This window comes from Massilia sp. P2_C2, from assembly GCF_056404615.1.
Genome location: NZ_JBFUDR010000015.1, coordinates 1 through 40,516, shown reverse-complemented (window position 1 = coordinate 40,516; position 40,516 = coordinate 1). Strand labels below are relative to the sequence as shown.

At 67.3% G+C, this 40,516-nt stretch carries 35 protein-coding genes and 3 pseudogenes; 14 read left to right on the top strand and 24 right to left on the bottom strand.

The window, feature by feature from the left end; all coding sequences use genetic code 11:
* The 6 genes from AC1DYX_RS03500 to AC1DYX_RS03475 all read left to right on the top strand — a co-directional run.
* A partial coding sequence (locus tag AC1DYX_RS03500; protein ID WP_477256296.1) for a pectinesterase family protein occupies positions 1-1,509 on the top strand: 1,509 nt, incomplete at its 5' end.
* Positions 1,510-1,519: 10 nt separating this feature from the next.
* Positions 1,520-3,385 carry a glycoside hydrolase family 28 protein gene (locus tag AC1DYX_RS03495; protein WP_477256294.1) on the top strand — a complete coding sequence of 622 codons (1,866 nt, stop codon included), beginning with the start codon at positions 1,520-1,522 and terminating at the stop codon, positions 3,383-3,385.
* A gap of 61 nt (positions 3,386-3,446) precedes the next feature.
* Positions 3,447-4,457, top strand: coding sequence for a transporter (locus AC1DYX_RS03490; RefSeq protein WP_477256304.1), 1,011 nt, complete (start codon positions 3,447-3,449; stop codon positions 4,455-4,457).
* A 232-nt stretch (positions 4,458-4,689) separates the two neighbouring features.
* On the top strand, positions 4,690-5,745 hold the full coding sequence (locus tag AC1DYX_RS03485) for a UDP-glucose--hexose-1-phosphate uridylyltransferase (protein ID WP_477256292.1): 1,056 nt from the start codon (positions 4,690-4,692) through the stop codon (positions 5,743-5,745).
* 1 nt (position 5,746) lies between these two features.
* Positions 5,747-6,910 (top strand): galactokinase, encoded by a 1,164-nt coding sequence (galK, locus tag AC1DYX_RS03480; RefSeq protein WP_477256290.1) that lies wholly within the window; start codon positions 5,747-5,749, stop codon positions 6,908-6,910.
* Positions 6,907-7,902 (top strand): aldo/keto reductase, encoded by a 996-nt coding sequence (locus AC1DYX_RS03475; protein WP_477256288.1) that lies wholly within the window; start codon positions 6,907-6,909, stop codon positions 7,900-7,902. The genes galK and AC1DYX_RS03475 overlap by 4 nt, the downstream gene beginning before the upstream one ends.
* Positions 7,903-7,929: 27 nt before the next feature.
* On the opposite strand, the gene AC1DYX_RS03470 is transcribed toward AC1DYX_RS03475, so the two are convergent.
* From AC1DYX_RS03470 to AC1DYX_RS03420, 11 genes and pseudogenes are all read right to left on the bottom strand, one after another.
* Positions 7,930-8,616 (bottom strand): PEP-CTERM sorting domain-containing protein, encoded by a 687-nt coding sequence (locus tag AC1DYX_RS03470; protein WP_477256286.1) that lies wholly within the window; start codon positions 8,614-8,616, stop codon positions 7,930-7,932.
* Positions 8,617-8,829: 213 nt separating this feature from the next.
* Complete coding sequence (locus AC1DYX_RS03465) at positions 8,830-10,077, bottom strand: glycoside hydrolase family 1 protein (protein WP_477256284.1); 1,248 nt, start codon at positions 10,075-10,077, stop codon at positions 8,830-8,832.
* Positions 10,078-10,162: 85 nt separating this feature from the next.
* Complete coding sequence (locus tag AC1DYX_RS03460; RefSeq protein WP_477256282.1) at positions 10,163-11,092, bottom strand: bile acid:sodium symporter family protein; 930 nt, start codon at positions 11,090-11,092, stop codon at positions 10,163-10,165.
* A gap of 75 nt (positions 11,093-11,167) precedes the next feature.
* Positions 11,168-11,950, bottom strand: a complete 783-nt coding sequence (locus tag AC1DYX_RS03455; RefSeq protein ID WP_477256280.1) for a 3-hydroxybutyrate dehydrogenase — start codon at positions 11,948-11,950, stop codon at positions 11,168-11,170.
* Positions 11,934-13,178: a patatin-like phospholipase family protein gene (locus AC1DYX_RS03450; protein ID WP_477256278.1), complete on the bottom strand. Its 1,245-nt coding sequence runs from the start codon at positions 13,176-13,178 to the stop codon at positions 11,934-11,936. Before AC1DYX_RS03450 ends, AC1DYX_RS03455 begins: the two co-directional genes overlap by 17 nt.
* Positions 13,171-13,674 (bottom strand): carboxymuconolactone decarboxylase family protein, encoded by a 504-nt coding sequence (locus AC1DYX_RS03445; protein ID WP_477256276.1) that lies wholly within the window; start codon positions 13,672-13,674, stop codon positions 13,171-13,173. Before AC1DYX_RS03445 ends, AC1DYX_RS03450 begins: the two co-directional genes overlap by 8 nt.
* A 218-nt stretch (positions 13,675-13,892) precedes the next feature.
* A complete protein-coding gene (locus AC1DYX_RS03440; RefSeq protein WP_477256274.1) occupies positions 13,893-15,629 on the bottom strand; it encodes a bifunctional protein-serine/threonine kinase/phosphatase in 1,737 nt (578 codons plus the stop codon).
* Positions 15,630-15,663: 34 nt separating this feature from the next.
* Entirely contained in the window at positions 15,664-16,476 is an 813-nt protein-coding gene (locus AC1DYX_RS03435; RefSeq protein WP_477256272.1) for a formate/nitrite transporter family protein, read from the bottom strand.
* 221 nt (positions 16,477-16,697) lie between these two features.
* Positions 16,698-17,165, bottom strand: a complete 468-nt coding sequence (locus AC1DYX_RS03430; protein WP_477256270.1) for an aromatic-ring hydroxylase C-terminal domain-containing protein — start codon at positions 17,163-17,165, stop codon at positions 16,698-16,700.
* Between the two features lie 55 nt (positions 17,166-17,220).
* Positions 17,221-17,349 (bottom strand): annotated as a pseudogene (locus AC1DYX_RS03425) (FAD-dependent monooxygenase); the annotation flags it as partial.
* Positions 17,350-17,439: 90 nt separating this feature from the next.
* A complete protein-coding gene (locus tag AC1DYX_RS03420) occupies positions 17,440-18,576 on the bottom strand; it encodes an acyltransferase family protein (RefSeq protein ID WP_477256268.1) in 1,137 nt (378 codons plus the stop codon).
* 197 nt (positions 18,577-18,773) lie between these two features.
* Between AC1DYX_RS03420 and AC1DYX_RS03415 the strand changes: the two genes are divergently transcribed.
* Positions 18,774-19,817, top strand: a complete 1,044-nt coding sequence (locus tag AC1DYX_RS03415; protein ID WP_477256266.1) for a sensor histidine kinase — start codon at positions 18,774-18,776, stop codon at positions 19,815-19,817.
* An 18-nt stretch (positions 19,818-19,835) separates the two neighbouring features.
* The gene (locus AC1DYX_RS03410; RefSeq protein ID WP_477256264.1) at positions 19,836-20,585 is read left to right on the top strand and encodes a LytR/AlgR family response regulator transcription factor; all 750 of its coding nucleotides are present in this window, start codon (positions 19,836-19,838) and stop codon (positions 20,583-20,585) included.
* Between the two features lie 82 nt (positions 20,586-20,667).
* Here the strand turns inward: AC1DYX_RS03410 and AC1DYX_RS03405 are convergent, their stop codons facing one another.
* The 5 genes and pseudogenes from AC1DYX_RS03405 to uraH form a co-directional block, all read right to left on the bottom strand.
* On the bottom strand, positions 20,668-21,510 hold the full coding sequence (locus tag AC1DYX_RS03405) for an outer envelope protein (RefSeq protein ID WP_477256302.1): 843 nt from the start codon (positions 21,508-21,510) through the stop codon (positions 20,668-20,670).
* Positions 21,507-22,031: a solute carrier family 23 protein gene (locus AC1DYX_RS03400; RefSeq protein ID WP_477256300.1), complete on the bottom strand. Its 525-nt coding sequence runs from the start codon at positions 22,029-22,031 to the stop codon at positions 21,507-21,509. Before AC1DYX_RS03400 ends, AC1DYX_RS03405 begins: the two co-directional genes overlap by 4 nt.
* A 58-nt stretch (positions 22,032-22,089) precedes the next feature.
* Positions 22,090-22,245, bottom strand: a pseudogene (locus AC1DYX_RS03395) (solute carrier family 23 protein); the annotation flags it as partial.
* A gap of 208 nt (positions 22,246-22,453) precedes the next feature.
* Entirely contained in the window at positions 22,454-23,710 is a 1,257-nt protein-coding gene (locus AC1DYX_RS03390) for a urate hydroxylase PuuD (protein WP_477256262.1), read from the bottom strand.
* 205 nt (positions 23,711-23,915) lie between these two features.
* On the bottom strand, positions 23,916-24,272 hold the full coding sequence (uraH, locus tag AC1DYX_RS03385; protein WP_477256260.1) for a hydroxyisourate hydrolase: 357 nt from the start codon (positions 24,270-24,272) through the stop codon (positions 23,916-23,918).
* 123 nt (positions 24,273-24,395) lie between these two features.
* Here uraH and AC1DYX_RS03380 point away from each other — a divergent pair, with 123 nt between their 5' ends.
* The 4 genes from AC1DYX_RS03380 to AC1DYX_RS03365 are packed head-to-tail and all read left to right on the top strand — an operon-like array spanning position 24,396 to position 29,148.
* Positions 24,396-25,157, top strand: coding sequence for a GntR family transcriptional regulator (locus AC1DYX_RS03380; RefSeq protein WP_477256258.1), 762 nt, complete (start codon positions 24,396-24,398; stop codon positions 25,155-25,157).
* 17 nt (positions 25,158-25,174) lie between these two features.
* A complete protein-coding gene (puuE, locus tag AC1DYX_RS03375; RefSeq protein WP_477256298.1) occupies positions 25,175-26,119 on the top strand; it encodes an allantoinase PuuE in 945 nt (314 codons plus the stop codon).
* A 7-nt stretch (positions 26,120-26,126) separates the two neighbouring features.
* On the top strand, positions 26,127-27,899 hold the full coding sequence (gene uraD / locus AC1DYX_RS03370; protein ID WP_477256256.1) for a 2-oxo-4-hydroxy-4-carboxy-5-ureidoimidazoline decarboxylase: 1,773 nt from the start codon (positions 26,127-26,129) through the stop codon (positions 27,897-27,899).
* A gap of 1 nt (position 27,900) precedes the next feature.
* Positions 27,901-29,148, top strand: coding sequence for a M20 family metallopeptidase (locus AC1DYX_RS03365; protein ID WP_477256254.1), 1,248 nt, complete (start codon positions 27,901-27,903; stop codon positions 29,146-29,148).
* Positions 29,149-29,263: 115 nt separating this feature from the next.
* On the opposite strand, the gene AC1DYX_RS03360 is transcribed toward AC1DYX_RS03365, so the two are convergent.
* Positions 29,264-29,398, bottom strand: a complete 135-nt coding sequence (locus tag AC1DYX_RS03360) for a hypothetical protein (RefSeq protein ID WP_477256252.1) — start codon at positions 29,396-29,398, stop codon at positions 29,264-29,266.
* 21 nt (positions 29,399-29,419) lie between these two features.
* On the opposite strand from AC1DYX_RS03360, the gene AC1DYX_RS03355 reads away from it, so the two are divergent.
* Positions 29,420-29,734: a helix-turn-helix domain-containing protein gene (locus AC1DYX_RS03355; RefSeq protein WP_477256250.1), complete on the top strand. Its 315-nt coding sequence runs from the start codon at positions 29,420-29,422 to the stop codon at positions 29,732-29,734.
* A gap of 4 nt (positions 29,735-29,738) precedes the next feature.
* On the opposite strand, the gene AC1DYX_RS03350 is transcribed toward AC1DYX_RS03355, so the two are convergent.
* The 7 genes and pseudogenes from AC1DYX_RS03350 to gcl all read right to left on the bottom strand — a co-directional run bounded on the left by AC1DYX_RS03350 (position 29,739) and on the right by gcl (position 39,379).
* A complete protein-coding gene (locus AC1DYX_RS03350; RefSeq protein ID WP_477256248.1) occupies positions 29,739-32,180 on the bottom strand; it encodes a TonB-dependent receptor in 2,442 nt (813 codons plus the stop codon).
* A gap of 155 nt (positions 32,181-32,335) precedes the next feature.
* Positions 32,336-33,163, bottom strand: a complete 828-nt coding sequence (locus tag AC1DYX_RS03345) for an isocitrate lyase/PEP mutase family protein (RefSeq protein ID WP_477256246.1) — start codon at positions 33,161-33,163, stop codon at positions 32,336-32,338.
* 68 nt (positions 33,164-33,231) lie between these two features.
* A pseudogene (locus AC1DYX_RS03340) lies at positions 33,232-34,391 on the bottom strand (pyruvate kinase).
* Positions 34,392-34,475: 84 nt separating this feature from the next.
* Positions 34,476-35,750: a glycerate kinase type-2 family protein gene (locus AC1DYX_RS03335; protein WP_477256244.1), complete on the bottom strand. Its 1,275-nt coding sequence runs from the start codon at positions 35,748-35,750 to the stop codon at positions 34,476-34,478.
* A gap of 121 nt (positions 35,751-35,871) precedes the next feature.
* Entirely contained in the window at positions 35,872-36,765 is an 894-nt protein-coding gene (locus AC1DYX_RS03330) for a 2-hydroxy-3-oxopropionate reductase (RefSeq protein WP_477256242.1), read from the bottom strand.
* A 24-nt stretch (positions 36,766-36,789) separates the two neighbouring features.
* Positions 36,790-37,581, bottom strand: a complete 792-nt coding sequence (gene hyi / locus AC1DYX_RS03325) for a hydroxypyruvate isomerase (protein ID WP_477256240.1) — start codon at positions 37,579-37,581, stop codon at positions 36,790-36,792.
* Positions 37,582-37,609: 28 nt separating this feature from the next.
* Positions 37,610-39,379, bottom strand: a complete 1,770-nt coding sequence (gene gcl / locus AC1DYX_RS03320) for a glyoxylate carboligase (protein WP_477256238.1) — start codon at positions 39,377-39,379, stop codon at positions 37,610-37,612.
* Positions 39,380-39,502: 123 nt separating this feature from the next.
* Between gcl and AC1DYX_RS03315 the strand changes: the two genes are divergently transcribed.
* Positions 39,503-40,423: a LysR family transcriptional regulator gene (locus AC1DYX_RS03315; RefSeq protein ID WP_477256236.1), complete on the top strand. Its 921-nt coding sequence runs from the start codon at positions 39,503-39,505 to the stop codon at positions 40,421-40,423.
* Positions 40,424-40,516: the final 93 nt, after the last annotated feature.

Genomic DNA, 40,516 nt, shown 5'->3' with positions numbered 1-40,516 from the left:
CTGCTGCAGGGCTATGACGACGCGCATCCGCTCGTGCTGGACCTGCGCGACGTCGCGATCGCGGCCGGATCGGACGTGAAGCAGGAGCACGCCCGCGTGCAGGGCACGTTCGCGGCGGGTGCCGATTGCGCGGGCCGCTTCCTGCCGTTCCCTGAACCGGTCGCCCGCAACCCGCGGCCGCGGCTGACGGCCGGACAGGCCCGCGCCTACGACTACCGCACCGTGCTGCAATACGTGGGCACCATCGGCAACGAGCGGATCGACCCGTGGGATCCGCTGGCCGATCCCCTCGTGACGAATGCCGACCTGAAATCCGATTACACGGTCGACGCGCAGGTGCCCGCCGACGGCGCGACGCGCTTCGCCACCGTGCAAGCGGCCGTCAGCCGGGCCGTGATGGCCGGCGGCAAGCGCCGCGTCGTCATCGGCATCGCGCCCGGCACCTACCGCGAACTCGTCTACGTGCCACCCGGCGCGCCGCCGATCTCCCTGGTGGGCACCGGCGCCGATCCACAGGCCGTGCGCATCAGCGCCGCGCTCGACGCGTCGACGACGGGCGAGGCTTACCGCACCCGCCATGCCGCCCAGTTCGAGCACGCGGCGCCCGCCGTACGCGCGATGTACGCCGCGCTGAAGGATCTGCCTGCGCTGCAGACGACGGGCTCCGCCACCGTGTGGGTGCGCGCGGACGGCTTCCAGGCCCGCAACCTCACCATCGAAAATGCGTATAACCAGGGCACGCACGCCGAGTGCAAAGGCGACCACTGCCCCGACACGACGGGCGGCAGCCGCGTGCACCACCAGGCCGTCGCGCTGCGCGTGGACGGCGCGGACAAGGCGCAGTTCGAGCGCGTGCGCCTGCTCGGCCTGCAGGATACGTTGTTTCTCAACTCGCAGGATGGGAGCGCGACGGTACGCAGCTTCTTCCGCGCGACGCACATCGAGGGCGACGTCGACTTCATCTTCGGCGACACGATCGCCGTATTCAAGGATTGCGACGTGCACGCCATCGGCGGCCGCGCCGCCTCCTACGTGGCCGCGCCGGACACGAACCGCCGGGCCAGGTACGGCTTCGTGTTCGACGGCTGCCGCTTCACGAGCGACGCGCCGGGACCGGCGGGCACGCAGTTCCATTTCGCCCGCCAGTGGTTCCACAACGAGCGCTGCACGCCCTACGGTTTCATCCCGGTCGACGGCTACACGTGCCGGCTGGGCGACGTGGACGTCTACCGGGCGCCCAACGGCACGATCCGCAAGCGCACGCTGGAAACGGTGGGCAAGGCCGTGATCCTGCGCTCGCGCATCGGCCCCCATTTCGAAAAGACGACGCCCTGGTCGGAATGGAACCGCAACGGCACGCTGGCGCACCGCCCGGCGCAATTCAGCTCCGACGATTTCTGGGACAACCTGGCCGGCACGACGTTCGATCCGGCCGGCGCCCTGGGCGACGGGCCACGGCCCGTGCCCGCCGACATCTACCTCGGCGAATACGACAACACCATCGAATGACGGAGACACCATGAAACAATCCCCCGACGCCCGCCGCGGCTTTCTGAAAACCGCCGCCGCGGCGGGCCTGGTGCTGTCCGGCCCCGCGCACGTCCTCGCCGCCGCAGACAAGGCCGCGCACGCCGGCGATCCGTGGACCGAAGCGGCCCGCATCGCGCGCCGGCTCGCCAACCCGGTCAAATTCCGCAAGGCCGACTACGTCGTGACCGACTTCGGCGCCGCCCCGTGCGCGCTGGCGCCCGTGAAGGCGTGGGTGTCGTTCGAAGACCAGGCCACCTTGCAGACGCCGGCGCCGGACGCGCACGACTGCTACGCGGCGATCAAGGCCGCCATCGCGAAATGCCATGCCGATGGCGGCGGCCGCGTCGTCATCCCGAAGGGCGACTGGTACTGCGCCGGCCCCATCGTGCTGCTGTCGAACGTGAACGTGCACCTGGCCCGCGGCGCGCATGTCTACTTCAGCAACGAGCCGGCCGACTACGCGAAATACGGCGACGTCGATTGCGGCGCGAACGGCAAGCTCGTGGTGTCGCGCTGGCAGAGCAACGACTGCCTGAATTTTTCATCGATGATCTATGCGCGCGACCAGGACAATATCGCGCTCACCGGCGACGACTGGACCGCGATCCTCGACGGCCAGGGCGGCGTGCCGTTCCCGGGCCGCGCCGACTGCTGGTGGACGTGGAAGGGCAAGAATGCCACGATCAATTCCATCGCGCAGGACAAGTCGCCGAACTACGTGCCCGGCAAGCTGGCGCAGAACCAGGTCAACGACTTGAATCCGAAGTCGCTGGCGGACGTCGCGCCCGGCCTGCCGGACGCCAGGCGGCTGCTGATCCAGGGCGAAGGCGACAAATGGCGCGCCGACGACGCCTGCCTGCCCGCGTTGTCCGAGGCCGGCGTGCCGCTCGAGAAGCGCGTGTTCGGCCTGGGCCACTACCTGCGTCCGCCGATGATCCAGCTGATCGGGTGCACGAACGYGCTGCTGGAAGGCTACCAGGTGATGCACACGCCGTTCTGGCAGCACCATCCCGTCGCGTGTCGCAACCTCACGATCCGCAATGTGCACGCGAACAGCCTCGGACCGAACAGCGACGGCTTCGATCCGGAGGCCTGCGACACCGTGCTCGTCGAAGACTGCCAGTTCAACACGGGCGACGACTGCATCGCCATCAAGGCCGGCAAGAACCTCGACACGCAGTACGGTCCGTCGCAGAACATCGTGATCCAGCACTGCACGATGCAGAGCGGTCACGGCGCCGTCACGCTGGGCAGCGAGATGGCCGGCGGCATCCAGAACGTATACGCGCAAGACCTCGTGTTCGAGAACATGAACTGGGCCACGAACCCGCTGAACACGGCGATCCGCCTGAAGACGAATCTGAACCGCGGCGGATTCCTGCGCAACTTCTACGTGCGCAACGTCAGCATTCCGAACGGCGTGCAGACGAGTCCCGCCTTCTACGCCTCGCTGCCCGGCTCTCCGATCGCATCGAGGACGGTCGCCACCGCGGCCGGCGCCGTCGTCACGTTCGACTGCGACTACACGCCCCGCGCGGACAACGTGCGCGTGCGCCCGCCCGAGGTGCGCGACGTGCACATCTCGAAGATCAAGGTGGGCAACGTGAGGACGAAAGACGGCAGGCGCGCGTCGTGCTTCCAGGCGTTCGTCGTACTGGGCCCCGTGGCGTCCGACTACAACGGCCCGGCACCCGCCCCGGCCGTGCTGCCGGTGCGCGACGTGACGATCACGGATTGCGACTTCGGCACGCCGGTCAACGGCGCGAACCCGTGGTACACCTACAATGTGCGCGGCCTGAAGCTCGCCAACGTGACCATCGCCGGCAAGCGCCACGACGCGACCCTCTCGGCCTGACGAGGTCCGTGCCGGCGCATGCACTACAATGCCGTCACCTCTTGTCTGCATGGGATGGATGATGGCGACACCGGCGTTCAACTATGGCTCCGACGTCTCGGGGCTGGTCTGGGGCTTCCTGTTCAAGGACGCGGCGCAGGCCGCGTCCATCGATGCCATGGAAGCCGAGGCCTGGTTGCACGCCCCCATGCCCGGCCAGTTCGTCTGGCTGCACTTCAACCTGTCCAACGCGGCCAGCGAGCGCTGGCTGCGCGCCCACGCCGGCCTGCCCGACGAATTCTACGAGACGCTGCACCAGGGCTCGCGCTCCACGCGCATCGAAATCGCGGACGACGCCCTGATCGCGGTCGTCAACGACGTGCTGCACAACTTCACCGTGGATGCGGCCGAGATCTCCACGCTGTGGGTACACGTGACGCCGCACGGTGTGATCAGCGCCCGACGCAAACCGCTGGAATCCATCGAACGCCTGCGCCAGGACGTGCTGCAGGGGGCGCCGCTGCGCTCGTCCGTCGAACTGCTCGTGCATTTGCTGCGCGACCAGGCGGACGTGCTCGTCCAGATCGTGCGCGACGCCGTGGCGCGCGTGGATACAGCCGAGGACCAGCTGCTGGCCGGACGCCTCACGCGCCGGCGCGAAGACCTTGGCGGATTGCGCCGCGTGCTCGTGCGCCTGCAACGCCTGCTGGCGCCGGAGCCGGCCGCCCTGTTCCGCCTGCTGCAGCGGCCGCCGGCCTGGGTGGCGCCGGAAGACCGCCAGGAACTGCGCCAGTCGACCGAGGAATTCACGGTCGTGCTGTCGGACCTCGCGGCGCTGCAGGAACGGATCAAGCTGTTGCAGGAAGAGATCGCGGCCCGGGTCAACGAAGACAACAACCGCAGCCTGTTCCTGCTGACCATCGTCACCGTGATGGCGCTGCCGATCAACCTGATTGCCGGCCTGCTGGGCATGAACGTGGGCGGGGTGCCGCTGGCCCAGCATCCGCATGGTTTTTGGGTCGTGCTCGGATTCACGACCCTCGTGACGGGCGGACTCGCGTGGCTATTGCTCAGATTGCAACGCCCGCGCTAGGAAAAGGTGTATTTACCATACGAAAACAAGATATATCGGGCCGCATTGGGTATAACTCATTTCCCGCCATGACGTTATGCTTCTTGCCACAGGAAAAGCTCGCACGCCTGCGCAGCCGTGCGCGGCGCCGCCGACGGTAGAATGGCCGCAAACGCCGGCGCGAACCGCCGCCGGCCCGCGCGCCGCACGAGCCTCTGCGGCTTTCCGTCCATCCGAATCGCAGAAAAAGATCATGTTCAATCCATCCGACCACCCGCACCGCCGTTACAACCCGCTCATGGGCGACTGGGTCCTCGTGTCCCCGCACCGCGCCAAGCGTCCCTGGCAGGGACAGCAGGAAGCCATCGACCGCTCGGCCAAGCCCGCGCACGACCCGACCTGCTACCTGTGCCCGGGCAATACCCGCGTCAACGGCGARAAGAACCCCGACTACACGGGCACGTATGTGTTCGAGAACGACTTCGCGGCGCTGATGCCGGACACGCCGGAAGCGGCGCCCGGCGCCGATCCGCTGTTCCAGACGATGAGCGCGCGTGGCACGAGCCGCGTGATCTGCTTCTCGCCGGACCATAGCAAATCGCTGCCGCAGCTGTCGCTGCCGGCCATCGAAGGCGTCATCGACACGTGGTGCACGCAGGCGGCCGAACTGGGCGCCAGGTACCGCTGGGTCCAGGTGTTCGAGAACAAGGGCGCCGTGATGGGCTGCTCGAATCCGCACCCGCACGGCCAGATCTGGGCCACCAGCTATGTGCCGAACCTGCCCGCTGCCGAAGACCGCCAGCAGAAGGCCTATCACGCCGAACAGGGCCGCCGCCTGCTGCTGGACGTGGCCGAGCGCGAGATCGCAGCGGAGGAACGCGTCGTGGTCCAGACCGAGCACTGGGTCGCCATTGTCCCGTACTGGGCCGCGTGGCCGTTCGAAACGCTCGTGCTGCCGCGCTTCGCCGTGCGCCGCCTGGAAGAACTCCAGCCCGAACAGCGCGCCGACCTGGCCGTCCTGCTGAAGCGCCTGACGACCCGCTACGACAACCTGTTCCAGACCTCGTTCCCGTATTCGATGGGCTGGCACGGCGCGCCTTATGGTATCCCCGACGCAGAAGCCGAAGGCTGGCAGCTGCACGCCCACTTCTACCCGCCGCTGCTGCGTTCCGCGTCGGTGCGCAAGTTCATGGTCGGCTTCGAGATGCTGGCCGAAGCCCAGCGCGACCTGACCCCGGAACAGGCGGCCGACCGCCTGCGCGCGCAGTCCGAAGTGCACTATCTTGAATCCGAGACCCCGCAAAACTAACATGACCGATTCCCGTCTTTCCCGTACCGCCGCCGCTTTCGAGACCGCTTTCGGCGCCGCACCCACGCTGTTCGTCCAGGCCCCCGGCCGCGTCAACCTGATCGGCGAACACACCGATTACAACGGCGGCCTCGTGCTGCCCTGCGCCATCGACTACCGCACCGCCATCGCCGCCCGTCCGCGCGCCGACCGCAAGGTGCGCGTCGTCGCTGCCGACTACGCCGACGCCGTCGACGAATACGATCTCGACGCCCCGATCGCCCGCCTGGAACAGCCCATGTGGGCCAACTACGTGCGCGGCGTCGTCGACCAGTTCGTCAAGCGCGGCCTGCCCGTGCAAGGCATGGACCTCGCGATCGCCGGCGACGTGCCGCAGGGCGCGGGCCTGTCGTCGTCCGCATCGCTGTCCGTCGCGGTGGGCCGCCTGTTCGCCACCCTGCCCGGCTTCGACAAGCTGTCGCCGATCGACATCGCACTGATCGCGCAGGCGTCGGAAAACGACTTCGTCGGCACCAAGTGCGGCAACATGGACCAGATCAGCTCCGCGTGCGGCGTCGAAGGCCACGCGCTGATGATCGACTGCCGCTCGCTGGAAGTGAAGCCGGTGCCGGTGCCGGACAACGCCGCCATCATGATCTTCAATTCGAACGTGACGCGCGGCCTCGTGGACAGCGCGTACAACGTGCGCCGCGAGCAGTGCGAGACGGCGGCCCGCCACTTCGGCCTGCCCGCGCTGCGCGACCTCGACCTGGCCACGCTGAATGCCCGCGCGGCCGAACTGGATCCGGTGGTCCTGCGCCGCGCCCGCCACGTGGTGACGGAAGACGACCGCGTGCTGGCCGCCGCCGACGCGCTGGCCGCCGGCGACCTGGAACGCCTGGGCAAGCTGATGGCCGAATCGCACGCATCGATGCGCGACGATTTCGAGATCACCGTGCCGGCCATCGACAACCTGGTCGAGATCGTGAAGAACGTGATCGGCACCCGCGGCGGCGTGCGCATGACGGGCGGCGGCTTCGGCGGCTGCGTCGTCGCAGTCGTCCCGCATGACCTGGTGGACGCGGCCCGCGCCGCCGTCGAGCGCGAGTACCGCTCGCCGGACAACAAGCCGGCCACGATCTACGTCTGCCGCCCCGCTGCCGGCGCGGGCACCGTCAAACCATGACGTGGGAGGCGGCGGCCGCACGCTATGGCAGCATGCCCTACCCGCATTGCGGCCGTAGCGGCCTGCGGCTGTCCGCCGCGTCGCTGGGGTTGTGGCACAACTTCGGCGCGCTCGATGATTTCGAACGCCAGCGCGACATCGTGCGCACGGCGTTCGACCACGGCATCACCTGCTTCGACCTGGCCAACAACTACGGCCCGCCGCCCGGTTCCGCCGAGACCAATTTCGGCCGCATCCTCGACCTGGACCTGAAAGCCTACCGGGACGAGATCGTCGTCTGCACGAAGGCTGGCTACACGATGTGGCCGGGGCCGTACGGCGACTGGGGCAGCCGCAAATACCTCGTCGCGAGCCTGGACCAGAGCCTCAAGCGCATGGGCCTGGACTACGTCGACGTCTTTTACCACCACCGTCCCGACCCGAACACGCCGCTGGAGGAAACGATGGCGGCGCTGGACACCATCGTGCGCAGCGGCCGCGCGCTGTACGCCGGCATCTCGAATTACGGCGGCGAGCGCACGCGCGCCGCGGCGGCGGAGCTGCGTCGCCTGGGTACGCCTTTTGTGATCCACCAGATGCGCTACAGCATGCTGGTGCGCCAGGCCGAGACCGACCTGTTCCCCGTACTCGAACAGGAAGGCATCGGCGGCATCGCGTTTTCTCCGCTGGCGCAGGGCCTGCTGACGGACCGCTATCTTGGCGGCGCGCTGCCGGCCGATTCGCGCGCAGCGGGCAACGTCGGGTTCCTGAAACCGGAGCACATCACCCCGGAGCGCCTGCAGATGATCGGGGCGCTGAACGAGGCCGCGCGTACGGGCGGGCGTACGCTCGCGCAACTGGCGCTGGCCTGGGTGAAGCGCCAGCCGGCGGTCACGTCCGTGCTGATCGGTGCCAGCCGTCCCGCACAGGTGCTGGATGCGGTCAAAGCCGTGGAGATGGCGCCGCTGGCGGGGGATGAGATTGCGGCGGTGGAAGCGATCCTGGCAGGATAACGGCTTGCCGACCGCCGCGGCGGGATATTACGCCCGGTTCTTGCCGCGCTGGCGGCGTGCGGCGGCTGCGCCGAAGGCACCCGCCAGCAGCAGTGCCATGGAGCCCGGTTCCGGCACGCTGTTGCCGTTCGTGCTGGCCGCGCTGTCCAGGGTGAAGACGACACGTTCCCAGTCCGAACCCTGGTAGATCCACTCATTGTTGCCCGAACGCCAGCCGTTGAATACGAAGGCAGGCGCGATGTTCGGATTCTGGTTCCAGGAATCGATGACGCTCGACGTATGCCAGCTCAGGCGGTCGCGCTCGTCCATGCCGGCGGTATCGGCACTGCTCTGCATGATGGAATCCGTTGCGCCGGCAAAGCCCATCGAGTACCCGTTGAAATACCAGCCCACGTTGTTCGACACGTTCGTCTGGTTCCATGCGGTATACGTCGTAACGGTCGAGTATTTATCGGCGGCCAGGACGTCGATCACGCCCGAATCCTTGCGCATGGCGCCGATCATCACGTAATCCTTGTGTCCCGCGAACAGATCCGCGATCGACAGGCCGCCGCCATAATTGCTTTCGCTGATCAGCGTCCAACCCCACGTCTGGGTGACGGTATCGAGCGAGACGTCGTTCAGGACGCCGCTCGGGATCACGGACGCGGACGCGTTGGCTGCCAGGCCCAGCGATACGAGCGCCAGTGCCGACGCGATTTGTTTCAATTTCATGGAATCCCTTTCGAACTTTTTTGTGATTGATGAGTCGCTACCGTGCTGCACGTTTTAACATGCTTTTCAGGCACGAATCATTCATGTAAGCAATACTTATGCCAATCACATAACTTCTTGAATCGAAAGGAATCCTGGAATCATTGTAAATACTGGTGTCAAGTTTTCCGACAGGAATACCTCGGCTTGCCCGTCACTCCCGCTACTTCTCCCTCAACACCAATCCTTGTCCGGCTTCATGTCGAGCCGGTGCGCCGCGTCGATCACATCCTGCAGTTCCACCGGATCGCTGAACGGATCCTCGTCCAGCGCGGTGACCCGGTTCAGTTCCTTCTGCCAGCGCCGCAGCTCGGCTATGTAATCCTGGTCGGGCACGCGTTTCAGGTCGCCGTTATCCGCAACGACGTCGTGGATGCCGTTATGGACCCATTCGCCGCTGTGCCAGTCCGGCATGTCGACGCCGGGAAACAGGCAGATGCCCTGCAGGTCCATGCCGCGCCGCACCGCCGCCAGCGACTCGCACATCACGTCGTGGAGCCAGTCCGCACGGCCGCGACCGAGCCCGCTCGTCTCGCCGATGATCATCGGGCGACGATAGCGTTGCCAGACCGTTTCCAGCATGTCGCACAACGGCGCGATGCGGTCGTCGCCCGGTGCGAGGGGCGCGTGCGGACCGTGTACGCGGTATTCCATCTGCCCGAAAGAGTACGAATTCGCACCGACGATGTCGAGGATGTCGGGCGCGCCGCCGAATTCCGGATGCTCGCGGCCGTACAGGATATCCCAGGCGAGGAAGGTGTCGACACAGGTCTCGTGGTGCGCGGCCTCGATCTGGTCGGGCCGATCGCGCGGCGCCACCACCCGGACCAGCGGATCCACGTGCACCATGCGCGCGTCCGGATCGACTTCGCGGATCGCCTTGACGCCCGCGATCGCGGCCCGGCACAGCGCCAACCGCAGGCGCATCCGGTCCTCGCGCGTGCGGCGATACGGCGCCGCCCAGCCCCATTCGCCCGCACAGAACGAAAAGAAGGTGATCTCGTTGATGGGCGTGAAGAAGTGCGGACCGCGCACCCTGGGCACGACATAGGCGGCCGCGGCGCGACAGTACGTGGCGAAACGGTCGACGAAGGCGTCGGTAAACGGATCGAGATCGTCCGGGTAGCCGTAGTGGCACATGTCCCAGACCGGGATGACCTTGGCCGCGTTCATCGCATCGATGAACGGATCGACGCACGAAAAGTCGTAGCGCCCGCCCTTGTCCACCATCGGCCACGGAATGCCCTCGCGGGCCACGGCAATGCCCAGGCCGGCGAGCAGCCGGTAGTCCTCGGCCGCGTGGCGGTCGTGACCAGTTTCCGCCACCAGGTTGCGGCGCACGCGCTGGTCACCCCACAGGAACGTGGAACACTCGAAACCGGACAGGAAGAAAGTGGGAAAGATTCCAGGACGTCGTGCCACGCGGCTCTCCTTGGATTGTCGGGCGGAGCCGAGTATAGCCCGGGTTCGCGGCCCGGGCGTGCACGTTTGCCGAGGGACTACTTGACTACTTGTCGTCCCTGCGGGCAAACCACGTCGCCAGCGCGGACCCGGACAGGTTGTGCCAGACGCTGAACAGCGCGCTCGGCACGGCGGCCAGCGGTGCGAAATGCGCGGCCGCCAGCGCGGCGCCGAGGCCGGAATTCTGCATGCCCGTCTCGAACATCACGGCCTTGCGCTTGGCGAGATTCATGCCGAACGCCCTGGCGAACAGGTAGCCGAGCGCGAAGCCCAGCAGGTTGTGCAGGATGACCGCGGCAAACATCAGGAGGCCGTTGGTCAGCAGCCTGGCCTGGTTGAGTGCGACGATGATCGCGATGATCAGCACGATCGCCACCGTGGACACGAGCGGCAGCGCCTTCACGCTGGCTTCGGCCTGGCGGCGGAACAGTGTCTTCACGACGATGCCCAGCACGATGGGCACGATCACGACCTGCACGATGTCCCTGAACAGCGCCGCCGTCTGGATGGTCATCCACTCACCCGCCAGCAGCGACACCAGGGCCGGCGTCGCGAACGGTGCGATCAGCGTGGACACCGATCCGATCGACACGCCCAGCGCGACGTCGCCCCGGGAGAGGAAGGTCATGACGTTGGAGGCCGTGCCGCTCGGGCAGCAACCGACGAGGATCACGCCGACGGCGATCTCCGGCGGCAGCCGCATCGCAAGCGCCAGCGCGTACGCGATGCCGGGCATGATGAGGTAATGCCCGACGACGCCGATGGCGACATCGCGCGGCCGCCGGAAGACTTCGCGGAAATCGGCAGTGGACAAGGTCAGCCCCATGCCGAACATGACGATGCCGAGCAGCGGTGCGATCCACGTCTTGTACCCGACGAACAGCTCCGGCGCGAAGAAGCCGAAGCACGCAAACAGGATGACCCAAACCGAAAATGTCTTGCCGACGAAGGCGCTGGCTTTTTCTACTGCGTTCACGCGTGATTTCTCCCAATGGTGCGGCCTGTCGTACGGCAGGCACGGCACGCATTGTACGTCGGCGCGCGTGCCGGCTTACTGCATGAACCAGCCGTGGCTGACGACGATCGACTGCCCCGTCAACGCGTTGGTCGGGAAGGTCGCGAGGAACAGCGCCGTGCGCGCGACATCGTCGACGGTCGTGAACTCGCCGTCGACCGTCTCCTTCAGCATCACCTTTTTCACGACGTCCTCCTCGCTGATCCCCAGCTCCTTCGCCTGCTCCGGGATCTGCTTTTCGACGAGCGGCGTGCGCACGAAGCCCGGACAGATCACATTCGCGCGCACCCCGTGCGCCGCGCCTTCCTTGGCGACGACCTTGGCCAGCCCGACGAGGCCGTGCTTCGCGGCGACGTATGGAGCCTTCAGCACGGACGCTTCCCTGGAGTGCACGGACCCCATGTAGATGACGGTGCCGCCGCGGCCCTGCGCGTACATCCGCTTCAGGCACGCGCGCGTGGTGAGGAAGGCGCCGTCGAGGTGGATCGCGAGCATCTTCTTCCAGTCGGAGAATTTGAATTCATCCACCGGCGCGACGATCTGGATGCCCGCGTTCGAAACGAGGACGTCGATACCGCCGAACCTGCTTGCTACTTGCGCGATTCCCGCGTCGACCTGCTCCTCGTTCGTCACGTCCATCGCGACGGCAAGGACACGCTCACCCGATGGATCGAATTCGCGCGCGACGGCCTGCGCGGCGTCCAGGTTGAGGTCCGCGATGGCGACCTTCGCGCCGTGGGCGAAATAGGTCTGCGCGATCTCCTTGCCGATGCCGCTGGCGGCGCCGGTGACGACGGCGACTTTATCCTGCATGTTCATGGTTGTCCTTTTCTTCTGAGGTGGGAAGAGGCTGCGGATGGACCGGCGCAGTGAGGAAGTCGTGCACGGCCGGGTTGCATTCGGGGCGCGGCAGCTGGAAGATCTCTTCGTGGGCCAGTGTCTTGGTGGCGTCCGCATAGCCGGCCTGCCAGTGTTCGTTCATCGTACGGCGCGAAAACTCGAAGTCCTTGTACTGGCCTTCGTAGGTCGGCGACCGGTAGACCAGTTCGACGATGTTGTACAGCGCGCGGTCGGACGCCTCCGCCAGCAGTTGCGCCTGCGGCGTCGCGGCCAGTTCGGGCGGCATCAGCGCCAGCAGTTCGTTGTACGCCGTGCGCAGCTTTTCCGTGCGGCGGAACGCGTCGGTGGCGCTGCGCGTACGGCTCGAATACTGGATCTCCTTCATGCGCGTGGCCACGCCGGCGAGGTCGTTCGGCACGTCGCCGCGCGCGCTCCACAGGTCGACCTGGAACACGAGCGTGTGCAGGCGCGAGCGTGCGGACAGCACCCATTCGAGCGGCGTGTTCGACACCATGCCGCCGTCCCAGTAACGCTCGCCGTCGATCTCCACCGCATCGAACCCGGGCGGCAGCGCGCCGCTGGCCATGACGTGCTCCGGCCCGATGCGGTCCTTCGCGTTGTCGAAGTAGGCGAAGTTGCCGGTCCTGACGTTGACGGCGCCGATGGACAGGCGCATCTCGCGCGCGTTGACGCGGTCGAAGTCGACGAGGCGTTCCAGCGTGGCCCGCAGCGGCGCCGTGTCATAGAAACTTGTCGCACCGGCGCCGGGCCATGCCAGGAAGGGCGGCGGCAGGCGCGGCTCGAAGAAGCCGGGCACGCCCTGCATGAGCACTCTTCCCGCCGCGATCTGGTTGACCCACGCATGCAGCGTGTCGACGAGCGGCACGCCGGTCCACGGGTCGCCGACGATGCCGTCGCCGGCCGTGCTGACCAGTTCCCAGAACTCGCGCAGCCGGGCAACCCGCAGCTCGCGCGGATTGCCCGCGATGATCGCGCTGTTGATGGCGCCGATCGAAATGCCCGACACCCAAGTGGGCTCCACGCCCGCTTCCAGCAGCTTTTCGTACACGCCGGCCTGGTACGCACCGAGCGCACCGCCGCCCTGCAGCACGAGGGCGATGCTGTCGAACTCCGTGGCGCACGGTTTCGGGACTTCGGCGGGCGCCTGCGTGCCTTCGTGCAGCACGCTTTCGTGGCGCTTATTCACGTTCGGGCACCGGCACGTCGAAACCGTTCAGCGTCGTCGATACGAGCGCATACAGGCCCACGAGGTAGATCAGCTCACTGGCGCCATGCTGGCCGAACGTGTCGACGGCAAGCCGGTACAGCGGCTCCGGCAGCACGCCGCCGCGCGCGAGCGCATGGGAAAAATCGAACGCGACGTTTTCCTCGCGCGTGAGGTCGGTGGGTTTCTGCCCCGCGACGAGGGCCGCGAGACGTTCGGCCGACATGCCTTCGCGCTCGGCGACGGCGACGTGGGCATACAGTTCGTAGGCCGCGTTGTAGCGGGCGCCGACGACGAGGAYGGCGATCTGGCGCGCATTGTCGGGCAGCGCCGCATTGGCCGTCATCGCGAGCGTCAGGTTCCAGATGGCCTTGCCGATCGCGGGGTCGTGCAGCCATGGATTCCAGGGCCCCATCAGGGCGCCGTCCTCGCGTTCGACCTTGAAGGCGTTGAAGTTGGTGGCGATTCCTTTACGCATGTCGTCATAAAGGGCTTTCTGTTCGGCGGTCAGTGAGGCCGGCGGGATCAGTGGCAGACGCAATTCGTTCCTCGCGATGTCAATACAAAGGGCGAGGCAACGTCGATGTTCGGGAAGCGCGTCGCCTCGCCGGATATTCTGGCAAATTACGGATGCGGCCGCCGTACGATTGGATGATGCGCGCCGTATCTTTACACAGTTTTACATCCCGCAAGCGCCTAGCGGCGCAGGGCAAGGTCAGCGAGCAGCGCCAGCGCGAGCGCGAACGACGCCGCCTTCCAGAACAGCAGCGGGCTCCGTTCGATCAGCGGCGTGCGCGTGCGTTCCAGGAACGCGCGGTTCGGATGGTGCAGGTCGTAGACGAATTCCGCGACGTCTTCGTAGCGCCGGCGCGGATCGATCTGCAGCGCCTTGCGGAGTGCCGCGTCGACCCATGGGGGAATCGACGGATCGTAGTCGCGCGCGGGCCGGTACGCGAGCCTGCGCTGGGCCGCGCGCCCGGCCGCACGCGGAATCTCCACGCCGTACGGCAGCTCGCCCGTCAGCATGCGATACGTGAGCACGCCCAGCGCGAACACGTCCGACTGCTCGCTCCCGCGCTCACCCAGGAAGTATTCGGGGGCGGCGTAAAGCGCGGCGCCCTGCAGGGTCCAGTCGGGCGCGTGCGGCGCCATCTCCAGCACGCCGGCCACGCTCACGGAACCGAAATCGATGATCCTGGCCGTGCCGTCGGCGTCGATCATGACGTTCTCCGGACGGACATCCTGGTGCAGCATCTCGAGCCGGTGGAAGGCGCGCAGCCCCCTGCCCACCTGGTCGATGATGCGGCGCACGGCGTCCAGGCCGGGACGCGGATGGTCGCGCAGCCATTGCGCCAAGGTGACGCCCTCGATGTACTCCATCACGAGGTAGATGCAGCTGCGGCGGCGCGCAGGCGCGGCCGGCCGGACGACGTGGGGACTGCGCACGCGCCCCATCACCCAGTCTTCCATCACGAAGCGTTCCATGTGCGCACGGTCGCCCGCGAGGTCGATCGAGGGCGTCTTGAGGATCACGGGTGCGCCGCTGTCGGGATCATGCGCCAGGTAGACGTGGCTGCGGCTGCTGCCGTGCACCTCGCGCACGATGCGGTAGCCGTCGAGTTCCGCGCGCGCCTCCAGCAGGGGCGGCAGCGGCAGCCCGGCCATCTGGCGCAGCAGTTCGGTGGCCTCGCGCGCCTGCAGCGATTCGATGCGCACCAGTTGTACCGTGAGGTTGTCTGCGCTGCCGTTGTCGAGCGCGTGCCGGACGATCCGGCGGGCCGCCTCGTCCAGGTCTGGCGCGTCGCGCAGTGCGGCGTGCACGTCCGCACCGGTGACGTGCTCGTACACACCGTCCGTCGCGAGCATGAACAGGTCGCCCGCTTCCAGCGCTACCGAGCGGTAATCGATATCGATCCGGTCCTGCACGCCCAGCGCCCGGCTCAGGTAGCTGCGCTCGGGCGACACCCAGACGCGATGGTCCTCGGTCAGCCGCTCCAGGCTGGCGCCCTGCTCCGCAAGGTGCACCCGCAGGATGCGCGCATCGCCCACGTGAAACAAATGGGCCGTGTTCGACTTGATGACGAGCGCCGAGAACGTGCAGACATAGCCCCGGTCCTGGTCGAGCCGGTCCTGGCTCTGGCGCGTCTGGGCGTACAGCCAGGCGTTGACGGCGCCCAGCACCCGCTCGGCCGACGTGCGGACCGACCACGCCTCGGCGGTGGCATAGTAGTCCTCGAGAAAGGATGCGACGGCCGTGGCACTGGCCACGTGGCTCACGGCACTGCTGCCGATGCCGTCCGCCAGCGCGAGCGCCGCGCCCTTCGTCGAACGCAGCGGTTCGCGCGGCACGACCGCGCCGTGGCAATCCTGGTTCGACGGTTTGCGGCCGCTGTCCGTGTGCTGGCCGACGGACAGGGTCAATGGTGTCGACATGCTGCTGCCTGCGCCGGCCCGCGCGTGCGACGCTTCAGTTGAACGAACGCTTCGGCGCCGTCTTCACGTGCGTCGAGTACAGCGTCAACCCGGTGAATGCCAGGCCGCCGACGAGGTTGCCGAGGACGGTCGGGATCTCGTTCCAGATCAGGTAGTCGACGAAGGTGAAGTGCGCGCCGGTCAGGATCCCGAACGGGAACAGGAACATGTTGACGACGGAGTGCTCGAAGGCCATCGCGAAGAACAGCATCACGGGCATCCACATGGCGATGACCTTGCCGCCGACGGTGGTCGAGATCATGGCGCCGACGACGCCCGTCGAGACCATCCAGTTGCACAGCATGCCGCGGATGAACAGCGTAACCATGCCGGCGAACCCGTATTCCGCATAGCCCAGCGTACGCTTCTCGCCGATCGTACCGATCGTCTTGGCTAGCGCGCCGCCATCCGTGTGGTAGCCGAACGTGAAGACATAGGACATCAGCACCGCGACCGTCAGGGCGCCGAGGAAGTTACCGGCGAAGACGATGCCCCAGTGCTTGACGATGCGCGGCAACGTGACGCCCGGGCGCTTGTCGATCAGCGCCAGGGGCGTGAGCACGAACACGCCGGTGAGCAGGTCGAAGCCGAGCAGGTACAGCATGCAGAAGCCCACCGGGAACAGCAGCGCGCCGATCAGCGGCACGCCCGTGGCGACGGAACAGCTGACGGCGAACACCGCCGACAGGGCGAGGATCGCGCCCGCCATGTAGGCGCGGATCAGCGCGTCGCGCGTCGACATATAGATCTTGGATTCGCCTGCGTCGACCATCTTGGTCACGAATTCGGAAGGCACCAGGTAGGCCATGAAACTTCTCCCTCGGGGGCCGCGATGAAGCGGCGTGGATTGAACGGTATCCGGCGTCGATCGCGCCGTCACGAGGGTTTATGCAAGAAGCAGGCCTGCTGCCGGGATGATGCTGCCTCGCGGTGCAAGGGCGCACCAGACCGGCCGCTGGTGGCACCGGGCGCGCCCTTGAACGGGGCAAAACAGCCAATCTGGTGCACCTGCGCGTCACCATAGCGCCATTATTGTGCGTGACGCACGCTTCCGGTGTGCGGCGTCCGGCGGCCGCACCACGTTGCGAGCGCAGCGGCGAGACCATCCGCGTCCTCGTCCCCGGTCCACGCCACGTGCCCGTCGGGCCGGACCAGCACGGCGGACGGCAGCGGGACCGCGCCGATCGCGGGAAGCTCGCATTCCGCGGCACATGTCGCGGCGACCCGTTTGACGCGGTCATCCCACCCCTCGATGCACAGCGGGCCCGCCCCGCCGACATCGAGCAGCACTGGCCGCGCATCGTGCAGCAGCGCGTAGACGCGGGTCGGCCCGGCCTCCGTCACGATGTCGAGGTCGGGCATGCGCCGGTCCAGCAGCGGATGGCCTGCGCCCAAGTCCTCGACCCACGCCGCAAGCAGCCGTGCCGTCCGTTCCTGGGGCAGCGCGAGCAGGTAGTTGTGCCGGGGGGGGGAAATCGCCGATGTCGAGGGGTGCATGAAAACTCATGCGGGGATGGGTCTTGCCCTGGGCGAGAAACCGGTCCACGATCCCGCGCTGGTCGAGCAGCTCGAGCGAGCGCGCATGTAACCCGCCGGCGCGCCCGCCCACGCGGTCCCGGGCTGGCCGGCGCTCGACGATGGCGACGTCGACATCTGCGAGCGCGAGTTCGGCGGCCAGCATCAGGCCTGTGGGGCCGCCGCCGACGATGATGACTTCATGTTCGCTGGTCCGCATACGGTCCTCCCGTGGATGCCGGACCCGTATGCTACATCAACGTGCCACGGCGGCGGCATCCGCATCGGTGGCGTGCGCCGGCTCCAGGCACGTCCTGGCAAGCCAGGCGCGCACGGGCCGGTCGTACCAGTGCAGCAGGGCATAGGCCAGCATGACGATGCCCACCTGGGTGCCCGCTGCCACCAGACCGAGGCGCAGCGCCGTCGGATGCGTACTCCAGTTCCAGTGCGCGAAGACGTACACGAACCCGTAATGAATGACGTAAACGGGATAGGACAGCTCGCCGAGGAAGCGGCATAACGCGCCGACCGCTCCCTCGACCCGCGTCGCCCCGGCGCCGGCGGCCAGCACCAGCGGGAACACGACGATGACGCAAGCCGCTTCGACCACGCCGTTGTACTTGCCCATGGGCGGCGCGACGAAGATCGCCACCAGCACGAGCGACAGCAGGACGAAAGGCTGCGGCACCGCCCGCCTGAATCCCGTGCGGTAGACCAGCAGCCCAAGCAGGAACGGACACGCCAGGCGGACCGGCGCCGCCCAGAAGTCGGCCCAGCCCCAGCCATGGCTCAGGTCACTGAAATGAAATCCGGTCCACACCAGCAGGACGGCGCTCGCCACGCACAGGGCGACGTGCAGGCCACGCCCCAGTTTGTGGCCGAAGCAGCCGTACAGGACGTTGGCGATGTATTCCTGGAACAGCGTCCAAGACGGACCGTTCAACGAATGCGTCTCGCCGAAGCTGTTCGGCACGTTCGGCGTCGGCAGCAACAGCAGGCTGAGAGCGATCGTGCCGGCCATCATCGCGAACGAAATCTTGACGCCGATCTGCTGGCCGTCGCCGACGAACGGATCGAGCAGCCACGCCGCCGTGCCGATCGCCAGCCCGGCCAGCGCCATCGGATGGAGCCGGATCAGGCGCCGCTTGAAAAATCCCGCGAGCGTCAGCGCTTCGCGGGCGCGGGCGCGCGGCCCCAGGCGCCCGTCGTAGGCGTGGCCGAGCACGAAGCCCGACAGCGCGAAAAAGAAGTCGACGGCCAGGAAGGCGTGGCGCATCGGATTATGGATCCAGTCGGGCGCGATCATCTCCCAGAAATGAAACATCAGCACGCAGATCGCGGCCGTGCCGCGCAGGCCGTCGAGGGCCTCGTAATGGGATTTCGAAGGGGTCATGTGGTTCGGGTCTCCGTATCAGGTCTTATGGTCGCCGGCCTCCGGAAAAAGATCCTGAACAAGAAGCCGGGTACGGTAGAATGCCAAACCGCACCAGGTATTTGCAACAGCGTTGTGACAGCCCGGATTCCGCTGTTACAGGCCGGTTGCCGCGACCGTCGAACGGGACGCATGCATATAGAACTCACGAGAGTCCAGTGAAACTACGAGACCATCGCACCATCGTCGCAGCCCTGGCCTGGACGGCCGCCGGAGGCATCTTCGCGCTGCCCTATGTCCTGCGCGGCATGGGCTTCACCACCCTCTTTTCCGTCATCATCAACTGCTGGTTGTGGGGTGCGCTGACGCCGCTGATCAAGCGCGTGCACGACTACCTGTCCGCCACCGTCAGGCGCCCGCTGCCGCTGCTGGCGGCCCATGCCGGTAGCGGGCTCGCGCTGACGGCGCTGTACGTGCTGGCCGCCGCGGCGCTGGAAAACGGGCTCGGACTGCTCAACTGGGATCCGTGGACCCACCCCCTGGGCCTGCTCGACTGGTTTTACTGGGCCATGCTCGTGTACTGCATCATCATCGGTGCGCTGACCGGCCTGAAATACTACCGGCGCGCGCTCGTCGACGAATTGCACATCGAACGCCTGAAGCGCGGTTTTGCCGAAGCGCAGCTGAACACGTTGCGCACCCAGCTCGATCCGCACTTTCTGTTCAACGCGCTGAACGGCATTTCCGCCTGCGTCGAGCACGAGCCAAGGGTGGCGCGCAGGATGATCGAGCACCTGGGCGACCTGCTGCGCATCTCGCTCGACACGCGGCACCGCGGTGAAGTCTCGCTGGCCGAGGAAATGGCCTTCCTCGAGCATTATTTCGCGCTGCACCGGATGCGCTTCGCCGAGCGGCTCGCGATCACGGTGTCCGTCACGGCGGACGTGGAGCATGCGCGGATCCCGTCGCTGCTGCTGCAGCCGCTCGTGGAAAACGCGATCCGGCACGGCATTTCGGGACGCGTGGCCGGCGGGCGCATCACCGTGTCGGCGCGGCGCGTGGCGGACCAGGTCGAGATCCGGGTGATCGACGACGGCGCCGGCCTGCCGCCGGGGTGGACGCTGGACGGCGCGCGCGGCCTGGGACTGAGCGTCACGCGCGAGCGCCTGGCGACCATGTACCCGGACGGCGCGAGCACGTTCGCCGTCGCGCCGCATGCCGGTGGCGGCACCGAGGCGAAGATCGTCCTGCCGCTGAACTGAACGGAAAGGAAGCACGCGATGGCATTGGCCAGGTCATTGAAGATACTCGTGGTCGACGACGAGACGCTGGCGCGGCGGCGCCTCGTGGACTTGCTGGGCAAGGTGGACAGTGTCGCCGAGGTGGTCGAGGCCGCCGACGGCGCGGCGGCCATGCTGGCGATCGCCAGCCACAGTCCCGACGTCGTGTTCCTGGACATGCAGATGCCGGGACCGTCCGGCCTGGACGTGGTCGACACGGTCGGCGCCCAGCGCATGCCGATCACCGTCTTCGTCACCGCGTACGACCAGTACGCGATCCGCGCTTTCGAAGCGAACGCCCTCGACTACCTGTTGAAGCCGTTCAGCGACGAACGCTTCGAGGCCGCGATGCAGCGCATCGTCGCACGGCTGGACGAGCGCCGTACGCTCCCCGTCGCGCTGGAAGAGCCGGCCCGCTGGGACCGGCTCGTGGTGAAATCCGCGGGCGCCACCCATATCGTGAAGACGACCGACATCGACTGGATCGAAGCCGTCGGCGTGTACGTGAACCTGTACATCGGCGACAAGGCACTTCTTTACCGCGCACCGATCCACCTGCTGGCCGACAAGCTGGATCCCGCCCATTTCGTGCGCATCCACCGCTCGGCCATCGTGAACATCGAAAGCATCGTGCGGCTGGAACCGATCTCGCACGGCGAGTTCGACGTGGTGCTGAAGCACGGCGGTCGGACGAAGGTCAGCCGCACGTACCGCGCCCAGCTGGAAAAACGCCTGGGACAGGCGTTATAGACGAAAAAAAACGGCGCGCCGCCGCAAGGCAACGCGCCGGTGGCAATGGCGGGGCCGGCACCGCCGTGCCGCCCTGCCTTCCTCAGAAGTGGTACTCGGCCTTCACCATCGGGGTGCTGGCCGACGCGCCCGGGACGCGCTTGCTGTCGTTGCCGAACTTGTTGTGCCAGTACTGGTAGGCGATACCGGCGCGGAACGTCTTCGGCTTGGCGCCCAGCAGCGGGCCCAGGTCGTACAGCAGCTGCATGTCGATGTTCGTTTCCGGCGCGGTCTGGTAGCCGAATTCGTCCTTGCCCTTGGAGGCGATCCAGTTCGCGTAGCCTTCCCACGACCAGCCCGTGGCCCCGATCGGGAACGCCCACACGGCGCCCAGCATCGGGTGTGTGTCGTAGCGGTAGCGCGAGACACTCGTCTGCGTGTACTCGTTGTTCGGCGCATTGCTCTCCCACAGGCCGTACACCCCCACGTTCAGCAGGCCCGGCACCTTGAAGGCGAGCGTCGGGCCGGCGACCAGCATGCGCTTCTTCGAGTTGTAGCCGGCATCGTCCTTCGTATTGGCGTCGAAGCCGAGGGTCAGGCCCACGTCGCTCACGGGACCGTACGCGAGTTCGCGGCCGCTCGTCTTGCCCATCGAGATGGTGTTGCGGTACACGAGGTAGAACTCCTGCGCGCCCGATTTCGCGCTCGGCGACGAGGGGTCGGACTTGTTCGACAACAGGATGTCCAGGTTGAAGAAATTCGTGCCGTAGGCGTAGCCGCTCACGTGGTTGACGTCGATGATGTCCTTGTGGATCTCGTTGGTATTGAACGGCTCGCGGAAGCGTCCGCCGGTACGGTAGCCGATCGACGTGTCGCTCCAGTCTGCGGCCTGGACGGACGTTGCGGCACACGCGCACAGCGCCATGGTCAGGACGGTTTTTTTCATGCTTTGCTCCCTTGTACGATAGTATGGTTGTTGGTGGCGCCGGCGTCCGTGTGGCTCTCGGCCGGGACGTCGCGGGTACCGTTGAAGAAGAGGTTCAGCGCGACCGCGGCCACGGCGGTCAGGAGGATGCCCGACTCCAGCAACGGATGCAGGCTGTGGGCCATCTGCTGGGCCCAGCGCGGTGCCACCAGCGGGATCAGGCCGAAGCCGATCGACAGGGCGACAATACCCGGCGGCAGCGCGGCGGCTGCCTGGGCGGCACTGGCGCGCGCCGCGTCGACCATCGCGGCCAGCTTCACGGTGTCCACTGTCTGCGCCGTGCTCTCCGGGCCGCCCATGGCCCAGCCGACGCCGACGCGCATGAGGGTCACGCCGATGATCAGGATGATCGTGCCCGTGACGACGGGCRGAAAGAAGCGCAGCAATCGGCTCATCAGCGGTGCGATCAGCAGCGCGACAAAGCCCGCGCCGATGCCGGCGCCGAAGATCGCGCGCCCCCCCGTCGACGCCGGGTACCGCATTGGCGATGGCGACCATCGGGCCGACGGCCGCGAAGGTCACGCCCATCATCACGGGCAGGCGGATGCCGAACCAGGACGTCAGGCCCAGGGACTGGATGACGGTCACGATGCCGCAGCAGAACAGGTCGGCCGAGATCAGCATGCTGACCTGTTCGGGCGGAAGCTTCAGGGCGCGTCCCACGATGAGGGGAACGGCGATGGCGCCGGCGTACATGACGAGGACGTGTTGCAACCCGAGCGCGCCAAGGCGTGCGAGGGGCAACCGTTCGTCCACCGGGTGGCGGGACGGTTGGGTCATGCTTGTCTCCTTGATGTGTTATGAACTGAAACCGAGAGGCATGCCGCCCGCCGCGCGCCGGCTGCTTGGGCCGGGCGCCCGGGCGTGTCCGGCGGCGGGGTGTGCCGCCGGACGGTGAAGCGGATTATTGGACGGGAGCGCCCTCCTCGTACCAACGCTTGATGAGGTTGCGCTCGTCCGGCGTGATCTGGGTGGCGTTATTCAGCGGCATCAGCTTGAGCACGACCGCCTGCTGGTACATCTGCTGGGCGTGCCGCCTGATCGAATCCGGCGAATCGAACGAGATGCCTTTCGATGCCATGGCGGCCGAGTGGCACATCGCGCAGCGCTGGGCGACAACGCCCTTCACCTGCTCGAAGCTGACGTTCTGCGCGGTGGCGCCGGCGGCGGCCGCACTATTGGCCGGGGCGCCGGCCGACGGCGCGGAGGCGACGACCGGCACGTCGGCCTCGGGCTTCGGTGTCAGGTACACGACCAGGCCCACGAGGGCAGCCACGCCGAAGCCGGCGAATTCCCACGGCACGCGCTTGCCGTGCACCATGGCCTTGTGACGGGCCACGAAGCTCTGGCGGATCAGGGCGCCGGTCAGCATCATGAGGACCAGCACGACCCAGTTGTTTTCGCCCGAGTACAGCCAGCCGTAGTGGTTGGACAGCATGGCGAACAGCACCGGCAAGGTGAAATACGTGTTGTGCACGCTGCGCTGCTTGGCGCGCCAGCCGTAGACCGGGTCGACCGGCTGGCCTGCCTTCAGCTGGGCGACGACCTTGCGCTGGCCCGGGATGATCCAGAAGAACACATTGGCGCTCATCGACGTGGCGAGCGTCGCGCCCACCAGCAGGAAGGCGGCACGGCCGGCGTACAGCTGGCACGCGAGCCAGGACGCGAACACCACGAACGCGAAGATGATCGCGCCGACGATGGCGTCGCCGTTCTTCCTGCGGCCGAACGTGCGGCAGATCGTGTCATACACGAGCCAGAACGCGACGAGGAAGCCCAGCGCGGTGCCGACGGCGGCGCCCGACGTCCAGTCGTGCACCTGCCTGTCGACCATGAACGTGCCGGCGTTGAACAGATACAGCACCGTGAACAGGCCGAATCCGGACAGCCACGTGGCGTAACTTTCCCAATAGAACCAGTGCAAACCTTCGGGCATCTGTTTCGGTGCCACAAGATATTTTTGCGGATGGTAGAAGCCACCGCCGTGCACGGCCCACAGTTCGCCGTCGACACCCTTCTCCACCAGGTCGGGAGAAGTCGGCCTGGTCAGCGAGTTGTCGAGGAAGACGAAGTAGAACGATGCGCCGATCCAGGCGATCGCCGTAATGACGTGGGTCCAGCGCAATAGCAGGTTGGCCCAGTCGAGCAGATAGGATTCCATAGAGCCTCCAGAACAAAAGGAAGTACAACGCAGGCTGCACACTGTACTGTCCCATCACCACAGCGGGCTCTGTGAGGGGCAAATCATCGCAACCAACGGCGTCGGGCTGGGTCCCATGCCGATGTGCTCCGCGGCGACATCTAGAACTGTATACGATCTTGTCGAAAATGGGTACTTTTTTTATGACAGGAACAACAGGTGGTGCTTACGAGCCACGATACGTGGAGTAAGACCACGGGCTGACGAGCAGCGGCACGTGGTAGTGGCCGGCCGCGTCGGCGATGCCGAACTCGAGCGGCACCGTGTCGAGGAAGGCCGGCTCCGGCAGCGTGACGCCCTTCTCGCGGAAGTACGCGGCCACGTGGAACGTCAGGCGATACTTGCCGACCGCCATCGTGTCGGCATTCAGCAGCGGGCCGCCGTCGTTGCGGCCATCGCCATTCAGGGTAAGCGTCTTGATCGTGCGCGCGCCGTTGGTGTCGAGCGCTTCGAGCGTCACGCGCATGCCGGCCGCCGGGCAGCCGTTCATGGTGTCGAGCACGTGGGTGCTGAGATGTCCCATCGGTTTTCCTTTCTTGGTTGATTGAAATAAGTGCATACACTTGGCGTTTGCATTTTTTCGAAAAGTGTATACACTTCAAGCACGATGTCAATCACTTATTGTTTTTACCGACCCTGAACGACCATGAGCCGAACCCGTACGCCCCTGAAGATCGTCGCACCGAAGAACGACGCCCCGGCCGCCCTCGGCGCCGCTGCGAACCATGATACGCCGGCAGGCAGCCCGGCCGGCAGCGCCACGCAGCGCATCGTCGACTCGATCACGACCGCCATCGCCGAGCGCCGCCTGATGCCGGGCACCAAACTGTCCGAGCAGAAGATCGGCGATATCTTCGCTGTCTCGCGCACCGTCGTGCGCCAGGCCTTCAACCAGTTGTCGCGCGATCGCCTCGTCGTGCTGGAACCGGCACGCGGCGCATTCGTCGCCACGCCCACCGCCGAAGAAGCGAACGACGTGTTCGAAGTGCGCGCCATCCTCGAGACGGCCGTGACGAAGCAGCTGTGCGCGACGATCACCGACGCGCAGATCAGGCAGCTGCGCGAACACCTGCAGCTGGAACACGCGGCCGTGACCAATGCCGAGGTGCCGGGCCGCACGCGGTTGCTGGGCGACTTCCACCTCGTGCTGGCACAGATGCTCGGCAACCAGGTGCTCGTGCAGATGCTCTCCGAGCTCCTGACGCGCTCCTCGCTGATTGCGCTGATGCGCCAGTCGTCGCAGTCGGCCGAAGAATCACTGGACGAGCACGTGGCCATCGTCGACGCCTTCGAGAAGCGCGACGTCAAGGCAGCCGTGCGCCTCGTCTCGAAACACCTGGCCAACGTCCAGCACAACCTGCACCTGGACCCGCAGCGCGTCGACCTGGCCGACATCCTCCACCCGTGAACAAAGACCAAGCCACCATGACCCAGCACTATCCACGTGACCTCGCCGGCTATGGCCGCGCTCAACCCTACGCCGACTGGCCGGGCCGTGCCCGCGTCGCCGTGCAGTTCGTCCTGAACTATGAAGAAGGCGGCGAGAACAGCGTGCTGCACGGCGACGCCGGCAGCGAACAATTCCTGTCCGAGATGTTCAACCCGGCCGCATTCCCGACCCGCCACCTATCGATGGAAAGCATCTACGAATACGGCTCGCGCGTCGGCGTCTGGCGCATCCTGCGCGAATTCGAAAAGCGCGGCCTGCCGCTGACGGTCTTCGGCGTCGGCATGGCGCTGGAACGCAGCCCGGACGTGACCGCCGCATTCAAGGAACTGGGCCACGAGATCGCCTGCCACGGCTGGCGCTGGATCAGCTACCAGAACGTGGACGAGGCGACGGAGCGCGCGGATATGGCGCGCGGCATGGCAGCGATCGAGCGCCTGACGGGCGAGCGCGCCCTCGGCTGGTACACGGGCCGCGACAGCCCCAACACGCGCCGCCTCGTCGCCGACTACGGCGGCTTCGAATACGACAGCGATTACTACGGCGACGACCTGCCGTTCTGGCTGAAGGTGCGCAAGACGGACGGCACACATGCCCCGCAACTGGTCGTGCCGTACACCCTGGACGCGAATGACATGCGCTTCGCCCTGCCCCAGGGCTTCTCGCACGGCGATCCGTTCCTGGCCTATTTGCGCGACGCGTTCGACGTGCACTACCAGGAAGGCGGCGAGCGGCCCTCGATCCTGTCGATCGGCATGCACTGCCGCCTGCTGGGTCGGCCGGGCCGCTTCCGCGCGCTGCAGCGCTTCCTCGACTACATCGAACAGCACGATCGCGTCTGGGTGACGCGCCGCATCGACATCGCGCGCCACTGGAAGAGCGTGCATCCGTACAACCCCGACACCGCATTCGCGTGGGAGTAAACAAGCAATGCTTCTATTATCGACACTCAACGCCGCCGACGAGGCGGGCTTCACCTTTCTACTGGACGGCGTCTACGAACACTCGCCCTGGATCGCGGCGCGCGCCTGGGCCAGGCGCCCGTTCGCCACGCTGGCGCAACTGAAGCGCGGCCTCGTCGAAGCCGTGCGCGAGGCAACGCGTGAAGAGCAACTGGGCCTGATCCGCGCCCACCCGGAACTCGCGGGCAAGGCCATGGTGGCCAAATCGCTGACGGCGGAATCGACGAACGAACAGAACAAGGCCGGCCTGACGAATTGCACGCCGGAGGAATTCGCGCAAATCCAGCAACTCAACGCGGACTACAATGCGAAGTTCGGCTTCCCGTTCATCCTCGCGGTGCGCGGCCCGCGCGGCGCGGGCCTTCCGAAGGCGGAGATCATCGCCACGTTCGCGCGCCGTCTCGCGAACGGTGCGGAATTCGAATTCGCCGAAGCGCTACGCAACATCCACCGCATCGCCGAGATCCGCCTGGACGACAAGTTCGGCGAGGAACCCGTGCTCGGCAACCTCGTGTGGGACTGGCACGAACAGCTGGCCGTCCACAGCGAGCCAGGCTACGCGGAACGCGGCGAGTTGTGCGTCACGTACCTGACGGACGCGCACCGCGCAACGGCCGCCCAGCTGGCGCGCTGGATGCGCGCAGACTGCGGTTTCGACGACGTCACCATCGACGCCGTCGGCAACGTGGTCGGCATCTATCACGGCGCCGATCCGGCGGCCCAGCGCCTGCTGACCGGCTCGCACTACGATACCGTGCGCAACGGCGGCAAGTACGACGGCCGCCTGGGCATCCTCGTGCCGATGGCCTGCGTGCGCGAACTGCACCGCCAGGGCAAGCGCCTGTCGTACGGCATCGAAGTCGTCGGCTTCGCGGAAGAGGAAGGCCAGCGCTATAAAGCCGTATTCCTCGGGTCCGGCGCACTGTGCGGCGGGTTCGATGCGAACTGGCTCGACCAGCAGGACGCGGACGGCATCACGATGCGCGACGCGATCGCGCACGCGGGCCTGAACGTGGACGACATCGCGGCCCTGAAGCGCGATCCGTCCAGGTACCTCGGCTTCGTCGAGACGCATATCGAGCAGGGCCCCGTGCTGAACGATCTCGACCTGCCCCTCGGTGTCGTTTCCTCGATCAACGGCAGCGTGCGTTTCGTCGGCGAGATCGTCGGCATGGCCAGCCACGCCGGCACGACGCCGATGACGATGCGCCGCGACGCCGCGGCCGCCGCCGCCGAGCTGGTGCTGTACGCGGAACGGCGCGGCGCCTCGGCACCCGACCTGGTCGCCACCGTCGGCATGCTGGAAGTGCCGAACGGTTCCATCAACGTCGTGCCGGGCCGCTGCCGCTTCTCGCTCGACGTGCGTGCCACGACCAACGCCGTGCGCGACGCCGCGGCCGCCGACATCCAGGCCGAACTCGCTGCAATCTGCGCCCGCCGCGGCCTGCAATTCTCGCTCGAAGAGACGATGCGTGCCGCCGCCGCCCCGTGCGCCGACGACTGGCGCCGCCGCTGGGAACACGCCGTCGAATCGCTCGGCCTTCCGGTATTCCGCATGCCCAGCGGCGCCGGCCACGACGCCATGAAGATCCACGACATCCTGCCGCAGGCCATGCTGTTCCTGCGCGGACTGAATGCGGGCATCAGCCACAACCCGCTCGAATCCATCACCAACGACGACGCCGACCTGTGCGTCAAGGCCTTCCAGGCCCTTCTCGACCAACTTGCCACGGAATCCTGACATGACCACGACCAACAAAGCCGCTTCCTCCCCGTACGAGGCCCTGGACGCCTGGATCGACGCCCACTTCGACGACGAAGTGCGCTTCCTGCAGGAACTCGTGCGCGTGCCGACCGACACCCCGCCGGGCAACAACGCGCCGCACGCCGAGCGTGCCGCCGAGCTGCTGAAGGCCTTCGGCTTCGACGCCGAACAACACGCGGTGCCCGCGCCGACCGTGCAGGCCGCCGGCCTGGAGACGATCACGAACCTGATCGTGCGCCGCAAGTACGGCAACGGCCGCACCGTCGCGCTGAACGCCCACGGCGACGTGGTGCCGCCGGGCGAAGGCTGGACCCATGACCCGTACGGCGGCGAAGTCGTCGACGGCCGGCTGTTCGGCCGCGCGGCCGCCGTCAGCAAATGCGATTTCGCGACGTTCACCTTTGCCACCCGCGCGCTGGAAGCGCTTGGCGCGCCGCTGAAGGGCGGCGTCGAGCTGTACTTCACGTATGACGAGGAATTCGGCGGCGAGCTCGGACCGGGCTGGCTCCTGCAGCAGGGCCTCGTCAAGCCCGACCTCCTGATCGCGGCCGGCTTCAGCTACCAGGTCGTCACCGCGCACAACGGCTGCCTGCAGATGGAAGTGACGATCCACGGCAAGATGGGCCACGCCGCGGTGCCGGAGACCGGCGTCGACGCGCTGCAGGCCGCGACGCGCATCCTCGTCGCGCTGTACGACCAGAACACGCAGTACAAGCAGGTCAAGAGCCAGGTCAAGGGCATCAACCATCCGTACCTGAACGTGGGCCTGATCGAAGGCGGCACCAACACGAACGTCGTGCCGGGCAAGGTCGTGCTGAAGCTGGACCGCCGCATGATCCCGGAAGAGAACCCGCTTGACGTCGAAGCGACGATCCGCAAGGTGATCCAGGACGCGGTGGCCGACCAGCCGGGCATCACCGTCGAGATCAAGCGCCTGCTGCTCGCAAACGCCTTAAAACCGCTGGACGGCAACAAGCCGATGGTGGATGCCCTGTCGCGCCATGCGACCGCCGTGTTCAACGAAGAGATCGGCGCGGCCGGCACGCCGCTGTACACGGACGCGCGCCTGTTTGGCGAAGCGGGCGTCCCGGCCGTACTGTACGGGTGCGGCCCGCGCACGGTGGGCGAGAGCAATGCCAAGCGGGCCGACGAGCACATCGATCTGGAAGACCTGCGCCGCGCGACCAAGGTCGTTGCGCGCACGCTGTTCGACCTGCTCGATTGAGCTGGTCTGGTCTACGATTCGGTACCATGGTAGGGTGCGCCCCCCTGTGCCGACGCGTGACATGCGCGTGATGCCGACGTCCGCGTGGGCACGGGGTGCCCACCCTACCTATTGCTCATCGCGGCCGGGCCGCCAGCCGCAGGGTCAGCGGCGTTTCCGGCCTCRGGGTGATGTTGAAGACGGGCCGCGGCAGCGCCATCCCTTCCGGCACCTCCACCGAGAAACGCGGCGGGAACATCGCCGCGATCACGGTCATCTCCGCCAGCGCGAGATGCTGGCCGAGGCACACGAGTGGCGGCGCGAGCACAGTCCGCGCCAGGTCGAGCGCCGCATCAAGTCGTTCAGCGGCCGCTCGCTGCGCGAATGGCAGGCGATCGTCCGCACGGAGGGCCTGTTCTTCGCCGCGCGCGACCGCCACGAAGCCGGCCAGCCGTTCGACTGGGCGACGCTGGCGCTGGACGAGGGCTTCGCCGACCTGGCCCACATGACGCGTACCGCGCGCCGCATCACCGGATACGCGCCCGCCGAATTCGGGCGCCGATTCATCGAGGATGAATCGTTCTGGATGTACCGGCTGTGGGTATGAAGATCTACTCGAACGTGTAGCGCAGGCCGGCGCGGATCGACCGCGGGGCGCCCGGCGCGTAGAACATCGAATGCACGAGGCCCGTGTCGTCGCCCTGCGCCGCGAACGGCCGCGCGCGGAACGACCCGTCCGCCGTGATACCGGTCGCGCCCAGCTGCGCCGCCGTCGCGTAGCGGCGGTCGAACAGGTTGTCCACCTGGGCGAACAGGCGCAGCCGCGGCGTGGCCTGCCACGTGGTTCCCAGGTCGAACACGACGTGGCCAGGCGTGACGCCGCTGCCCAGGAAGTGGGTGCCGTCCGGGCGGTGCAGACCGTTCTCGTTGCCGCGCGCCGGCGCGCCGGACACCCCGAGCATGCCCAGTTCCACCGACCACCCGGGCGCGACCTGCCATGCGGCGCGCGCCTTGAACACGTGGCGCGGTACGAGCGGCAGGCGGTCGCCGGCCCGGATCGCGATGTTGCCGTCGGCGTCGGCGCTGCTGTTGCCCGGGCTGCCGATCGTCTCGCCGCTTGCGAACGTCGCGCCCTGGAACGTGTAGTCCGCGGACAGCTCGAACGACCCCGCGCGGCCGTTGGCGCCCAGCTCTACCCCCTGGCGCCGCGTGCGCCCGAAGTTGCGAAAGTAACCGAAACCCGCCGCGTTGTCGGCCACGAACAGGATGTCGTCGCCGTTCGTCGCGCGGAACACGCCGGCGTGCCAATGCGTCCGGGCTATCGTGCCGCGCAGGCCCGCTTCCCACGTGCGCGTGACGACCTGGCGCAGCGGCGGGTCGCCCGCCATCGCATTCGGCAGCTTGCACGGATTCGCCGGGTCGGCACAGCCCAGTTCCACCGCGGTCGGCGTGCGGCTGCCTTCGTTGTAGCCGGCATAGGCGTTCAGGCCACGCATCGGCGTCCACGTGATGCCGATGGCTGGGTTGAAGCGGCCGAAGCGGTGATCGCCGTCCAGGGAACCGCTGCCCCCGCCCGGCGTGATGCGGTCGCGGTTGTGCATCGTCGTGCGGTTGTAGCGGCCGGACAGCGTCACGTGCAGGCCGTCGCGCACATCCAGCGTGTCCGTCGCGTAGACGCTCCACGTGCGCGTGCGGCCCGTGAGGTCGACGCGCGCATCGACGGGCGTGCCGTCCGCGTAAAAGTCGACCGGCGTGATGCCGCGGTCCGGGTCCAGGTAGCCATACTGCGCGCCCTGGCGGAAGTCGACTCGGCTCGCATCGAACGCCGCGCCTGCCGTGAATGTGTTCGCATGGCCCGCCAGGCGGCCCGGCAACGCCGCCTGTCCACCCAGGCCGTAGGCGAGCTGGCGGCTGTCGGTGCGGTTGATGAGGCCATTGCATTGCTCGGCCGGTTCGTCCGCCAGCAACACGTTGGCGATGCAGCGCCAGGACGGGAACGGGGTGTTCGCCGCCGTCGCCCCCGCCGTCGGGAAGCCCGTGTAGCCGGCGGCGGCCAGCGCGGCCTGCTCGGCTTTGCCGGGCTGGACCACGGACTGGGTGAGCGCGTCCTCGTTCAGGTCACCGTTCACGGTGGCCGTGCGGATACGGCGGACATACACGTTGCCGGACAACCGGACGCCGGCGGCGGCGCGATGGCTGGCCGCGAGATTCAGCAGCACGGCACGGTTGCGCGTTTCGTCCGGCTTCGTGTACACGCTCGCGTAGTCGCGCGCCAGCAGGCGCTCCTCCTGCAGGCCATTGCCCGCGAGGCGGCTGGACGCCAGCGCCGCGCTGAATGACACATCCGTGTCCGCRGCGTGCCAGCCCAGCTTGCCGAACAGCTGCCCGAAGCGCGTGGACGACGCGGCGCGCCAGCCGTCGTCACGGAATCCCGTGCCCGTGACATACCAGTGCAGGCCGGCGCCGTCATGCCCGCCGTGCTCGAAGCCGATCTCGCCCCGGCCATGGCCGCCGCCCTGCGCCTGCACGGCGGTCCCGGCGTCGTACAGGCCATCCTTCGTGCGCACGGCCAGTGCACCGCCCAGCGTGTTCAGTCCGAACAGCGGATTCGAGCCGGGCACCAGCGTGAGCGACGTGATGGCGGCGCGCGGGATCAGGTCCCAGCTGACGACGTCGCCGAACGGCTGGTTCATGCGCACGCCATCGACGTACACGGACAGGCCCTGCGGCGTGCCGAGCAGCGGCGACGCAGTGAAGCCACGGTAGTTGACGTCCGGCTGGATCGGATTGCCCTGGATCTCGTTGACGTACACACTGCCCAGGCGGCGGTTCAGCGCATCCGGCAAGGTGGCGGTCCCCGGGGCGTTGATCGCGTCGCCATCCAGCGCCTGCACATTCGCCGCGATGCGCGTGCGTGCCACATCGAGGCCCGGCAGCGGCGTCGTGCCGACCACTTCGACGATGGCGGGCGCCGGGTCGGCCGCGGCGGCGCCGTGCCAGCCCGTCGCGGCAAAGGCGAGTATGGTCAGGCGCAGGTGCGTGCGATATGCCATCGTGGTGGTCCCTGTCTCCGTGAATGTCCGTGCCGGCGTCGCGCGCCGGTCTGACTGACATCACTGCAGGAACCGTTCCAGCATTGCCACGGCCTGGCAAGCCGCCGCACTGTGCAATTCTGGATCACACCCTGTGCCGTAACGGCACAACCGCGTCAGGCCGGCGGCGTGAAGATCCGGTTGAGTTCCGCCGCCTGCAGCGCGCCGTCCGCATAGCCGAACGTGCCCTGTTCCAGCACCTCGCGCGCGCCGCGCATCAGGGCGCCGTACGCGGCCCGCGCCAGCGACGCGCCCAGGCTCACGCGCGTGACGCCCATCCGCGCCAGTTCCGGCACCGTCAGCGGCACGCCCGGCAGGCCCATGATGACGTTCACCGGCAGGTCGACCGACGACACCACCGCCGCGATCTCCTCTTTCGTGCGCAGGCCCGGCGCGAACAGCACGTCGGCGCCCGCTTCCTGATAGGCCTGCAGGCGGCGGATGGTGTCACCGAGCTCGGGACGGCCGACGAGAAAGTTCTCGGCGCGGGCCGTCAGCATGAACTTGAAACCGAATCCACATGCCGCCTCGGCCGCCGCGCGGATGCGTTCCGCCGCCAGGCTGATGTCGTACAACGGCTCGCGGGGGTCGCCCGTCGCATCCTCGATAGACCCGCCGACGACGCCGGCCGCCGCCGCCGCGACGATCGTTCGTGCCGCGTCGTCCGGCGCCGGGCCGAAACCGTCCTGCAGGTCGGCGGACAGCGGCAGGTCGGTCGCCGCAGCCAGTTCGGCCAGGTGCGGCAGCATGTCGCGCACATCGATCGTGGCATCCGTTTTCGCCTTCGAGAATGCGAAGCCGGCGCTGGTCCCCGCCAGCGCCTGGAAGCCGAGCGCCTCGAGCAGCCTGGCCGAACCGGCATCCCATGGATTCGGGATAACGAAGCAGTTGCCGCGTGCGTGCAGCTCGACGAACGTCCTGGATTTTTCCGCCTGGCTCTTCATGCGTTTCTCCTGTTGGTGTGTTTTTCACGACCTTATCAGAATCCCCCTGCACGAAGATGCGCGGAATCTCACAGCGCCGGTTCTTCCCCTACGCGCACGACGTGCAGCAGGTTCGTGCGGCCCGGGCGGCCGGACGAAAATCCCGCCACCACGATGACGTCGTCGCCCGCGTCGGCCAGGCCGTGGAAGCGCGCGGCGGCGACACCGTCCGCCACCATGCGGTCGAACCCTTCCGCCTCGTTGAACGGCACCGGGTGCACGCCCCACACGAGCGCCAGCCGGTGCGCGATCTCCATCTTCGGCGTGAGCGCGAGGATAATCGCGCCTGGACGCTCGCGGCTGGCGCGCAGGCAGGTCGCGCCGCTGGCCGTGTACGTGACCGTCGTGGCCGGAGCCAGCAAATTCGTCACGCGCCGCAGCGCGCGGCAGATGGCGTCCGCCGTCGTCTTGTCCGCCGGCTTGTGGCTCGCGTCCAGGCCTTCGCGCCAGCGCGGGTCCTGCTCCACTTCGCGGATCACGTTGTCCATCACGGCGACCGCTTGCACGGGATACTGGCCCGATGCCGATTCGGCCGACAGCATGACGGCGTCCGCGCCTTCATAGATGGCGGTAGCGACGTCGGAGACCTCGGCACGCGTGGGCACGGGCGCCACCATGATGCCGTCGGCCAGCTGCACGATGCCGTCCAGCGCGTCGATGGCGGCCGGCTTTTCCAGCTTGGCCATGATCCACGCGCGGTCGCCGATCAGGCTTCCCGCCTCGACGATATCCTCGGGACGCTGCACGAACGACAGCGCGACCCAATCCACGCCCAGCTCGAGGCCGAACGCCAGGTCGGCGCGGTCCTTCGCGGTCAATGGCGAGATGGGGAGCACGACGCCGGGCACGTTGACGCCCTTGCGGTCCGACAGCGCGGCGCCGTGCCCTCGGCCGGGTCGAGGTCGAGGCGGAAGCGGCTGCCCGTCTCCAGCATGGCGCGGCCGCCGGCCATGCGGCCGACGCGCAGCTTCGGGCCCTGCAGGTCCATCAGCACGCCGATCGGCCGGCCGATGTCGCGTTCGACGCTGCGGATGGCGTGGTAGCGCGCGGCGTGGTCGTGGTGGCTGCCGTGGCTGAAGTTCAGGCGGAAGACATCCGCGCCGGCCAGGGCCAGCGCGTAGATCTGTTCGGAGGTGGAACTGGAGGGGCCGAGAGTGGCCAGGATGCGGGCGCGGCGTTGGCGTAGCATGAGTTTACTCCTGGTCTTGGAACAAAAAAACGGGTACTCCGCCGCGGCGCACCCGTCAAAGGGAAGGTCGGGTACCCGCGTGGTCTACGCCACGTAGATCGCGCGGAAATCGTTCACGTTGGTCAGCGTGGGCCCCGTGACGAGGGAATCGCCGAGCACGCCGAAGAAGGTGTGCGCGTCGTTGTTGTCGAGGCTCACGCGCGGCGGCATGCCATGCGCCCAGGCGCGCGCCAGGGTGTCCGGCGCGACGAATGCGCCGGCGATCTCCCCGGCGCCGTCGACACCATCGGTATCGCCGGCCAGCGCGTGGATGCCAGGAGCGCCGTCCAGCGCGACGGCGAGCGCCAGCAGGAATTCGACGTTGCGCCCGCCGCGGCCCTTGCCGCGGATGGTCACGGTGGTTTCGCCGCCGGACAGCAGCACGCACGGTCCCGCCACCGGTTGGCCGTGGCGGCGCGCCTGCAGGGCGATGCCGGCCATGACCTTGGCCACCTCGCGCGCTTCCCCCTCGATACTGTCGCCGAGGATCAGCGGCGTGACGCCGGCCTTGCGGGCGACGTCGGCCGCCGCTTCCAGCGCCATCTGCGGCGAGGCGACGATGTGCGTCGTCACGTTCTCCAGGCGGCGACTGCCCGGCTTGACGGTCTCCCCATCACCCGACTCCAGCAAACGGCGGGCGCCGGCGGGCAGGTCGATGCCGTATCGGCGCACGACTTCCAGCGCGTCGRCACACGTCGTCGGGTCGGCCACGGTGGGGCCGGAGGCGATGTCCATCGGGTTGTCGCCGGGGACGTCGGAAATCAGCAGGTTGACCACGCGCGCCGGATGGCAGGCCGCGGCGAGCCGCCCGCCCTTGATGGCGGACAGGTGCCGGCGCACGCAGTTCATTTCCGTGATGCTGGCGCCGGACGCGAGCAGCGCCCGGTTGATCGCCTGCTTGTCTTCCAGCGAGACGCCCTCGCCCGGCAGCGGCAGCAGCGCCGAACCGCCACCGGAGATCAGGCAGATCACGAGGTCGTCCGCCGACAGGCCACGTACCGTGCGCAGCATGCGCTGGGCGGCTTCGCGGCCGGCGGCGTCGGGAACCGGGTGGGCGGCTCCGACGATCTCGATGCGTTCGCACGGCACGGCATAGCCGTAGCGCGTGACGACGAGGCCCGTCAGGGGGCCGGGCCAGCTGCGCTCCAGCGCCTGGGCCATCGCGGCCGACGCCTTGCCGGCGCCGATCACGATCGTGCGCCCCTTCGGCGGCGCCGGCAGGTTGCGCGAAATGCACAGCGCCGGCTGGGCCGCGTCCACGGCGGCGATGAACATGCTGGCCAGCAGTTCACGCGGGTTCTTCGTATTTTTTGTCGTCATTGTCGTCTCCTCTCATCCGTAGGGTGGGCACCCCTGTGCCCACGCGTGACGTTCGCTTCACGTTGGCGTACGCGTGGGCACGTTTCATTTGAGGCCCCCGGCCTCAAATGCCCACCCTACGTCAGCCTTGTTTCTGGCCAATCTCGAAATTCGACATGATCTCCAGGGCGCGCACCATCGCCGAGTGGTCCCAGCCGCCGCCATCGTGCGCGGCGCAGGTGTTGAAGAGCTCTTGCGCGGTTGCCGTGTTCGGCAGCGCCACGCCCAGCTGGCGGCCGGTGGTCAGCGCGAGGTTCAGGTCCTTGCGGTGCAGGTCGATGCGGAAGCCCGGCGCGAACGTGCGCTTGACCATCCGTTCGCCATGCACTTCCAGGATGCGCGAGTTGGCGAAGCCGCCCATCAGCGCTTCGCGCACACGGGCCGGATCGGCGCCGGCCTTGGCGGCCAGCAGCAACGCCTCGCCCACGGCTTCGATCGTCAGGGCCACGATGATCTGGTTGGCGACCTTGGTGATCTGGCCGTCGCCGTTGCCGCCGACGAGCGTGATGTTCTTGCCCATCCTTTCGAACAACGGCTTGACCTTCTCGAACGCAACCTCGCTGCCGCCGACCATGATGGTCAGGCTCGCAGCCTTGGCGCCCACTTCGCCGCCGGACACCGGCGCGTCCAGGTATTCGCAGCCCAGCGCATTGATGCGGCGGGCGAAATCCTTCGTGGCGACCGGCGAGATCGAGCTCATGTCGACGACGATCTTGCCGGCCGTGAGAGCCGACGCCACGCCATCCTTGCCGAACAGGACCTCGTCCACCTGCGGGGTGTCGGGGACCATGATGAAGACGATGTCCGCCTGCGACGCCACTTCGGCGCCGTTCAGGCACACGCGGGCGCCCGCTTCGACGAGGACCGACGGGGTCGGGCCGACGGTGTTCGTGAACAGCGTATGGCCGTCGTTGATGAGGTGACCCGCCATCGGGGCACCCATGATGCCCAGGCCGATGAATCCGATGTTTGCCATGATGTCTCTCCTTTTGTGTTTTGATTAACCAGCCAATGTCGGGCTCAATGCGGCGATCCAGTCCAGGCCCGCGCGGGTGTCGGCGGCCGGCTTGTATTCGCAGCCGATCCAGCCGTCGTAGCCGATGCGGTCCAGGTGCTTGAACAGGAACGGGTAATTGATTTCGCCCGTGCCCGGCTCGTTGCGGCCCGGGTTGTCCGCGACCTGGATGTGCGCGATGCGCGCCAGGTTGCGCTCGACCGTCTTCGCCAGCTCGCCTTCCGTGCGCTGGGCATGGTAGACGTCGTACTGGACGTACACGTTGTCCGCGCCGACCGCCTCGATCAGGTCCAGCGCTTGGTTAGCCGTGTTCAGGTAGAAGCCAGGGATGTCGTACGTGTTGATCGGTTCGATCAGCAGGCGGATGCCGGCCTGCTTCAGCTGCGTGGCTGCGTAGCGCAGGTTGTCGACGACGGTGCGGCGCAGGGTACCTGCATCGATGCCCGCCGGGGCGATGCCGACGAGGCAGTTGACCTGGCGGCAGTTCAGCGCCTTTGCATAGTCGATGGCGCGGGCGACGCCCTCGCGGAACTCGGCCTCGCGGCCCGGCAGCACGGCGATGCCCCGCTCGCCCTTCTCCCAGTCGCCGGCCGGCAGGTTGTGCAGGACCTGCGTGAGGCCGAACTGCTGCAGGCGTTCCGCCAGCGCTTCCTTCTCGAAGCCGTACGGGAACAGGTATTCGACGCCCTTGAATCCTGCGTCGGCCGCGGCCTCGAAGCGGTCGAGGAACGGCAATTCGTTGAACAGCATCGTCAGGTTGGCTGCGAATCTTGGCATGGTTATCTCCTTTGTTGCTGTGGTGCGATCAGGCGCGGATGGCGGTGGGCGCATCGCCCGGATGGTCGGCCAGCGCCTCGAACTCGTTGACGGCGTCGATTTCCGTGCCCATCGAGATGTTCGTCACGCGTTCCAGGATGATCTCGACGATCACCGGCACGCGGTGCTCGGCCATCAGCTTGCGGGCGTCAAGAAACGCGGGCTGGATGTCATCGACGTGGCGCACGCGGATCGCCTTGCAGCCCAGGCCTTCGGCGACGGCCACGTGGTCGACACCGTAGGCGCCAAGGTCCGGCGCATTGATGTTCTCGAACGCCAGCTGGACGCAGAAATCCATGTCGAAGCCGCGCTGCGCCTGGCGGATCAGTCCCAGGTAGGCATTGTTCACGACGACGTGCAGGTAGGGCAGCTTGAATTGCGCGCCGACGGCCAGCTCCTCGATCATGAACTGGAAGTCGTAGTCACCGGAAATGGCCACGACGTCGGTCTTGGCGCCCGAGGCGACGACACCCAGGGCCGCCGGCACGGTCCAGCCCAGCGGGCCGACCTGGCCGCAGTTTATCCAGTTGCGCGGCTTGTACACGTGCAGGAACTGGGCGGCGGCAATCTGCGACAGGCCGATCGTGCTGACGTACGTCGTGTCCTTGCCGAAGGCGCGGTTCATTTCCTCGTACACGCGCTGCGGCTTGATCGGCGTGATGTCGAAGTGTGTCTTGCGCAGCAGGGTGCGCTTGCGCTCCTGGCATTGCGCCATCCAGGCACTGCGATCCGGCAGGCCGCCGATGGAAGCCATGCCCCGGGCCACGTCGATCAGCAAGTCCAGCGCGGCGCCGGCGTCGGAGACGATGCCGTAGTCCGGGCCGAACACGCGGCCGATCTGCGTGGGTTCGATGTCGATGTGGACGAACTTGCGGCCCTTCTTGTAGACGTCGACGGAGCCCGTGTGGCGGTTCGCCCAGCGGTTGCCGATGCCGATCACGAAGTCGGATTCGAGCATCGTCGCGTTGCCGTAGCGGTGCGACGTCTGCAGGCCGACCATGCCGGCCATCAGCGGGTGGTCGTCGGGGATCGCACCCCAGCCCATCAGCGTCGGGATCACGGGCACGCCGACGATCTCGGCGAATTCCTGCAGGCGGGCGGCCGCGTCGGCGTTGATCACGCCGCCGCCGCAGACGATCAGCGGACGCTCGGCCGCGTTCAGCATGGCCAGCGCCTTCTCGGCCTGGGCACGGGTCGCGGCGGGTTTATACACCGGCAGCGGCTCGTAGGTGTCGACGTCGAATTCGATCTCGGCCACCTGCACGTCGAACGGCAGGTCGATCAGCACCGGGCCCGGACGGCCGGAGCGCATCAGGTGGAACGCCTGCTGGACGACGCGCGGCAGCAGGTCCGGCTCGCGCACGGTGACGGCCCACTTGGTGACCGGCTTGGCGATAGCCTCGATGTCGACGGCCTGGAAGTCTTCCTTGTACAGGCGGGCGCGGGGTGCCTGGCCCGTAATGCATAGGATAGGTATCGAATCGGCCCATGCCGAGTACAGGCCCGTGATCATGTCGGTGCCCGCCGGGCCCGACGTCCCGATGCAGACGCCGATGTTGCCGGCCTTGGCGCGGGTATAGCCCTCGGCCATGTGCGAGGCGCCCTCGACGTGGCGGGCGAGCACGTGCTCGAAGCCGCCGTTCTTCTTCATTGCCGAGTAAAACGGGTTGATTGCGGCGCCGGGGACGCCGAACACCGTGCTCACCCCTTCCTTGCGCAACACTTCCGCCGCAGCGTCGATCGCTCTCATTCGGGCCATGCTCTCCTCCGTGTCTTTGGTTGGTTTTGGACGATGACCCAGCATATCGATAACCCACCGCAAGTTGAATTGCTGCTACCATCGGCTCTGTCGATACTTTAAGTATTGAATCGGACAACGGATATGGATCGCTATACGGAAATACGCAGCTTCGTACTCATCACGGAAAAAGGCAGTTTCGCGGGTGCCGCGCTGACGGAGGGCGTGACGCCCGTCGTCATGGGGCGCCGCCTGGACGCCCTCGAACAACGCCTCGGCGTGCGCCTGATGCACCGTTCCACGCGCGGCCTCACCCTGACGGCGCTGGGCGAACAATTCATCGAACCGTGCCGACAGCTGCTGCGCGACTTCGACATCACGGAAAACAGCATCAGCGAGGGCCGCAGCACGGTGCGCGGCCACCTGGTGGTGTCCGCCCCGGCGGCATTCGGCCGCACTCACGTCGCGCCCCATGCTCCCGCCTTCCGCGCCATCCACACGGAACTCAAGATGTCGTTCAACTTCACGGACAGCGTGGTCGACCTCGTGCGCGAGGGCTATGACATGGCGATCCGCATCGGCGAGGTGACGGACCCGAACTATGTGGCGATCCCCCTGTTCCCGAATCGGCGCGTCGTGTGCGGCACGCCGGACTACTTCGAGCGCAACGGCGTGCCGCGCACGCCGGAAGACCTGGCCCGCCACAACTGCCTGGCATTCAACCTGCAGGGCGGCCAGCAGCGCGGCTGGACGTTCCAGCGCGACGGCAGGCTGTTCGCCGTGCGCGTGGACGGCGACCTCGCCTGCAACGACGGCGAGCTGCTGTTCGACTGGGTCAGGCAGGGACTCGGCATCGGCTGGCGCTCCACCTGGGAGATCCAGGCCGAGCTGAAGCGCGGGGAACTCGTGACGGTACTGGACGACTTCGCGGTCGGGAATTACCCCATCCAGGCCGTGTACCCGCAGCAGCGCTACCTGCCGGCCAAGATCCGGCACTTCATCGATCACCTAAAGGCCGTGTACAACGCGCCGGGGTATTGGGAGCGCAGCACGGGCGCCGGCTGACGTCCTTCCGCCCCGCCCCTGGGCGACGCCCTGACACATATTCCGCCGGCCGGGCGTGCGCCAACCGGCTTGGAAGCTGCGCCGCAGCTTATC

Coding starts and splice junctions, on each gene's coding strand:
- AC1DYX_RS03455 (WP_477256280.1), bottom strand. CDS start 11,950: ATGAACATGCAGGATAAAGTCGCCGTCGTCACCGGCGCCGCCAGCGGC.
- hyi (WP_477256240.1), bottom strand. CDS start 37,581: ATGCCAAGATTCGCAGCCAACCTGACGATGCTGTTCAACGAATTGCCG.
- uraH (WP_477256260.1), bottom strand. CDS start 24,272: ATGGGACATCTCAGCACCCACGTGCTCGACACCATGAACGGCTGCCCG.
- AC1DYX_RS03440 (WP_477256274.1), bottom strand. CDS start 15,629: ATGTCGACACCATTGACCCTGTCCGTCGGCCAGCACACGGACAGCGGC.
- AC1DYX_RS03420 (WP_477256268.1), bottom strand. CDS start 18,576: ATGACCCCTTCGAAATCCCATTACGAGGCCCTCGACGGCCTGCGCGGC.
- AC1DYX_RS03435 (WP_477256272.1), bottom strand. CDS start 16,476: ATGGCCTACCTGGTGCCTTCCGAATTCGTGACCAAGATGGTCGACGCA.
- puuE (WP_477256298.1), top strand. CDS start 25,175: ATGACCCAGCACTATCCACGTGACCTCGCCGGCTATGGCCGCGCTCAA.
- AC1DYX_RS03315 (WP_477256236.1), top strand. CDS start 39,503: ATGGATCGCTATACGGAAATACGCAGCTTCGTACTCATCACGGAAAAA.
- AC1DYX_RS03330 (WP_477256242.1), bottom strand. CDS start 36,765: ATGGCAAACATCGGATTCATCGGCCTGGGCATCATGGGTGCCCCGATG.
- AC1DYX_RS03430 (WP_477256270.1), bottom strand. CDS start 17,165: ATGCACCCCTCGACATCGGCGATTTCCCCCCCCCGGCACAACTACCTG.
- AC1DYX_RS03355 (WP_477256250.1), top strand. CDS start 29,420: ATGCTGGCCGAGGCACACGAGTGGCGGCGCGAGCACAGTCCGCGCCAG.
- gcl (WP_477256238.1), bottom strand. CDS start 39,379: ATGGCCCGAATGAGAGCGATCGACGCTGCGGCGGAAGTGTTGCGCAAG.
- AC1DYX_RS03365 (WP_477256254.1), top strand. CDS start 27,901: ATGACCACGACCAACAAAGCCGCTTCCTCCCCGTACGAGGCCCTGGAC.
- uraD (WP_477256256.1), top strand. CDS start 26,127: ATGCTTCTATTATCGACACTCAACGCCGCCGACGAGGCGGGCTTCACC.
- AC1DYX_RS03475 (WP_477256288.1), top strand. CDS start 6,907: ATGACGTGGGAGGCGGCGGCCGCACGCTATGGCAGCATGCCCTACCCG.
- AC1DYX_RS03345 (WP_477256246.1), bottom strand. CDS start 33,163: ATGAAGAGCCAGGCGGAAAAATCCAGGACGTTCGTCGAGCTGCACGCA.
- AC1DYX_RS03410 (WP_477256264.1), top strand. CDS start 19,836: ATGGCATTGGCCAGGTCATTGAAGATACTCGTGGTCGACGACGAGACG.
- AC1DYX_RS03470 (WP_477256286.1), bottom strand. CDS start 8,616: ATGAAATTGAAACAAATCGCGTCGGCACTGGCGCTCGTATCGCTGGGC.
- AC1DYX_RS03390 (WP_477256262.1), bottom strand. CDS start 23,710: ATGGAATCCTATCTGCTCGACTGGGCCAACCTGCTATTGCGCTGGACC.
- AC1DYX_RS03380 (WP_477256258.1), top strand. CDS start 24,396: ATGAGCCGAACCCGTACGCCCCTGAAGATCGTCGCACCGAAGAACGAC.
- galK (WP_477256290.1), top strand. CDS start 5,747: ATGACCGATTCCCGTCTTTCCCGTACCGCCGCCGCTTTCGAGACCGCT.
- AC1DYX_RS03490 (WP_477256304.1), top strand. CDS start 3,447: ATGGCGACACCGGCGTTCAACTATGGCTCCGACGTCTCGGGGCTGGTC.
- AC1DYX_RS03405 (WP_477256302.1), bottom strand. CDS start 21,510: ATGAAAAAAACCGTCCTGACCATGGCGCTGTGCGCGTGTGCCGCAACG.